The organism is Halomonas sp. KM007, from assembly GCF_050709225.1.
Classification (GTDB): Bacteria; Pseudomonadota; Gammaproteobacteria; order Pseudomonadales; family Halomonadaceae; genus Vreelandella; species Vreelandella hamiltonii.
Genome location: NZ_CP136131.1, coordinates 3260244 through 3317173, shown reverse-complemented (window position 1 = coordinate 3317173; position 56930 = coordinate 3260244). Strand labels below are relative to the sequence as shown.

Genomic DNA, 56930 nt, shown 5'->3' with positions numbered 1-56930 from the left:
CACTGGGCCAAGCGCTTGAAACACGGGTAACAATATCCCTGAGCAAAGCTCTTGTTGGTGGCGCGCCCGCAGTGAGTGCAGGCAATGGCCCCGCTCCAGTGCAGCCGTATGAACGACCCTACCCGCTCGTTCAGGCCAACCCGATGCTCCCCGGCACGCAGGTGGTACACCACCTCGGCATCCTTGCGGCTCGGCACACTGGCCGCCATTTTCTGCAGACACCCCTGCACCGGCGTAGCATCGGTGGCAAACAAATCATCAGTCACGGGTGGCATCCCGAGCCAGGCCTGCCATTTCCGGGCTGACGCCCGCCCCCGTGGCACCCGCCCCACAGGTGCGGCGCTCCAGGTAACCCACCCGATTGGCTTCGGGCACGTTGTTTTCCATTTCATAGCGCATCACCGCCTCCAGGCAGAGCTCGGTCTGCTCGGCGGTCAGGCGACGTCCATCCGGCCACTTGCGCAGAGCAACCGCCTGCTTGAGGCTTTCATAGATGGTGGGCGTCATTTGATGAATCATCTTGTCGAACGTCATGTCACTCACGGTCAGCACCTCTTTTGCGGGTTGCTCAAAGCTTTTTGAAGCGGGAAGAATAATACCAGCCGGTTGCCAGCCCCACGAGCAGGCCACCCAAATGCGCCTCGTTGGCAACGTTGCCAAAGCCCACGGTGCCTGCAATGCCAGTCATGGTAAAGACCATCCAGCCCAGCATGAAGACCACCAGCATTTGCGGCACGAAAAAACCGCTGCCTGGGGCACGCCGGGACATCAGCCACACATGCGCCAAAAGCGCATAGACGACCCCGGACATGCCACCAAACAGCACCGTGCCGGTCATGTACTGGGCAAGGTTGGCACCGATGCCCGCCAGCAACAGCAATAGCAGCATCGTTTTGCTGCCCTGGCGCCGTTCGATCTGCTGGCCGAAATACCACACCCACATCAGATTGAAGATCAGGTGCATCCAGCCAAAGTGGAGAAAAGCCGGTGACAGCAGGCGCCACACCTGACCACTGAGCAAGGTATCGGGCAGCGAACCGTAGACCAGCTGCCCCCCAGAGACACCCACCGGCACGATGGTCAAAGAGACGATCAACAGGTCGCCCCAGATCCCGGTCAATGCAAATACGGCCAGACTGATCAGAATCATCAGCGCCGTCACCGGTACTTGTCGCAGAGTCGCGACCAGCCCTTGGGTGGGCAGCGAGCGCTTGGGTGGCGCAGCGTCGCTGATCAGCTCGTCGCCTCGCTCCCAGCGAGCCACCAGGGCACGGAGCTCATCGTATTGGCGCGGGTCAGCCACCCAGAGGAGCTGGCCGTCTTCTTCATCGGTGATGCGATGGCCTATCCGGTAATGCCATAGGGCCTTGCGCAGCGCTTGAGTGTCTGCATCGGGGGGCAAGAGCATGACGGGGTGCATGACATCTTCCTTTTAACCAGTGGTCATGACGCTTACGCGCACGTTTGCCATCGGATACGCAAAAAAATCCGGCGGAGGGGGCCGCCGGATAAAAGCAAGGGATCATTCAAGGGAACACTTACTCTGATAGCCGGCAGCAGGGTTAGTTCAGCAGTTTTGCAAAAATTATGTAACCAATTGTAATAATTGCTCAAAAGGGTCAATCAAAATCGATCTCCCAGGGCTTGGGCAATGCCCGCTCTTCTCTAGGCACTTGAATCCAGACGAAATGATCGGCATTCAACTGGCGTTCACCGCTCCAACGATAGGCCACCAGTCGGCCAAATTTTACCGCACTGTAGTCCAGGCAAGCGATATTGGCGGCGGGCAAGGCGGGAATGCCCTCGCACCAGTAGTGGCCGATGAACAGCGGCGGCTGCTCCGGGCCGTAATAGCTGAGCCGCTCGCGCTCCTGCAGCGTCAATGACCGCGTCTCCAGGTCGCCCGGCAGGTTATCCGGCTGGAATACCACATCGCCCCACTGCTGCGGGTTGGCCGACCAGAAGTGCGCGCGAAAGGTCTGCCGAGTAAAGCCGTCGCCCGAGTGGATGGCCACGCCCTCCGGTAGCCGAATGTGCGGGCCACGGGTCAGGCGGTCGAGAATTCGGAACGCCTGGGTCGAGGGGTCGGTGGACTCCACCAGAAAGCGGTCGTCCAGTTGGGCAGACGGGGAGCGCTGGCGAAGCTGGCGAATCAGCTCGTCGTCCCAACAGGCGTGCACCACCCGGAGACCGTCCAGTTCCAGGCACAGCGGAATGGTCTTGAACCAGGCTAGGGTATCTTCCCACTCGTTGGTATGGTCACGATACTGGTCGAGGGTATCCTGAATGATGCGATTATGGCGCGGCGTATGCTCGCGCAGCCAGCGCTTGGCGCTGCCTGGCGGGGCCGGGTGCATATAGGCCAGGGCGTTGTATTCATGATTGCCCATGACGATATGCGCCTCGCCCTCCTCGACCATGCGCCGCGCGATGGACACCGCCAGCCGAATGCGTGGGCCGCGATCGATCAGGTCCCCCAGGAAGATCACCTTGCGGCGCGGGTGGCGATACACGCCCTTGCGCTGATGGTAGCCAAGCTTCTCCAGCAGCGAGGCCAGGGTGGCACCGCAGCCGTGGACATCACCAATGAGATCGTACCCCTCCATGTCAATCTCCTAGCCGATGGCTCCAACCGAGTTTGCTGCGCAGCACTTCATAGAAGTTATGCCCCAAGGGGTGTACCAGTTGAACGCGCTCCGGTTTGCGGGTAATCACCAGCACATCGTCGGGCTTGGCCACCGCGCGGGTTTGCCCGTCGCAACTGATATGCGGGTAGGTCTGGTTGGTTTCGCCGATGTGTATACGAATCTCGCTGGCGGCATCGATCACGATCGGACGGCTGGAGAGGGTATGCGGGAACATGGGCACCAGCGTGACCACATCCAGCTTGGGGTGCATGATGGGGCCCCCACCGGAAAGCGCATAGGCCGTCGAGCCAGTCGGGGTAGCGACGATCAACCCATCGCTGCGCTGGCTGTAGACGAACTGGCCATCGATGAACAGCTCGAACTCGATCATGCGAACCGCTTTGCCAGGGTGAACGACGACTTCGTTGAGCGCTTCGCCGTTACCCACCGCCACGCCATTGCGGTACAGCACGGCATCCAGCAGAAAGCGCTCTTCTATTTCGAACTCGCCTGCCAGCACCTCCCCCACGCGCTGCTCCAGCTCGTCGGGGGAGATATCGGTCAGGAAGCCGAGCCGCCCGCGGTTGACGCCCAGAATCAGCGTGCCACTGCGGCACAGAGTACGGGCGGCGCCCAGCAAGCTACCGTCGCCGCCCACCACGATGACCAGATCGCACAGCTCGCCCAGCATGCGACGGCTGGCTTCCGGCTGGCCATGATGCGGCAGCGCGGTGGCGGTACGGTCCTCGATCAGCACCTTGTAGCCATGGCCAACCAGGTAATCCACCAAGCGCTGGAGCGAGTCCAGCACCTTGTCGCTGCCCAGGCGGCCAATCAGGCCAATGGTCTTGAACGGTGGCGTGGCTGGACGCTGGCGCCCGGCGGCAGTTTGTGAGGTTGAGGTATGAGACATGGGCGACTCTCGCTGGCATCAGCCCACATTATGGGGAGTCACGGGGTATCGGGCAAATCCGACGGCGTGGCGATGCCCCCTGCCACGCCGTAAAATCAGCAGCTTGGGTCAGGCCAGGGCAACCTTTCGGCGCTGCAGCCACCAGTGGTTGAGCCACAGAGACGCCCCCATGATGGCAGCGCCCAGCAACAGCTTGCCCAGGTCTGCATCGCGGTTCCAGATGACCAGGTTAACCACCAGCCCGGCAGGCACCAGCGCGTTGTTCATGATGGCCAGGGTACCCGCATCCACCCGGGTGGCGCCCTGGTTCCAGGCGAAGTAGCCCACCCCGGAAGCCACCAGGCCCAACCACGCCAGTACGCCCCACTGCACCGGAGTGCTGGGTAGCGCTGACACGTTGCCGAACAGCAGGAAGGCCGGCAACGCCACCAGCATGGCGCCGATGAAGAACCAGCCAAACACGTTGTGCCAGGCCAGCGTCGGCGGCAGGTCTGCCGCTAGACGGCGATAGCCCACTTGACCAATCGCAAAGCACAGGTTGGCCCCTTGAACGACCAGAAAGCCCAGCCAGAAGCCACTGTCGATGCCGTCGTAGCGGATCACCCCGGCACCCAGCACCGCCAGCAACGCGGTGACCAGATAAATGGGCGTGAATCGCTTGAACATCAGGTCATCCAGCAGGGCGATATACACGGGGGTAAAAATGGTGAACAGCAGGACTTCCGGCACTGACAGCAGCAGGAAGGATTGGTAGAAGAAGATGTACATGACGCCCAGCTGAATGGCGCCCAGCGCCATCAGTGCCAGACGCTGCTTACTCTGCAGCAGGCCCGGCCGTAAAAACGGCAGGAATACCAGCATGGCGAGTGCCACCCTGATCAAAACGGCAAAGTAGCTGTCCACCTGCCCCGCCAGGTAGACGCCAATCAAGGAGAAAGAGAAAGCCCAAAGCGCCGTGACACCGACCAGATAGCTCATCAGTAAACCCCGAAAAACATAAAAGTTGACGGAGATTATACGCAGTTATCGTTGGCTGCCAATGGCCACGGCGAGGAAATCAGCGCTCAGCGTGATGTTTGCCAAGCCAGCGCCAGGCGTAGATCACCCCAGGTACCCAGCCCAGCAGGGTCAAGAGCGTCGCCGTGGCCACCCGCTGCCCGCCTCCATCGGTCAGCCCCACCGCCAAAGGCGGCAGCAATATGGCCAGCGCGCGATAGGCCAGGCGCAAAGCGGCCGGTTCCTGCATGGCGGGCTGCCCAGGTGATGCCTGCGATGCGTTCAATGACGCAGGCTGCGCCACCGCTGGCGGCGTATAGTGCCCTACCGGGTCCGGGGCATGGGCTGGCGTGTTTGTGGCCTGCGTAGCCGGGGCCTTCGCCTCTGACGCTTCGGCCTTCTCCTGAGCGCGGGCCAGCGCTTTGCGGTGCGCTTCCTTGTTGATTTTTTGCTCCAGGGTCTCGACGCCTTCGGTTAGGTCATCGTGAAAACGCTCCCAGTCTTCCCAGTCATGGGGCGTACCCGCCTTGGGGCGCTGGTTACCGGAGCCGCGCGCCCGCTCCCAGGCTTTCTCTTCCAGGGTATTGGGGCGCTCCGGCTCTCGCTCCAGACCGACTCCCTTACGGTTGAGGTATTCACGTGCGTCCATAAAAGCTCCTGACTACGTCGCTGACGATTCGACCATGGTCAACCGTTGAATGTCTGGAGTATGGGGGCAAGGCAGGGCAAGTTAAATCTCCTACAGTAAAAGAGTTGGCCGTGCCTGGCGGCCACTGCGTCACGCTCGAGGAGACTGCCCATGAACAACAAGATTCCGGATACCGTACGCGATATCATGTCCCGCGATTGCTACCGCGTCTCGGGGGAGACGTCCATCACCAACCTGGCGCAAGGCCTGGCGCTGCACCGCCTGCCCGGCGCACCGGTCGTCGATGCAGCCGACCGGCTGATCGGCTTCATTTCCGAACAGGACGTGCTTGGCCGCGTACTGGACAGCATATACCATGACGACGAAGCTCCACTGGTCAAAGAGCTGATGCGCCAGGATGTGCTGACCGCGTCGCCCAATCAGAGCATCACCGACCTGGCTCAGGAGATGCTGGGCAAGAAGCCCAAGATCTATCCGGTGGTCGAACAACAGCGGTTGGTTGGCATCGTCACCCGTCGCGACATCCTGATCGCCCTGTTGACCATTCGACGTCATTGAGCCGACATTTTCTTCATCGCAAAAAAAACCGCTGCTTTAAAAAGCAGCGGAAGCAAGGGATCGAAAACAATAGCCAGAACAACACTATTAGCGACTGCCATCGCGATGTTGCCTGTACACTATCAGACACTGCCCAGAGGAAAAGTTCGCACAAAGGTCAAAATTTTCGTCTTCCCCAAGGGACGCGTATACTAGCCACTCCTCTCTCACCGCGACACAGGGAGCGTGACATGGCACTTTATTTACTGGTCTTTGGCGTGTGCGTCGTGGTGATTGGCGGCGTGCTGTTGGCGCTGATGACCGCCAGCACACCGCGCTACCGCACCGAGCCTCAGGATCTGATCGCCCTTTTCGACAAGGCCCTGGCCAGTCAGGTGAGCGAAACCGAATGGAACACCATCATTGGTTACCCCATTCGTCATGACGAATATCTGGATAACATACGCCGTCGCGCCTCGCACTTGATGGATAGCCACGGCAGGCGTTGGCAGATCGCCCAGGGCAAACCGCTGCTTAACGCCACCGGTCAGGAGGAGCTGCAGGCCCTGCGCGACCACCTGGCGGCCCATACCGCGCTGCGCCAGCGCTAGCCTTGCGTCGTCGAGGAGATCTTCATGCCCAGCACCATCCGCCAAATCCCGCTGGAGAGCGCTACCCGCCACCACGCCCATGACTTTCACCAGATCGTCATTACCCTGTGCGGCTCGTCCGAGTTCGAGATCGAGGGATTGGGCGGACGCGTCAATGCGTTTTCAGGCTGTATTGTCCCCGCCAATCACGAGCATTACTACTCCGGCAGCGGCCATAACCGCCAGCTGATTCTGGACCTTCCGGAAGACGCCCCCGCACTGACGGGAGAGCATCGCGAGCTGGTGGCGCTGTTCGATGCGCCGCGTTTTTTTGCGCTGGACAGCGCATTACGCCACTACCTGACCTTCGTCGAAAGCGAGCTGGCCCGAGGATTCGACAATTCGGCCACCTCCTTTCAACAGGACCGTCTGGCCGCGACGCTGCTGGGGTCGTTGAAAGCCCGCCTGGGGGCAGAGCCATCCGCTGCCCAACGGCGCATCGACCTGCACCAGATCGACCGTTTCATTCGCCGCCATCTGGCCGATGAGCTGCGCGTTGCCGACCTGGCCAAGCTGGCCTGCCTGAGCGAGGCCCACTTCTCGGAACGCTTCCGTGCCCAGACAGGCTTGTCGCCTTGGCAATACGTGCGTCGACAGCGCCTGCACGCCGCTCGGCAGCTGATTCTGCAAAGCCGCCTGCCCCTGACCGACATTGCCATTCAGACCGGCTTTGCCAATCAGAGCGCGCTCTCTCATGCCTTTCGGAGCAGTTATGGCGCGTCACCTCGTCAGTTGCGCCAGGGCACTGCCAGCGCCACCCTCCCCACGACCAATGGAACGCCGAGCACTGCCTCTGCTGCTCCCTCACGCTAGGCTCGGTTCGGCTGGCACAGGCCGGCATTCCCCTATGACGGCCCGGCAGCGTTGAGAGCTGCGCTGGCAAGTGGTCAGCCGCTCTACTAAAGTCGCAAAAAGATCCTTCTTGCCGAGAATTTGACACGTTTTGCCATGAAAACGACATACAACTGACGGGCGCGCGCTCTACATTCGACAACATACTGGGCACCTGCCCTGCTATCACTGTTTTTAAACGCTGGTGAATCCAGCCATTCGCTTCAGCAGCCTGTTTCAGACCTGTCTTACGGGGGCCTCAATGCTTAATGCCAAGAAAATGCGTGACCCAGCCATCTGGCAAACCGACCTTGATACGCTGATGGCGCGTATTAGCGACCACTACATCGTGGATGAGGATGCCTACGTCAGCGAGCTGATCAAGGTACTGAACGCCGACTCGGACGACTTCTCCCGCATCGAAGCCAACACGGCCGCGCTGGTGCGAGAAGTACGCAACATGGATACCGCCGTCGATACCATCGACGAGCTGCTTCAGCAGTACAGTCTGGACACCCATGAAGGCCTGATGCTGATGTGCCTGGCCGAAGCCATGCTGCGCATCCCGGACACCGCCACCGCCGACGCCTTGATCGAAGACAAGCTGGGCCCGGCCGACTGGCAGTCTCACGTGGGCAAGAGCGAGTCCTGGATGGTCAACGCCTCGACCTGGGGCCTGCTGATGACCGGCAAGGTACTGAAGCTGGACCACCCAAAAGAGGGCCAGCCTGCTCACTTCATCAATCGCATGGTCAACCGTATGGGTGAGCCGGTGATTCGCCGGGCGATGATGGAAGCCATGAAAATCATGGGCAAGCAGTTCGTGCTGGGCCGCGATATCAACGAAGCGCTCAAGCGCTCGAAGCCGCTGTTCAACAAGGGTTATACCTACTCCTACGACATGCTGGGGGAAGCCGCCCGCACCCGCGCCGATGCCAAGCGCTACTTCGACGACTACGCCCGTGCCATCGAGCAGGTGGGCAAAGCCTGCAAGACCCTGGGCGACAAGACCCCTGCACCTTCGGTGTCCATCAAGCTGTCGGCCCTGCATCCGCGCTATGAGTTTGGCCGTCGCGAGCAGGTGCTGGCCGAGCTGGTGGACACCGTGATCAAGCTGGTCACCAAGGCGCGCGCGCTGGACGTGGCCGTCACCATCGACGCCGAAGAGGTAGACCGCCTGGAGCTCTCGCTGGAGGTCTTCCGCGCCATTTACCAAAGCAGTGCTGCCAAGGGATGGGGCCACTTCGGCCTGGTGGTGCAAGCCTACTCGAAGCGTGCGCTGCCCGTGCTGCACTACCTGAACCGACTGGCCGACCAGCAAGGCGACGAAATTCCGCTGCGCCTGGTGAAGGGCGCCTACTGGGACAGCGAGATCAAGGAGTCGCAGCAGCTGGGGGTCGATGGCTACCCGGTCTACACGCGCAAAGCGTGTACCGATGTGGCCTACCTGGCTTGCGCCCAGTTCCTGCTCTCCGACGACACCCGCGGGCGCATCTTCCCGCAGTTCGCCACCCACAACGCGCATACCGTGACCACGATTCTGGAGCTGGCCAACCAGGACAGCCGCCCGTTCGAGTTCCAGCGCCTGCACGGCATGGGCGAAGCGCTGTATGACGCCGCCCTGGCCCGTGCCCCCAAAGGCACCTACTGCCGCATTTACGCCCCGGTGGGCGCCCACAAGGACTTGCTGCCCTACTTGGTGCGCCGTCTGCTGGAAAACGGCGCCAACTCCTCGTTCGTGCACCAGATCGTCGATCCCGAAGTGCCAGTGGAGTCGCTCTGCAAGCACCCCATCGAAACCCTGCGCCAGCAGAAGAGCTTCTACAACAAGCGGATTCCGCTGCCCAAGGACATCTACGGTGCGAAACGCCGCAATTCCCGTGGCGTCAACCTCAATATCCGCAGCCAGTACTATCCGCTGATGGAGAAGATGGCCACGTTCATGGACAAGCAGTACCCCACGCGGCCGCTGCTGGCGTTCGACGTGGCCGAAGATGCGGGCAATACCCATCGCGTGACATCGCCCTTTGACCGTCGCCAGACCGTGGGCAGCGTGCAGTGGACCAGCAAGGAGCAGGCGGCCAAGGCACTGGACGCTGCCTGGGAAGCGTTCCCGCGCTGGGATGCCACGCCGGTTGCCGAGCGCGCGGCCATCATTCGCCGCCTGGGCGACCTGATGGAAGAGCACATGGCCGAGCTGATGACACTCTGCTCCCGGGAGGGTGGCAAACTGCTCACCGACGGCGTGGACGAGATCAAGGAGGCCGTGGATTTCTGCCGCTATTACGCCATGCGCGCCGAAGAGTCGTTCGGCGCGCCCATCGAGCTGCCCGGCCCCACCGGTGAATCGAACCGGCTGTCCATGGGTGGCAAGGGCGTGTTTGCCGCCATCAGCCCCTGGAACTTCCCGGTGGCCATTTTCTGCGGGCAGATCGTCGCAGCCGCCGTGGCAGGCAACACCGTGCTGGCCAAGCCCGCCGAGCAGACCTCCATCGTCGCGCATCGCGTCATCGAGCTGCTTTACGAAGCGGGCATGCCCCGCGATGTAGTGCAGCTGCTGCCGGGCGACGGCCCCACCGTGGGTAGCGTGCTGACCTCCGACCCGCGCATCACCGGCGTAGTGTTCACCGGCGGTACCGATACGGCTCAGATCATCAACCGCGCCCTGGCCGCCCGCGAAAACGCGCCGCTGCCAACCCTGATCGCGGAAACCGGCGGCATGAACGCCATGATCGTGGATTCCACCGCCCTGCCCGAGCAGGTGGTCATGGACACGATCCAGTCAGCGTTCCAGAGCGCCGGGCAACGCTGTTCTGCCCTGCGTGTGCTTTACCTGCAGGATGACGTGGCCGACCGCGTCATCGAGATCCTCAAGGGGGCCATGAGCGAACTGCGGATCGGTGATCCGCGCGATTTGGGCACCGACGTGGGCCCGGTCATCGATGAGGACGCGCGCAAAGGGCTGCTGGCACATATCGACAAGCTCAAGGGCGAAAACCGGCTGGTCGCCGAAACCCCGATGACCGCCGAGCATACTCAGCACGGCACTTTCGTGGCCCCGGTCGCCTTTACCATCGACAGCATCGATGCGCTGACCCGCGAGCAGTTTGGCCCCGTGCTGCACATCGTGCGCTACAAGGCCCGCGAGATCGACAAGGTGATCAACGACATCAACGGTCGGGGATATGGCCTGACGTTTGGCGTGCATAGCCGTAACGAATCCTTTGCCGCTGAAATAGCGCAGAAAATTCGAGTAGGCAATGTGTACATCAACCGTAATATCATCGGCGCAGTGGTCGGCGTTCAACCATTCGGCGGTCAGGCCCTTTCGGGCACCGGCCCCAAAGCGGGTGGCCCGCACTACCTGCAGCGCTTCGTGACTGAAAAGACGATCACCAACAACACCGCCGCCCTGGGTGGCAACGCGTCGCTACTGGCGCTAGGGGATGAGTAGAACGCTCATCGACATAAACTAACCTGAACTCCTGAAAAGGATCCGTCTCATGGTTGACAATAATAGCGTGACTGCCTGCGCTGCCACGGCCCTCCCAGACCGTGCACCAGGCACAGGGAACTCGACATCGATACTCCGCCATACCCTTTCCGGCGCCCTGCTTGACGGCTCGAGCCGTGGCCAGCCACTGGCCACGCCGAATCGGCAGGGAAATTAACAACAAGATCAACGCGCTTTGGCCACCTATCGCCAAAGCGCTGACGCTGTCGGAGTCAAGGATGTACGAAAGAGCCGCCAGCACGCGCGGGCTTTCGTAGGTCACCTGACTCCGTTCTGACGAACTGGAGAAGTGTTATGGCTACTGGTGTTTGGATTAGCTTGTTTGGATATTTTGCGCTCATGATCGCCATCGGCATCTATGCCATGCGCAAAGCGACCTCTTCCTCGGAAGATTACATGCTGGGGGGCCGTACCCTCAGTCCGCAGGTCGCGGCACTCTCGGCAGGGGCCTCCGACATGAGCGGCTGGCTGCTGCTGGGCTTGCCCGGGGCCATGTTCGTGTCTGGGCTGGGCTCTGCCTGGATCGGCATTGGCCTGCTGGTGGGCGCACTGCTCAACTGGATACTGGTTGCGCCTCGCCTGCGCGAGCAGACCATTCATTACGGCAACGCGATTACCATTCCGGCGTTTCTGGCCAACCGATTCCCGACCCGTGCCCTGGCACTGCGCACCGTGTCGGCCATCGTGATCGTGATCTTCTTTGCCGTGTATACCGCCTCGGGCCTGGTAGCCGGTGGCAAGCTGTTCGAAACGGCCTTCACCGGAGTGTACAACTTTGGCGACATGAGCAATTACGCCATGGGCGTCATCATTACCCTCGGCGTGGTGCTGATCTATACCGTGGTAGGCGGCTTCCTGGCCGTGAGCATGACCGACTTCGTGCAGGGCTGCATCATGATGCTCGCCTTGATCATCATGCCTGCGGTGGTGCTGTTCGGTGACGGCGGCGGTGGTTTCTCACAGGCCTCGGAGACACTCAATAGCATCGATCCCTCGCTGCTCTCCTGGACCACGGGGCTGACGTTCGTGGGCTGGCTTTCGGCGGTGACCTGGGGCCTGGGCTATTTTGGTCAGCCGCATATCATCGTGCGCTTCATGGCCATTCGCTCACAAGAAGACGTACCTGTAGCGCGCAACATCGGTATGGGCTGGATGCTGGTCTCGCTGATCGGTGCCGTGTCGCTGGGCCTGGCGGGTCGCGCCTTCGCAGTGCGTAACGGCATGGACATCCAGGATCCTGAAACCATCTTCATCGTGCTGGCCAACCTGCTCTTCCATCCGCTGATCACCGGCTTCCTGTACGCGGCGCTGCTGGCAGCGATCATGAGCACCATCTCCAGCCAGCTGCTGGTGTCTTCCTCTTCGCTGACGGAAGACTTCTACCGCCTGTTCCTGCACAAGAATGCCACCGAGCAGCAGTGCGTCGCGGTGGGCCGTGTGTGCGTCGTGCTGGTGGGTATCGTGGCCGCCATCATTGCCTCCAATGAAGACTCGCAGGTGCTGGGGCTGGTCAGTAACGCCTGGGCAGGCTTTGGTGCCGCCTTTGGTCCGCTGATCATCCTCGCGCTGATGTGGCCGCGCACCAACGGTGCCGGCGCATTGGCCGGCATGATCGTCGGTGCCGCCACCGTGATGATCTGGATTTCGCTGGGCTGGAGCGGCTCCTTCATGGGCGGCCCGGGTGTCTACGAAATCATCCCCGGCTTCATCGCTTCCTTCATCGCCATCCTGGTCGTCAGCAACATGACCGCCGATGCCGGTGAGTACCAGCACATCGAACGCTGATCCTGACCATTACGCCTGGCGACGATTTTTAGCCACGGCTCTTGGCCAGCATGCCACCCTCACCGCCTGCTTCGGCAGGCGGTGAGCATCGGCAAGCAGTCATCCGAGACCTCCTCGTCAAGGCCCCGCCTTGCAGGAGGTCTCTTGCATTGTTGGCCGCTTGCGCACCGCTCTTTGCCTCAGGTCAATAACGCACCGCTTCTGGCTGGTTATAGTGGCGCCATGGATCGCGAACCACTCACCCTCATCATGGTCAGGAGCAACATTATGCCCCCGTTCAAACCCTCTCGTCTCATCGCTGCCAGCATGGCCGCTGCAACGCTGGCCGCCAGCAGCCAGGCCTTTGCCTACGGCGCAGGTGACTTCTTTACCCGCGTGGGCGTGGCACAAGTGACACCCAAAAACGACAACGGCGCCTTGGCCAACGGCGCACTGGCGGTGGACGTTCAGGACAAGACCGACTTCGCCTTTACGCTGGGCTATCGCTTTCACGACAAGGTGGGCGTCGAACTGCTGGCCGCACTGCCCTTCAAGCACGACATTGCCCTGAACGGCGAGAACCTTGCCTCGACCAAGCACCTGCCACCCACCCTGACGCTGCAGTATTACCCGCTGGGCGGCACCCAGGCACGGGTTCAGCCCTACATTGGCGCCGGTATCAACTACACGCGCTTCTCGGACGAACAGCTGGCGATTGGTGAGCTGGATCTGGACGACTCCTGGGGTCTGGCAGGCCAATTGGGTATCGACCTGCTGATCGACGACAACTGGGCGCTCAACGCCGCCGCCTGGTACCTGGACATCGATACGGACGCCACGGTGAACGGCGCCGCAGCGGGCACCGTCGAGATCGACCCCATTGTGGTCATGGCGGGTCTCAGCTACCGCTTCTAGAAGATGCGGAGCTACCCATCAAACCTAACAGGCCCGGGGCATTTGCTCCGGGCCTGTTCGGTTGAGAAGCACGGCAGCGCCGCGCTGACGGCTACCTGTTCAGTTGTCCGTCACCAGTTGGTCGACTCTTTCCATGGCGCGAATCACCAGCACCTGGTCGCTGGCGCGCACTTTTTCCTGCATCAGATAAGCGGCCATGGCGGGCGCTACCTCACATTTGGCGGGCAGGGTCGCCTGAGCTTCTACCAGCGCGGTCAACCGGGCCACGAACACATAGCGCACCCACTGGGGCAGCGACATGGTATCCACACAAAAGGGCTCCTGACTGGCAAACGCACTCGCCTCTGGAAGGGGGAGTCGCCATAGGTTGGCGGCTTTCATCGCGGCTTCAAGCTCGAGAAGCGCGGTTTGAAGCTGTTGATGGACGCTCATAAACAGTCTACTCATAAGGAATGGTCGGCGTGATTATCCCAACTCTGTGGGTAACTTGCCACCGAGAGGCATGGCCAACGCGTTTATGCACAGATTCACAGAAAACCTGCAAGAGACTGTGGATAAACTATGGAAAGGTGTCGCAACGGCTACTCCCACGGGGCCTGGCGAATGTTGTTCACTTTTTGACCACTTCGACGATAAGGCATGGTTTTATCAACGGTTACGGCTGACAGTGAACGAGCATCAAGGTAGAGTGCACGCTTGAAATGCGGAAGGATGTCATGCAACCAATTACTACCCTCGACGAGTTCTTTACCCGCAGCGGTGCCGACGTGACGCTCTACCATATGGGGCGTCGTGTGGTGCCCTGCTCGCGGGATACCCTGCGCGGCTTCGAGCAGGCCGAACACGCCTGGCCCGAGCCCTGGCTGGGTCAGGCGCGTCTGGGCATCGTGTTTCGGCTGGGTGCGATGCCTGAACCGGCCATCTGGTTCCTCGCCCTGCCCTTGGACGAGCAGGGCATGCTCTCGCCTGCACAGCGGGATGGCTTCATCAATCGCTTGCTGGAAACCCTGGGGCGTAATGCCCTGGCATCAGAGCAGACATTGACAGCTGACGCCAGCGCTGGCGTAGACGACCTGATGAAGGACAACCCCCTGGCCTTCACGCCCGACGTCACCTTTCAGGCCATGCTCAATGCCCGTGCCACGCTGCACCTGGGGCTACCTGCCAGCCAGCATCTGGAACCGGTAGAAGCGTATCTGAGCGGCCAGCAGTCGATCGATTGGCAAGCGCTCGGCGTGCAGGGGCTGGCTGACTTTGCGGTGCGCATGGACGACGATGCAGCCAGAGCGCTGGCCGAACGGCTGTCTGACCTGCCCGCCAGCGTTACGCGTGCGCTATGCTACTGCCTCGAGCACCAGCCTTTGCCAGGCTGCCTGCTGGAAGCGCTTCAGGCGCGTGGCGAGCAGGCGGCCAGCGAGGGAGACGTGGAAACCGTGTGCGCCTGCGTAAGGGCTGTCGGCAGCTCACCAGAACCCACGGTAGGCGATTGGTACACGAGCTTGCTTGAGGATAGCGCTGCCTGCGGCCCTGACCTGATGGCTGCCATGGCCGGGCGCGGCTGGCAACTGCTGGAAGACGAGACGCGCTTGCCGCTGTTCCTGAACCGACTGGCCGAAGACGAACGTGCCGATTTCTCAGCCGTCGTGCGTGATATCGCCCTCGTTCCCAGGCTACGCTTGCCTGTCATGTTGACCCTGCGTGACGCACCTGTCGGTTCACCCATGCACGCACGCCTGGCAGGCCTGATGCCGCGCCGCGCATAAATTCGTAACAGGTGACGGTCATCATGCTGTTCTTCCAACTAGATGTCAGGAGTCAACCGTGAAGGAATTACCCTATCAGGCCAAGGCCGTGATTGGCCGCCGTGAAATGGTCACGTTGACCGACCTTGGCCTTCACCTGTGCTGCAAGGCCGATACCGGCGCGCGCACCTCTGCCCTGCATGCCGAAGAGATCGAGACGGAAGAAGATGCCCATGGGCAGCTGTGGATCAGTTTCGTCACCCACAGTGGCGGCCCCGAGACGCCGGGGCATCGTTATCGTCTACATTTACATGACAGAAGACGGGTGACCAGCTCGAATGGGCACAGCGAATGGCGCTACGTCATTCGCACACAGATGGAACTGGGCCAGCTCAGCTTTCCCGTCGAACTTACCTTGACCGACCGCAGCAATATGCGCCACCCCATGCTATTGGGCAGGCGCGCCATGCGTCGTCTGTTAGTCGCACCCGGCGCTGCCTTTTTGCACGGCGAGCCTTGAATATACTTAACACGCCTTTCCTGTTTTGGCCCGGAGCCCTGCATGCATATTGCCCTACTTTCGCGTAACCGCAATTTATACTCGACCCGCCGCCTGGTCGAAGCCGCCGAGCAGCGCGGCCATACGGCTCGTGTCGTGGATACGCTGCGCTGTTACATGAGCATCGCCTCTCATCACCCCTCGATTCATTACAAGGGGGCCGAGATCGAGCCCTTCGATGCGGTCATTCCCCGCATTGGCGCCTCGGTGACTTTCTACGGCTGCGCCGTGCTGCGCCAGTTCGAAATGATGGGCACCTACGTGATCAACGACTCGGTCGCTATCACGCGCTCCCGCGACAAGCTGCGCTCGCTGCAGCTACTTTCCCGCAAGGGGCTGGGGCTGCCCATCACGGGGTTTGCCCACTCGCCAGACGACATTCCCGACCTGATCACCATGGTCAAAGGAGCGCCGCTGGTCATCAAGCTGCTGGAAGGCACCCAAGGCATTGGCGTGGTACTGGCCGAGACCAACCAGGCTGCCGAGTCGGTGGTGCAGGCGTTCATGGGCATGAAGGCCAACATCATGGTGCAGGAGTACATCAAGGAAGCCAAAGGCGCCGACATTCGCTGCTTCGTGATTGGCGACAAAGTCGTGGCGTCCATGAAGCGTCAAGCGGCCGAAGGCGAGTTTCGCTCCAACCTCCACCGTGGCGGCACGGCCAGCGTGATTCGCATTACCCCTGAAGAGCGCTCCACCGCCATCCGGGCAGCCAAGGCCATGGGCCTGCGCGTTGCCGGTGTCGATCTGCTGCGTTCCAACCATGGGCCGGTGATCATGGAAGTCAACTCTTCTCCTGGGCTGCAGGGAATCGAGAGTGCCACAGGCAAGGACATCGCAGGCATGATCATCGAACATATCGAAAAAAACGCAACCCCTGCCCGAAAAGTGCCCCCCAAGCCTAAAGGCTAACGTCCAAAGGTAAAAATAATCCGCATTAGGGGTGGCAAATCAACGCTGCCACCCCCACAATCTGCGTCACCGAAGGAGGTAGACGCTCATGTTTCTCGACAATCGCCAAGTGGCGATGGACAGCGTTCTGGAAGCGCTGGCCGATAGCATTGATTATTTCCAGGACAATATCGAACGCCTGCGCCCCTCGCTGCGCGATGCGCTGAAGCCTCACTACACGGCTCGACTGAAACAGATGCGCAAGCTGCAGGAGTTGGCCCGTGCCCATCTGAAAATGCTTCCCAGGGATGCCGACGTGGAGCGCGATGACTTTCTGTGGCTGTGGAGCCGCCTGAAAAGCTTCGTGGGCAACGATAGTCAGGTTCTGATCAATGAACTGTTGGAACAAGAGCGTGTCTTGATGCAAGCCCTCTCGACCCTGTTTACCCATCCGCTGCCCGACCCCATCGAACCCGTGGTGGAAGAGTGCATGCAGGGCTGCCGTAAATTGATCCGCGAGCTGTATAGCCTGCAAAAGCGCAAAGCTCGCCGCTAAGCGCCCCTTTCGCGCACCTTCAAGGAGCCGCCGACGGCTCTAGCTGCCGCCCTGGCTCTCCGAGCAGAGGGAGTTCCGGATAGAGCAGGCGCACGCCTTCCAGGTCGATCAGCACATCAGTGGTCACGGGTGGCGGCTCCAGAGGCAATCGATCACGGCTCAGCACGATAGGCTCGGCCGGCCCCAAAAAGTGAGGCTCCCTGCCCCACAGGTACAGATCCCCCAGCGTCGCCATACGCGCCAGCCATTCACGCACCTTGAGCCGCCACTCGCCCGCCGAGGGCTGCTCTTCGGCCACACAGCCCGTCACGTCCATGCCCAGCGAACGGCCGATAAAAATCGCTCGTGGCAAGTGCCAGCTCTGGGTCACCAACAGCGCCTGCTCCAGCTGAAACACATGCCGCGCTCGCACCATGGTGTCGTAGGTACTGAAGCCCGCGAAATCCATGGTCAACCTGTCGGCTGGCACTCCTCGTCGATAAAGGTCGCGCCACATGGCTCGGGGCTCGTTGTAGGCCTGGGTGCGGTTATCACCGGAGAGCAGCAGATGCTGCACGCGCTCATCGGCTATCAGGCGCGCCGAGGTGCGCATACGCGCGTGAAAATGGGGGTTACGCAGCCCGCTACGTGTCCAGCGAGAGGTGCCAAAAACGATAGCGACATCCGTTGGACGGCACTCTTGCAGCTGCGTATGGATATAGCGTGAGGTGCTCAGCAGTACCCAGGCGTTGCCTGCCGCCAATAGCAAAGCCGCCAGCAGCACCATGGCTACCAGCGACAGCAGACAACGTTTTACCCAACGAAATAACAGGCTGTGCATCCAGCTCCCCAGCAGGGGTTAGAACATGCCGAGCTCAAGCTTGGCTTCATCGCTCATCATGTCACGACTCCAGGCGGGGCTGAAGACGATTTCGGTATGCACCTTGCTGATCTGCGGCGCTCCCAGAATCTTGTTGCGCGCATCGGCAGCGATGACATCGCCCATGCCGCAGCCAGGCGCGGTCAGCGTCATGCGAATGGTGACGATGCGCTCACCGCTGATCAAGCGCTCGATACGACACCCGTACACCAGCCCCAGATCGACGATGTTGACCGGGATTTCCGGATCGAAACAGGTGCGCAGCTGATCCCAGACGAACTGCTCGATCTCGTCATCGCTGGCGGATTCAGGCAGCGTAGGTCGTGGCAATGCTTCAAGCCCCAAGGCATCGAGATTGCGACCCTCGATCAGATACAGCCGCCCTTCGTATCCAACGCTGACAGAGCTGCCTTTCGCCTGCATGACACTGACGATGCTATCTTCTGCCAGCGTATCCGTCTTGCCGAACGGAATGGCAATGGCTTCTACATCACGCTGTAGCGGCAGTTTCTGACCTCGTTCGAGGCTGGCCACTTGCTCGATATCCATAGATGTCCTTAGCGTACCATTTGGATCACACGGTTCAGCGCCGCAACGAACGCATCGACCTCTTGCAGGGTATTATACGCTGCAAACGAGGCACGACAGGTAGCCTCGACGCCAAAATGGTGGAGCAGCGGCTGAGCACAGTGATGCCCCGTGCGAATCGCCACGCCCAGCTGGTCGATCAATAGCCCGATATCCTGAGAGTGGGCACCGTCCACCACGAACGACAGCACTCCCGCCTTGTGCGGCGCCGTGCCTAGAATACGCAGTCCGTCGATGTGGCTGACGGCCTGAGTGGCATGGGTCAACAGCACGGCTTCCCAGTCGCCAATGGCCTCGACCCCCACGTCCTCTATCCACTGCAGCGCACGCCCCAACGCAATCACTTCCGCAATGGCGGGCGTGTTAAACTTCGAACTTGTGGGGAATGTCCGCGAAGGTCGTGCCCACGTCGAACGAGACGGTCTTGATCATCTCACCGCCCCCCTGCCAGGGCGGCATGGCCTCCAGCAGCGCCGCCTTGCCATACAGCACGCCCACGCCCGTGGGGCCATACACCTTGTGACCGGAGAAAGCGTAGAAGTCGGCGTCGATGTCCTGAACATCCACTTTTTGGTGCGGCGTCGCCTGGGCACCGTCGACCAGAATCAGTGCGCCCTGCTGATGGGCCAACGCAGCCATTTCCTTGACCGGGTTGATGGTACCCAGCGCATTGGACACATGATTCACCGCCACCAGCCGGGTTCGCTCGTTGAGCAGTGTGCGATAGGCGTCCATGTCCAGCGCACCATGAGCGTCTACCGGGATCACCTTGATGGTGAAACCACGCTCGGCGGCCAACAGCTGCCAAGGCACGATGTTGGAGTGGTGCTCCAGCATCGAGATGAGCACTTCGTCGCCCGCCTGCAGCTGGCTTCGCCCCCAGCTCTGGGCGACCAGATTGATCGCCTCAGTGGTGCCCCGGGTGAAGATGATCTGGCGAGCATCCTCGGCATTGAGAAAGTCCCTGGCGCGATGACGTGTCGCTTCGAACGCGGCCGTCGCCTCATCCGCCAGGGTGTGCAGCCCACGGTGGATGTTGGCGTTGTAGCGAGCGTAGTAGTCGCCAAACACGTCGATGACCGCCTGGGGAGTCTGGCTGGTAGCAGCATTGTCCAGATAGACCAGCGGCTTGCCGTGCACTTCCCGCTGGAGCACGGGGAATTCGCGGCGCAGGGCCTCGATATCGTAGGCGGCAGTGCTGGCCGTGGTCGCTTTCTCAATCACGCTCTGGGGCATGGGGGACTCCTTGATTAATCGTTCAGCGCAGCCGCTGCTTCCACCAGCCCTGCCAGGTTGAAGCGCTCGGGCAGTTTGCCTGCCACCGCCAGCTCGACTCGCTCGGCAATGGCATCCAGCGTGACCTGTTCCAGCACTTCACCGGCAAAGGCCAGCGTCAGCAGGCCACGCGCCGTGGCTTCGTCGATACCCCGGGTACGCAGCGCATAGACGGCTTCTTCATCCAGCTGGCCCGTGGTGGTGCCGTGGGAGCACTTGACGTCATCGGCGTAGATTTCCAACTCCGGCTTGGCGTTGATTTGCGCGCGGTCGGAAAGCAGCAGGTTCTGGTTGCTCTGGAAGCCTTCGATTTTCTGGCTGTCGCGCTTGACGTATACCCGGCCGTTGAAGACGCCCTGCGCACGGTCATCCAGAATGCCCTTGTAGTTCTCGTTGGAGAACGTCAGCGGCGCGTTGTGGTTGACTTTGGTGTGGTTATCCACGTGCTGGCGACCCTGACCGAAGAACAGCCCGTACAGGTTGCTTTCGGCGCCCTGCCCGTCCAGCTCGCAAATCAGGTCGTTGCGCACCAGCGCACCGCCCAGATTCAGGTTGTAGGAGGTGTAGCGGCTGTCGCGACTCTGCTCCACGTGGATACTGGCAATGTGCAGATCGCCAAGCGGAGCTTCCTGAAGCTTGTAGTGGTTGAGGATCGCACCACGGTCCAGCATCAGCTCACCGACCACGTTGGTGAAGTTGGCAGCATCGGCTTCCCCCACGTAGTGCTCGATCAGCGTGGCCTCGCTGCGCCCGGCCGCTTCGACCAGCACCCGAGGGTGGCTCATGACCGGCGCCCCGGCCCGTGAGAGAAACTGCAGCAGAATCGGCTTTTCCACTACCGTGCCGGGCGCAATACGCACCACGGCCCCTTCTTCCACGAACGCGGTGTTGAGCGCCGAGAAGGGCGAGAATTCCACGCCGGTCAAACGACCCAGCGGGCCACCCACCGCTTCATGGTTGTCGCTGAGCGCCTTGGAGAGCGGCATGACCTGCACGCTGGAAGGCAGACCTTCCAGGTCAGACAGCGCCGCCGAAAATACGCCATCGACGAAGGTTAGTCGATAGGCTTCCAGTGGCAGCGTCAGCGCAGCCGCCTGCGCCTGGGAGAACTCGGCGTTATCGGCCAGGGCAAAATTTCCCTGAGCAATGGCGCGTACATCGGTGTATTTCCACTCTTCATCGCGACGGGTGGGAAAGCCCATCGCCTCGAAGCGTGCGGCCCCCGCCTGGCGGCGTGCGGCCATCCAGCTGGGCTCTGCGCCACGCTGTTGGCTGCGCGCCGCCAGCGTATCCAGAAAGGTTTGTGTCTCGCTCATGCCACGGACTCCTCGATGCCTTCGTAACCGTTGGCCTCCAGCTCTTTGGCCAACGCCGCGTCACCGGTCTTGACGATACGACCATCCATCAGGACGTGGACCTTGTCAGGCACGATGTAGTCCAGCAGGCGCTGGTAGTGCGTGACCAGCAGAATGGCACGCTCTTCGGCGCGCAGGCTGTTGACCCCATCGGCCACCACCTTCATGGCGTCGATATCCAGGCCGGAATCGATTTCGTCCAGCATGGCCAGCTTGGGCTGCAGCACCAGCATCTGCAGGATTTCGTTACGCTTCTTCTCACCGCCGGAGAAGCCTTCGTTGACCGCGCGCTGCAGGAAGCTGGCATCCATTTTCATGAAGTTCAGCTTCTCTTTGACCAGCTTCATGAACTCTGGGGCGGGCATCTCGCCTTCACCGCGGGCAGCACGCTGCGCGTTCAGCGCCGACTTCAACAGGTAAATGTTCTTCACCCCCGGAATCTCGACGGGGTACTGGAAACCCAGCAGCAGGCCTGCCTGGGCGCGCTCTTCGATTTCCATTTCCAGCACGTCCTGGCCTTCGAAGGTGATGCTGCCCTGGGTGACTTCGTAGCCATCCTTGCCCGCAATGACCGCTGACAAGGTGGATTTACCCGCGCCGTTGGGGCCCATGATGGCGTGCACTTCACCGGCATTGATGGTGAGCGTCAGGCCTTTCAGAATCTCTTTGCCGTCGACGGTGACGTGTAAATCATTCACTTGCAACATAGTAATCGCCTTTTAAAAAATAGGGGGATGCCTGCGCGGTTAGCCCACCGCACCTTCAAGAGTGACGTTCAACAGTGCTTCCGCTTCTACCGCAAACTCCATCGGCAGCTCCTGGAAGACATCCTTGCAGAAGCCGTTCACGATCATGCTCACCGCATCTTCTTCCGAGATGCCGCGGCTCTGGCAGTAGAACAGCTGGTCTTCACCGATTTTCGACGTGGTGGCTTCGTGCTCGATGGTCGCCGTGCTGTTGCCGATTTCCTGGTACGGGAAAGTGTGGGCACCGCACTTGTCGCCGATCAGCAGCGAATCGCACTGGGTAAAGTTACGTGCGCCTTTGGCGCGCGGACCGATCTTGACCATACCGCGATAGGACTGATCACTCTTGCCCGCCGAGATACCCTTGGCCACGATGTAGGAGCGTGTGCCTTCACCGATATGGATCATCTTGGTGCCGGTATCCGCCTGCTGGCGCCCGTTGGTCACGGCTACCGAGTAGAACTCACCGATGCTGTCCTTGCCACGCAGTACGCAAGAGGGGTATTTCCAGGTAATGGCCGAGCCGGTTTCCACCTGCGTCCAACTGATACGCGAGCGCTCACCACGGCAGTCGCCGCGCTTGGTCACGAAGTTGTAGATACCGCCTTTACCCTCTTCATCACCGGGGTACCAGTTCTGAACGGTGGAGTACTTGATGTAGGCATCATCCAGCGCCACCAGCTCGACCACCGCTGCGTGCAGCTGGTTTTCATCGCGCATGGGCGCCGTGCACCCTTCCAGGTAGGAGACCTGGGCACGACTTTCGCAGATCACCAGCGTGCGCTCGAACTGTCCAGTATTGGCCGCGTTGATACGGAAGTAGGTGGACAGCTCCATCGGGCAAGTGACGCCTTCCGGCACGAAAACAAACGAGCCGTCGGTGAACACCGCAGAGTTCAGCGCAGCAAAGTAGTTGTCGGCGACCGGCACGACGGTGCCCAGGTACTGCTTGATCAGCTCCGGGTAGTCGCGGATGGCTTCCGAGATGGAGCAGAAGATGACCCCGGCTTCCGCCAGCTCTTTCTTGAACGTGGTGGCTACCGATACCGAATCGAATACCGCATCGACCGCCACACCCGCCAGGGCAGCACGCTCGTGCAGCGGGATACCCAGCTTCTCGTAGGTTTCCAGCAGCTTGGGATCTACCTCATCGAGGCTTTGAGGACGGTCTTCCGGACGCTTTGGCGCGCTGTAGTAGGAGATCGCCTGATAATCGATGGGCGGATAATCGAGGTGTGCCCAGGAGGGCTCTTCCATTTTCAGCCACTGACGATAGGCATCCAGACGCCACTCCAGCATCCATTCCGGCTCGCCCTTCTTCTTGGAAATGAAGGCAATGGTGTTTTCATCCAGGCCAGGTGGCAGTGTGTCGCTTTCGATATCGGTGACAAAGCCATCTTTGTACTCGCGACGAACCAACTGTTCCATTTCTTCGCTTGCCATGGTGATACCCTCCGGGCAGTTGGGTGGCGAGTTGAGCTCGCCGTCAATAAGAGTGAATGTGGTTGCGACTTACGCCGAAGCCGCCGATAGCGTAATGCTTTGAATGGGTAGCTGAACGGGCAGCTTGATGGGCGCGGTGTCGGCGAGGTGCGCCAGGGTGACGCTCTCCAGCAGCGTGCGAATGGCCAGGGAAACGCGCTGCCAGTTGTCGGCCACACCACAGGTAGCCACCAGGTCGCACTCGCCTTCCGCCTGGCTGCACTCGGTCATGGCCACGGGACCTTCGATGGCGCTGATGATATCGGCGGCGGTAATCCGCGAGGCGGGGCGTGCCAGCCGATACCCACCCTGGGCGCCGCGCTGGGACTCCAGCAACCCGGCCTTGACCAGCATTTTAAGCGTCTTGCTCACAGTCGGGTGCGGCAGCTGAACGGCTTCGGCCAGATCGGCGGCGGCATGGGAGGTGTTCGGATGGCGCGCGATTTGCGCCATCACCACCGCCGCATAGTCGGTCAGCCGAGAAAGCTTGAGCATGGTGACTCCCGTATGTAAGGCCCCGTGTGCGAGGAAGAGGCTTACCCATTAATTGGGGACCATTTTAGTCCTGTATAAAAATGATGTGAAGCCCTTCTGCAAAATCCTTCGCAAAAGTCGCTACTTCCTGGCACGTTCGCCGCTGATAACTTCAAAAAAGCCAATCATTCTCATTCATAAAAGCTATGACCGGCGACCCAGAAATGAGCATCGACCCCTGGCAGGTGGCAACATCAAGCTTTCTTGACGAAAATCGACTTCAATTTCATCGGGCCAATGCCATCTATCTTGCAGTCGATGTCGTGGTCACCGGAGACCAGGCGGATGTTCTTGACCCGCGTTCCCACTTTGACCACCAGCGAGCTGCCCTTCACCTTGAGATCCTTGATCACGGTCACCGTGTCGCCATCAACCAGCGGGTTACCGTTGGCATCACGAATGCCGGAGCTGGCGGATTCGGTTTCCTCTTCTCCACCTTTCGACCACTCATGGCCGCATTCCGGGCACACGAATTGAAGGCCGTCGTCATAGGTGAATTCAGAGGCACAGGCGGGGCAGTTGGGAAGGTCACTCATGAAAAGGCTCCATCGCTATCGGGTCATCTGCTGGACGTAGAAAGCGGTGGAGCCTACACGGCTTGGGCAAAATGCTCCAGCCTGAAGAGATAGGTCAGTCGCGCTGGTAGGTACCGACCAGCCGGTTCATGCCCAGCAGGTGCGGCTCGACGGCACGCAACAGTTCGGGCAGCGTCAGTCCTTCGGGAAGCGTGGTCGCCTTGTCCAGCGCCAGCACCCAGAAATAGTAGAGGTGGCTACCATGGCCTTCCGGCGGCATTGGACCACCATAGCCCGGCTTGCCGAAATCCGACATCCCCAAGGTGCCTTGAGTAGTATTCTCTTCCAGCGACGTCATATCGCCCGGCAAGTTGTATAGCACCCAATGCACAAAACCGTAGCTGCCCTCTTTCACCAGCGGGGCATCGGGATCGTGGCAGATCACCGCAAAGCCTTGGGTACCTTCAGGTGCTCCCTGCCAGGCCAGATCGGGTGAGATGTCCTCGCCTTCGCCGGTATGCTTGGCAGGGATGGCCTGATGCTGACCAAAGGCCGCACTGCTGACCTGCATGGAAGATAGTGCAAATCCCATTGTCATCTCCAAATCGTCGATCGTAGGTTCAGCTCATCAATGTAGCCAAACCGTTAGCCTAAATCCAACGCCGCCGCATGGCGCTGCTGCCACTCTTCGACGAGGCGCCGATTGTCGGCATTCATGCGCTCGTCCAGCACCCCCGGCAGCTGCACGGATTCCCCACGGGTCTGGAAGGTGATCAGCGGGTCTTGCGTGGCCAAGTGCAGGGCATACAGCACCAGCATCAGCTCGTAGTCATCCTGCGTATTGAGCCTGGCCAACAGAAGTGGCACTGCGGGCGCCCCGATCTCACCCAGCCGCTCAGCGGCAATGTACCAGGGGCGCGGATTATCCGGGCCACCATATTGCGAAACGAAACTGCGGTCTGCCAAGCGACTGACATAATAAGCCGCTTCTTCTTCGGGGCTGGCCAGCAGCGGCGGCACCCAATCCGTGACCGGTGAGGCGGACCCGCGCGTGGCCGACGGCGTAACAGGTGATATCGCAGGCTCCACCGCCGAAGGAGACTCCCCTGCGCTACTGGAGGGCGAGGGCTGGCCTGCACACCCCACCAACAGCAGCACGGCTGCGCATGCTGCCGCTTTCCCTACGCGCTTCCCCGCTATCTGCCCTACTCTCTTCCCCACGCTCCTGGCCTGCAGATACATGACTCGCTTCCCTTGTTGAGCTTTCAACAGATTGCCCTCTATCGTGATACTCGCCTGGCTAGCCATGACGTCAGCACGACGTTTGAGCAGTGCTTTACCAGCCGTCATGCTGCCTTTAGTGTGGCAGCTACGGGGCACACCGCCAATCGCCACTGCGCAGGTCTTTGCCATGAAACAGCTATTAATCGTCGCTCACGCCCCTTCCGTCAACACCCAGGCCTTGAGGGAAGCTGCCAGGCGAGGGGCAGAGCATCCCGATCTCGAGCATGTCGTCTGTACGGTGAAGACTCCCTTCGAAGCAGGGCCCGCCGACCTGCTGGCCTGCGACGCCGTTCTGCTCGGCACTACCGAAAACCTCGGCTACATGAGCGGTGCCCTGAAGGATTTTTTCGACCGTAGCTACTACCCAGTGCTGGATGAGAAGCAGGGCTTGCCCTGTGCGCTCTACATTCGCGCTGGCCACGACGGCACGGGCACCCAGCGAGCCGTGGAAAGCATCGTGGCCGGGCTGCGCTGGCGCTGGGTTCAGCAACCGGTGGTCTTGCGAGGCGAGTGGCAGGAGACATATGCTGCACAGGTCGAGGAGCTGGCCATGGCGTTGGCGGCCGGGCTGGATAGCGGCATGTTTTGATGCCACGCCCCCCCCTGCAAACGGCAAAACGGCAAAACGGCACCCGAAGGTGCCGTTTTGCAATCACATGGCTGGCGAGCGCGTTATTTCAAGCGCTCGAACACCGTGGCAACGCCTTGGCCCATACCGATACACATGGTCGCCAGGCCCAGGGTGGTATCGCGCTGCTGCATCACGTTGAGCAGCGTGGTACAGATGCGCGAACCGGAGCAGCCCAGCGGGTGTCCCAGGGCGATGGCACCGCCGTTCAGGTTGACCTTTTCGTCCATGGCATCGAGGAAGCCCAGGTCCTTGAGCACCGGCAACCCCTGGGCAGCAAACGCCTCGTTGAGCTCGACGGTTTGAATATCCGCTGCCGACAGGCCAGCGACCTTCAAGGCCTTTTTGGACGCGGGTACCGGGCCGTAGCCCATGATGGAGGCATCACAGCCTGCCACACCGGTCGACAGTACGCGGGCAATCGGCTCCAGCCCCAGCGCCTGGGCACGCTCGTAGCTCATCACTGCCATGGCGGAGGCCCCCACCGACAGCGCCGATGAAGTACCGGCCGTGACGGTGCCACTGCGGGGATCGAACACCGGCTTCAGGTTCGCCATGGACTCCAGGCTGGCATCGGCACGGATCACTTCGTCGTTCTTCACCAATACCTTGAAGCCGCGCTGGTCGTGGCCCTCGACACCGATGATCTCGTTATCGAAGTAGCCCTTCTCCATGGCTGCCTGGGCGCGCTGATGCGAGCGTACGCCGAACTTGTCCTGGTCTTCACGGGAGATGCCGTGCATCTTGCCCAGCAGTTCGGCGGTCAGGCCCATCATCATGGCGGCCTTGGCAGCGTACTTGCTGGCTGCCGGGTTCACGTCCACACCGTGGGCCATGGGCACGTGCTCCATGTGCTCCACGCCACCAATCACATAGAAGTCGCCCATGCCGGCCTTGATGTTGGCCGCCGCAATGTGCAGCGCGGTCATCGAGGAGCCACACAGACGGTTCACCGTTTGCGCAGGCACGCTACGAGGAATGCCGGTCATGATCGCCGCGTTGCGGGCGATGTTCATGGACTGTTCCAGGGTCTGGTTGACGCAGCCCCAGATCACATCGTCCACTTCCGACGGGTCCAGATTGGGGTTCCGGCTGAACAGCGCCTGCATCACGGCAGCGGACAGGTTCTCGGCACGTACGTTACGGAAAGCGCCGTTCTTTGCTTTTGCCATGGCGGTACGAACACCGTCCACCACCACGATATCTCTCGGATTCAAACTCATCATATTTCTCCTGTGGGTGGTGACTTAGGCCTGAGCACCGGCGGTGGAACCGGCATAGAACTGCTCGTTGTTCTTGGCCATGGCGCGCAGTTTCTCGGTAGGTGCGTAGAGCGGTCCCAACTCTTCGGCCAAGCGGTCGGCCAGAGCGACGAACTCGGCCACGCCCAGCGCATCGATGTAGCGCAGCGCGCCACCGCGGAAGGGCGGGAAGCCAATGCCGTAAATCAGTGCCATATCGGCTTCTGCGGGCGTCTCGACGATGCCGTCTTCCAGGCAACGTACGGTCTCCAGGCACAGCGGCACCATCATGCGCGCCACGATGTCCTCGTCGGAAAACTCTTTCTGCTCTTTCACGACGTCTTTCACGAGGGCATGGGCCTGCTCATCGCTGACCTTCTTCGGCTTGCCTTTCTTGTCCTCTTCGTAGGCGTAGAAGCCCTTGTCGTTCTTCTGGCCCAGGCGCTGGTTGTCATACATCACCTGAATGGCGGTTTTGCCTTCACGCGCCATGCGGTCAGGGAAGCCTTCGGCCATTACCTCGTTGGCGTGCACGGCGGTATCCATGCCGACCACGTCCAGCAGGTAGGCCGGGCCCATGGGCCAGCCAAACTTCTCCATGACCTTATCGACACGCTGGAAGTCGGCCCCTTGCTCTACCAGGAAGCTGAAGCCGCCGAAGTAAGGGAACAGTACGCGATTGACCAAAAAGCCAGGGCAGTCGTTGACCACGATGGGCGTCTTGCCCATGGCGCGGGCGTAAGCCACGGTGGCGGCCACGGCGGCGTCGGAGGTTTTCTCGCCACGAATGACTTCCACCAGCGGCATGCGGTGCACGGGGTTGAAGAAGTGCATACCGCAGAAGTTTTCCGGGCGCTTCAGATTCTTCGCCAGACGGTTGATCGAAATGGTGGACGTGTTGGAGGTAAGAATCGTGTTCTCACCCACCATGCCCTCTACTTCGGTCAGCACCGCATCCTTGACGTTGGGGTTTTCCACCACCGCTTCGACCACCAGATCGACATTGCCGAAATCGCCGTAAGAGAGCGTCGGGCGGATGTTGGAGAGTTTCTCGGCCATTTGCTCAGTAGTGAGCTTCTTGCGCTCTACCTGCTTGGAAAACAGTTTGCGAGCCTCTTTCAGGCCAAGCTCGATGGCATCGTCCTTGATGTCTTTCATCAGGATCGGAGTGCCTTTGCTGGCACTCTGGTAGGCGATACCGCCACCCATGATGCCAGCACCCAGCACGGCAGTCTGCTTGACCGGCTGCGCCTGCTTCTCGTATTTGCTGCCTTTCTTCTTGACCACCTGATCGTTGAGGAACAGCCCCACCAGGTTGAAGGCCACGCTGCTCAGCGCCAGCTTGGCGAAGGACTTGGCTTCAATGGCCTGGGCACGCGCACGGGTTTCTCCGGCCCCTTTCTGGATGACCTTGATGGCTTCCACGGGTGCCGGGTAGTGCGGGCCTGCTTTACCGGCCACATAGCCTTTGGCGGTTTCGAAGGCCATCATCTGCTCGATGGCGTTGAGCTTCAGCGGAGAGGTTTTCTCCTCGCGGCGGGCCTGGTAATCCAGCTCACCGGCATTGGCGCGGTCGAGGATGTCCAGCGCTGCCTCTTCCAGCAGCTCGTGGGGAACGGCAGCATCAACGGCGCCTACTTTCAAGGCGGCATCGGCACGGTTTTCGGTGCCACCGGCAATCCACTCCACGGCGTTATCTGCCCCGATCAGACGTGGCAGGCGCACGCAGCCACCCCAGCCTGGCAGAATGCCCAGCTTGGTTTCCGGCAGGCCAATCTTGGCTTTCTCGCTCATCACGCGATAGTCGGTGGTCAACAGTACTTCACAGCCGCCGCCCAGCGCCAGTCCATTGATCGCCGTCACGGTGGGATACGGCAGGTCTTCGATGGCGTTGAAGATATCGTGAACCTTGAGGTTCATCTCCACCAGATACTCTTCGCCCTTGTCGAACAGGCTGTGGAATTCGGTAATGTCGGCACCGACGATAAAGACGTCCTTGGCACTGCGGATCATCAGACCTTGCACACCACTTGCGGCCTGCAGCGCCTTGACCGCGTCTCCCAGCTCCGCCACCACGGCACTGGAAAGCTTGTTGACGGACTCATCTTTCAGATCGAAAGTGAGCACTGCGACATCATTGCCACCCTGGGTGTCACGACGCTCCACCGTGATGGCATTGCCTTGATAGATCATTCGCGCTCTCTCCACATAGTGTCGGGCAGGTTAGCTTCGGCGAACCCGCCGCGCATTCATACGGTCGTTTGATTACCTTAGCTTGGTGGAGTTGCTCGAGTACGTCAACCCCTGACTTTTGGCTAATCCAGCCCTCAGCATAGTCCTTGTGGGGACCTTTCATGAATCTCGGCAGCCATCAGCGGCTGCCATCATTTTTGCGTTTTTGTTCTGCAGACTGCGACGTATGCGGAAATTAGTGCGTATGCTAAGGAATCATCACACTTCACGATTGAATCGAGCGATCAGACGATGGGCACTTTATTGAATCCCGCTCGGACACGGGCCGTACAGGCCTGGGTCGAGCGTCTTGTAGAGCGCCTGAAACCATGGAGTTGGCTGTGGCCGCCCATGGCATTTGCAGCAGGCCTGGGCAGTTTTTTTCTGGTGAATCGTCAGCAGTGGCTGGGAGTGGCCCTGGCGGTGGGGCTGCTGGTGGCTTGGCTTCTGCTGCTGTCGGAAAGCCTGATCGGGCGGCTGCTGGCCAGGCGCGGCCACCCTACCCTGCCCAAGGGCATTGCCTCTTTCATTGCCCAGATGATTCACCAGGAGACGCTATTTTTCACCCTGCCGTTCATCCTGATCACCACGGTGTGGAATAGCGGGCAGACGCTGTTTGCCCTGCTGGTCATGGCCATGGCCGTGCTATCGATCATCGACCCATTGTATTACAAGCTGGCCGGACGATGGCGCAGCCTGTACTTCATGTTTCATGCGCAATGCGTCTTTCTGGTTCTGCTGGTGATCTTGCCGATCATGCTGCATCTGACCACCCGGCAAAGCCTGCTGCTGGCGCTGGTGCTCACCGTCCTGGTGGCCCTGCCCAGCTTCTGGCATCTGCTGAAGCAACGCAGCCTGGCGCGCTGGTGTGGTTTTCTTGCCTTGACCATGGTGCTGGCCTACGGCGCTTGGCTTGGCCGCGTCTGGGTGCCCCCCGCCAGTCTGTGGATGACGGGCAGCGCGCTGTCGCCTGCTTTCGATACCCAGCAGCGTGTGCCACAGGGTGCCACTCCGCTGACTCCCGAGGCCCTGCGCACCCATGGGCTCTATGTATATACCGCCATTCGCGCACCACGCGGCTTGAGCGAAACCATTTATCATGCCTGGCATCATAATGGTACGCCCATGGACCGCGTTGCCCTGACCATCAACGGCGGCCGTGAACAGGGGTATCGCGCCTGGAGCCATAAACGCAACTTCCCTGAAAACCCCGCAGGGGATTGGCGAGTCGACATCATGACCGAAGGAGGACAACGATTGGGGCTGATCCGATTCACGGTCTCGGATGACGAGCAGCAGGCCTCCATGGCCGACAGCACCATTCAGCGCAGCGGATTGAGCGCGCTAAATTTGCGGCGATTCGTGGCAGGCAGCCGCTCTGACCAGCAGGCCCCCGACGCCACCGATTAGCATAACGCCTTGCATTCAGCGGCGCAGCTTATGACAATTCGCCCACTCACATTTTCTGGTAGCTAGCGACTATGGCTTCAACTATAACTATTGGTTTTCGTATTGCCCGATTGCCCCATTTATGGCGCTCCATCATCGACCGCAGACTGGCACCGCTGGGGCTGACCCAAACGCGCTGGGTCACCCTTTATCACTTGTGGAAGCTCGGCGAAGGCAACCCGCAGTGCGATCTGGCGCGGGCCATTGGCGTCGAGGCACCTTCGCTGGTACGCACGCTAGGGCAGTTGGAAGAGCAGGGGCTGGTGGAGCGGCGCGCTTGTGACAATGACCGTCGCAGCAAGCGCATTTATCTCACCCCGGCGGCGATGCCGCTGCTGGAACAGATCGACAGCGTAGTGCTCGCCGCCCGCAAGGAGATCTTCGCCGGGTTGAGCGACAGCGACCTGATCCAGTTGGACCAGTGGCTGGCGCAAATCGAATCCAATGGTCTGGCCATGCAGGCCAGAGACCAGGACAAGCCGTCGGTATGATCCACCGGCGGCCGCGAACAGCTATCTCGTCAGGAGGGTCGACCGCCTGACGACAGCGCCTTGCCTGGGGGGCGGTCTGACAGGCCGCCCAGCGCCTCTTTCAAGGTCATGATATCGCCCAGGTAGCTGGTAAAGCGTTCGGCGGTTTGTGATTCCCACCACCATAGCGTCAAGGCGTACGAGTTGCACTCCAGCACCAGCGCATCCTGGGGCAAACGCTCCAGCAAGGTGCGCAGCGTGGCGTCGGCGCTCTCCGGCAGCGGCCGCAGCGGCGCAATACGCCACCGCCAGCCAGCATGAAAGGCTTCCAGTGCCGCGCTGGCATGGCTATCGCGCACCAGAACGAAATCCGGCCCCGGCGTCTCTTGGCCAAACCGCCACCGATAGGCTGGCATGGTGCCTTTGAAATGATGCAGCGGCGGCACGGCCATCTTGATGGTCACCCCCTGCTGCCGCGCACTGTCGCGTAGCGCCATCTGGCGCTTCTGGCGGGGGCTGGGCTTGAGCCACATCACCGGCGCCATCACGAACAGTAGAATCAGAACAATCACCAACCATTCCATTTAGCCACCTCTTGCATTGCCGTGCAGGGCAACGATTGCAAAAAACCATGATCCAGGTCGTTGTGCTGCGCCACTACCCAGCCTAAAGTAAGGTTATCTAACGAAGCTTCTCTTTGTTACATACCACCAAGGAGATACGCCATGAGCTATCACCACATTCTGGTCGCCGTCGACCTCACCAAGGACTCGCACAAGATCCTTGAGCGCGCCGTGGCAATTGCCGAACGCAATAACGGCGCCAAGCTCTCGATCATGCACACGCTGGAGCCGCTGGGCTTCGCCTACGGTGGCGACATACCCATGGACCTGACCAGCATTCAGGACCAGCTGGACGATCACGCGAAAAAACGCTTGGCCGACATTGCCGCTCCGCACGTCGAGCCCGCCGACCAGCACGTGGTGGTGGGCATGCCTGACACCGAGATCCATCGCTTTGCCGATGAGCACAATGTGGATCTCATCGTGGTGGGTTCCCACGGCCGCCACGGCTTTGCCCTATTGCTGGGCTCTACGTCCACCGGCGTGCTGCATGGCGCCCAGTGCGACGTACTGGCCGTGCGCGTCGGCAAGAAAGGCGAAAAGAGCGACGAGTGATCGCCCATGACCGACCCTAACGCCAAAGGCCCCTTACGGGGCCTTTTTTGTAGCGCCTTGAAGGCTATTCGCCGTTCGCCATCGCCTCCAGCTCCATCCAGCGCTCCATGGCCGTTTCCAGCGACTGCTGCACTTTTTCCAGGGCTTGCAGCCTGGCAGTCACGGCGGTGGCTTCCTGCTGGTAAAACCCCGGATCGCCCACTTCCTGCTCAAGCGTCTCGACTTCCTGCTCCAACCGCTCTATTTCAGCAGGCAGCGCATCCAGCTCTCGCTGCAGCTTGTAGGAGAGCTTCACGGACTTCCTGGCAGGCTCGTTGACAGGCTTTTCGACCACTTCTGGTGCAGGTGCCGATGTCGGCTCCGTCTGCTGGCGGGCAGCACCCTCCCAAGGGGCCGGGGGCAGCTTGCCGCCTTGTCGAATCCAGTCGGTGTAGCCACCCACGTACTCGCGCACGCACCCTTCGCCTTCGAAGGCCAGCATACTGGTCACCACGTTATCCATGAAGGTACGGTCGTGGGAGACCAGCAGCAGCGTGCCATCGAAGTCAAGCAGCAGCTCTTCGAGCAGCTCCAGGGTTTCCATGTCCAGGTCGTTGGTGGGCTCATCGAGCACCAGCACGTTGGCAGGCTGGGTGAACAGCTTGGCCAGCAGCAGGCGGTTGGACTCGCCCCCCGACAGCGCCTTGACCGGCTGACGCACACGATCCGGCGTGAACAGGAAATCCTGCAAGTAGCTCATCACATGGCGGTCCTTGCCGCCGACAGTGACCCGATCGCTGCCCTGCGCCACGTTGTCGTAAACGGTTTTCTCCAGCTCCAGCCCCGCCCGAAGCTGGTCAAAGTAGGCCACCTTCAGGTTGGTGCCCAGCTGTACGCTGCCTTCGCTTGGAGCAAGCTCTCCCAGCAGGATTTTCAACAGCGTGGTCTTGCCCGCGCCATTGCGACCCAGGAAACCGATACGGTCGCCGCGCATGACTTCCAGATTGACGTTGCGCAAGATGGTGTCGTCGCCAAAATAGTGGCTAACGCCCTTGAGCTCGACCACCCGCTTGCCCGTACGCTCGCCGCTGTCCACGGTCAGGTTGGCCGTGCCCTGGCGCTCACGGCGCTGGCTGCGCTCATTGCGCATCGCTTCCAGAGCCCGCACGCGCCCTTCGTTACGGGTTCGGCGCGCCTTGATCCCTTGACGGATCCAGGTCTCCTCCTGGGCCAGCTTCTTGTCGAACAGCGCATTTTCACGCGATTCGATTTCCAGCTCGTGCTGCTTGCGCTCTTGATACTCCGCGTACACGCCGGGGTAGCGGCCCAGCTTGCCACGGTCCAGTTCCAGAATATGGGTAGCCAACTTCGACAGAAAGGCACGGTCGTGGGTGATCAGCAGCACGGCGCCATTGAACGCCAGCAGTTGCTCTTCCAGCCACGCAATCGTATCCAGATCCAGGTGGTTGGTGGGCTCATCCAGCAGCAGCAAGTCCGGTTCCGACACCAGCGCCCTGGCCAGGGCCACGCGACGACGCCAGCCACCGGAGAGCGCGCTCATCTCCGCTTCGGGCGGCAGGCCCAGGCGCGTCAGCACCACGTCGATACGCTGATGGAACGACCAGCCATCAATCGCTTCCAGCCGCGTTTGCAGCGTGGCCATGCGGGTCATGTCCGGGTCGGGGTCGTTGATCAGATGCTGGTATTCCGACAGCAGCTCGCCCGCTTCGGGCAGCCCCTGGGCCACCATGTCAAAAATCGTCATGCCCGATGATTCGGGCAGCTCCTGGGCCAGCACGCCGATTTTCAGCCCCGGCGCGCGCCAGATGGTGCCGTCGTCCGCCTGGATGTCGCCTGCCACGAGTTTCAACAGGGTGGATTTACCGGTGCCGTTGCGCCCGACCAGCGCCAACCGCTCGCCCTTTTCAACCGTGAGGTCGGCGCGATTCAATAGTACCTGGGTGCCGTAAGCGAGTTGCAGCTGTTCGAGTCGTAACAGGGTCACGCAGTGTCCTCCTTCGTCGTGAGGCGCACAGTGTAACGCATGGATCACTGTAACGGTGCACTCATGTAGAGCCCGACGGTACAACGTGCTAACGTCCAGCGTGAAAGAGACAACGCCTACGGCTGTCTTGTGGCACTTACAGGGTGGAAAAACGTGACCGTTACCGTCTCCATGCACTTTGTCAACGAGCTGTTTCGTGGCTTGGCTCCCACCGGGCAAGCGGCCACGCGCTATTTGATGCTGTCTGGCATCTCCCCGTTCTTGCTCGAGGCTCCCAATGGCCGTGTAACGGTGGAACAGTTTGCCCAGCTTTACCGACTTCTGGCGGTGGAGTTCGACGATGAGACGCCCGGCTTTTTCTCTCGGCCACTGCGCTGCGGCACTCTCAAACTGCTGTGCCTCAGCATGCTGGATGCCCCCACGCTGCGTATCGCACTACATCGCTACACCCAGTTTTTTCGTATTGTGCTGGATGACTTTGGCTATTGTTTTTCCGTAGAGGGCAGCCTGGCTCGTATGGCCCTCGAGGAGCACAAACCGCTTCAGGGTAGCCACATTCTGGTGCATGAGCTGATGTTGAAGCTCTTTCACGGCATTGCTTCCTGGCTGATCGCGCGAAAAATCCCGCCCATATTGATGGAGTGCAGCTATCCACAGCCCGCCCATCGAGCTGACTATCTCTATTTTTATCCAGGCAAGGTGACCTTCAATCAGCCGAAAACGGCGGTCTATTTCGATACGGTTTTTCTGGAACATCCCGTCCGGCAACGCAAGCAGCACCTGGGGGCTTTTTTGCAGCGTGCGCCAGCAGACTGGTTTTATGTCTCTTTCGAAGACCGTATCGCCACCCATCGCGTGCGGGAGTACTTGCATCGCCACCAGCTCTCTTCCAGCACCATTCACGACGTGGCCAATGCGCTGCACGTGTCCGTCCGTACCTTGTCGCGCCACTTGCAGGCAGAGGGCACCCACTTTCAGGCGGTAAAGGACGAGTATCGGCGGGACGTGGCCATTCAGGTATTGACCCGAAGCAGGGAACCACTCTCCGCGCTGGCCGAAACCCTCGGCTTCGAGGACCAGGCCTGCTTCAGCCGAGCCTTCAAGCAATGGACCGGCAATTCGCCTGCCGCCTACCGCAAAGCGCAGACAGCAGGCACCACGCTCTGAGCCGCTAGATCTCCGTACGGATACGTTTTTTATCCAGCTTGCCTACGCTGGTCTTGGGTATTTCATCGACGAAACGTATCAATGAAGGCACTCCCCAACGGTTGAGCTTGCCCTGCGCCACGAACTGCTCCATGAAACCCTGAATCGCCTCGACGGTAGGTGGCCGATTGAGGTCGCTGGGCACGACGAGCGCTGCGGGACGCTCCCCCCACTTGTCATCCGCCACGCCGATGACCGCCACTTCAGCGACGCCGGGGCATTGACTGATATAGCTTTCCAGCTCCAGGGAGGACAGCCATTCGCCGCCGGTCTTGATGACGTCCTTGATGCGATCACTAATGGCCAAAAAGCCATGCGCATCCAGCGACCCCACATCTCCGGTGTGTAACCAACCCTCTCGCCATAGCTCTTCGCTACGCGTCTCTTCCTTGTAGTAAGCCTGGGTGAGCCAGGGCGCTTGTACGCGGACTTCCCCCACACTATGGCCATCATGAGGAAGCGGCTGACCGTCCACATCGACCACCTGCAGCCGCACGAACGGCACCGGAAGACCAGCCTTGCAGCGCCAGGGGAGCTGGCTTTCGAAGTCAGCCTCCACGACCTCCTTCGGCAAGATATCGGCCGTGAGCAGAGGACACGTTTCCGACATGCCGTAAGCGCTGCGGGTGTCGATCCCCAACGCCCAGGCACGGCTTGCCAACGCCTGGGTCAAGGCGCTGCCTCCGACCAGCACTTTCCAGCCGGTCAAATCGACTTTTTTCGTCGCGATGGCCTCCGCGCTCACCACCATGTTGAGCAGTGTCGGTACGCAGTGGGAAAAATCGACCTTTTCACTGACCAGCAGCTTCACCAGCATCTCCGGCTCGTATTTGCCCGGGTACACTTGCGTCGCGCCCAGCAGCGTGGCGGTGTAAGGGACGCCCCAGGCATGTACGTGAAACATCGGCGTAATGGGCATATACACCTTGTCTCGGTTCAACAGCTCGAAGCCAGGCGCCTGAAACGTGCTGGCTTCGCCCAGCGTGTGCAACACCAGCTGACGGTGAGTGAAGAACACCCCTTTCGGGTTGCCGGTCGTGCCGGTCGTGTAGAACAGCGTGGCCACGCCATTTTCATCGAACGTGGGGAAATCATAATGGCTGGGCTGGTCAGCCAGCAGGGCCTCGAACTCCCCCGCCAGTGGCAGCGACGTCGAGACGTCACGGCGCTCTTCCTGACAAAGCACGTAACCACGAATCTCGGGCAGTTGCTTCGCCAACGGTTCCAGCAGAGGCACAAAGTCCTCATGCACCAGCACGAAGACGTCTTCCGCATGCTGCATGGTGTAGAGAATCTGTTCGGGTGCCAGGCGGACGTTCACCGTGTGCAGCACCGCGCCTATCATGGGAATGGCGAAGAAGCATTCCAGATAGCGGTGGCTGTCCCAATCCATCACCGCCACCACATCTCCTGCCTGCACTCCCTGCGCCGTCAACAGATGGGCCAGTTGATGGACTCGCTCTTGAAAACGACGGTAGTCGTGACGGCCTTGATCGCGGTATACGATCTGATTATTGCCCGCCATGCGAACGCCAGACTCCAACAGATCCTTGATCAGCATGGGCGGGTTGGTGGCGGAGGATGTCGAAGGAAGCAGTTTTGGCGTTATCGTCGGCATAAAACGTACCTTTGATTGTTGTTGGATGTCTGGGGCAACTTAACGCTCGATCAGTAGCGCGATACCTTGCCCGCCACCAATGCAGAGTGTAATCAGTCCAAAGCGCCCCTGAATGCGCTCCAGCTCATGCAGCGCTTTAAGGATCAAAATGGCGCCGGTGGCCCCCACCGGATGCCCAAGAGCGACCGCACCGCCATTGGGGTTGAGCTTTTCCAGCGGAAAATCGAGCGTGCTGGCCACCGCCATGGCCTGGGCCGCAAAGGCTTCATTGGATTCGATCACATCGATATCGTGGATGGTCAATCCAGCCTGCTGCAAACAACGCTTGACGGCAGGAATGGGGCCCAACCCCATCAGCGATGGTTCCACGCCCGCCGTGGTGGCCACCCGCAACCGCGCACGCACGGTGAGCCCGCGCTCCCGGGCCTCTTCAGCATGGGCCAGTACGAGGGTGGCGGCGCCATCGTTGATCCCTGAGGCATTGCCTGCGGTCACGACCCCTTCATGCTTGAAAGCCGGTTTCAGCCGGGCCAGGTCACTAAGCACCACTTCTTCCCGGACATGCTCATCACGGGTAAAGGTCAGCGTCTGCTTGCCCCGGGTCACCTCTACCGGCACGATCTGCTCATCGAAGCGGCCTTCCGATAGTGCCCGCGCTGCTTTTTGATGGCTCTCGAGGGCGAATTGATCCAACTGCTCGCGGCTGAAACCGTACTGCTGCGCGATATTTTCAGCGGTGATTCCCATGTGACCACTGCCGAACGGGTCACTCAACACGCCAAGCGTCAAATCCTCGATGCGGGTGTCCCCCATTCGAATACCGTGGCGCGCCTGCGGGGCCAACACGTAGGCTCCGCGAGACATGCTTTCGGCACCGCCCGCCAAAGCGAGGCGACTGTCGCCCAGGACAATCTGCTGAGCCGCAGACACCACCGCCTGGACGCCAGAGCCGCACAGGCGATTAACATTGAAGGCACCGGCCTCTTTGGGAACGCCTGCACTGAGTGCGATGTGGCGGGCCAGATAGGCATCCTGCGGGCCAGTAGTGATGATATGGCCGTAAACCGAATGATCGATGTCGGCGCCCTCCACCCCGGCCCGGCGCAGGGCTTCCACGGCGGTGATGGTGCCTAACTCATGGGGGGCGAAGGCGGATAGCGAACCGCCAAACCCTCCAATGGCGGTGCGCGCGCCCCCTACAATCACCACGCTATCCAACTGCATATAGACTCCTTGTCGACCGTTTTTTGGACCTCTTGCTCAAGAGGCTTTGCCCAGCAGCGAGCGCGCAATCACTTCTTTCATGATCTCGGAGCTGCCGGCATAAATGGTTTGTACCCGAGCATCGAGATAGAAGCGCGAAATGGGGTACTCATGAGTGTAGCCATAGCCACCAAACAGCTGCAGACAGCGATCCACCGCATGACACTGCAGTTCGCTCAGCTGTAATTTAAGAATCGCCGCCTCGGTGCTGCTCATGCTGCCTTGCCGATACCGCTCCATGCACTGCTCGAAGTACGCCCGGGCCATGTCAAGCTGGGCTTTGAGCTGCGCCAGAGTAAAGCGAGTGTTTTGAAAATCGGCAATCCGCTGGCCGAAGGCTTCCCGCTGGGTGACGTATTCGAGGGTTAGCGCTAGCGCCCCTTCTATCGCCCCCAGGGCCTGGGCGCCCACCCCCAAACGCTCACGAGGCAGCTCTTGCATGAGGTAACGAAACCCTTCGCCCTCGTTGCCCAATAGCGCGTCTGCGGGCAACTTCAACTGATCAAAGGCCAGCTCCGCAGTGTCGCTGGCATGCTGGCCAATTTTCTTGATCGGTTTACCTCGGGAAAAGCCGGGCAGCGACGTTTCCACTAAAAATAGCGAGACCCCTTTGGCGCCGGCACAGGGATCGGTTTTCGCGCACACGATCACCAGATCGGCCACCTGACCATTGGTGATGAACAGCTTGCCACCGTTGAGCAACCAGCCATCCTCTACCCGCGTGGCGCGGGTTTTCATCGCAGCCAAATCACTCCCGGCGTGGGGTTCGCTCATGGCAATGGCCCCCAGGCTCTCCCCCAAGGCCATGCGCGGCAGCCACTTTTCCTTCTGCTCAGGTGTCCCCAGCTTCTGGACATACGGCATGACAATATTGGCGTGGATGTTGTAAGCACTGGCGAGGCCACCAAAGCCCTGACGAGACATCTCTTCGAGCACCCTTTGCGTGATGGCGATATCGGCCTCTGAGCCACCGTACGCTTCTGCCAGGTCAATACCCAACAGCCCTGCCGCCCCCAGCGCCAGCCACAGGGAGCGTGGTATTTCCCCCGCCTCCTCCCACTGCTGGTAAAAAGGCGCTACTTCCTGTGCTAAACAGCGGGTAATCATGGGCTGAAAGAGCCCCAGCTCCTGGTCGTCCATCATGACTCTCCCAGCGCCTGGCGCAGATGGCGCTTGAGAATTTTACCTGCCGTGCTCTTGGGCAGTGCGTCGGCAAACATCACCCGCTTGGGTACCTTGTAAGGGGCAATCAGGCCCTTGGCGTGTCGAATCAGCTCCGCTTCACTGGCGCTTTGCCCCTCCTTGAGCACCACCACCGCGGTAATCGCCTCGATCCATTTGTCATCGGGGAGCCCCACGACCGCCACCTCTGAAACCGCCGTGTGCTTGAACAGCACCTCTTCCACTTCTCGACTGGCGACCAGCACACCGCCGGTATTGATCACGTCCTTGATACGGTCGACGATGTACAAATAGCCCGCTTCATCGACATACCCCACGTCTCCAGAGTGGAACCAGCCTCCCTGAAATGCCTCCGCGGTCATCTCGGGTTTGTCCCAGTAGCCCAGCATGAGCTGCGGAGAACGATGGACGATTTCCCCATGCTCTCCAGGTGGAACATCGTTGCCCTCCAGATCGACGATGCGCGTTTCGACCGTGAGAATCGGTCGTCCAGCAGAGGCCGGCCGTTCGGCATGCTCTTCTGGTCGCAAAACAGTCGCCAGGGGCGCTATTTCGCTCTGTCCGTAGCAGTTGTACAGGCCGACACCATGAAAGCGCTGCTGCATCTCTTCGAGTACCGGCACCGGCATGATGGAGGCACCGTAATAGGCTTTTCTGAGGCTCGAGAGATCGTACTGATCGAAGTGAGGGTGCCGTAACAGACTGATCCACACGGTAGGAGGAGCAAAAAAAGAGCTGATCTGGTGCTGTGAAATGGTAGCCAGGCAGCTTTCCGGCAGGGGGGCCTCCAGCAGAATGACGGGCGCTCCCAGCAGTAGCGCAGGCATCAGAAACACGTGCATTTGCGCTGAGTGGTACAAGGGCAGCGCTGCCAGCACGGCGTCATCTGCCTGGATATCCAACTCCACCATGCACGCCATGTATTCGGCCATGAGCGCTTGATGGCTCATGATGGCAGCCTTGGGCGCTGCCGTGGTACCAGAGGTATATAGCAACTGGGCAACGCTGGCCCCCTCCAGCGCAACGTCTGGCTCATGGGCAGCATGAGCCTGAGAAGCATGGAGCCCGTGGGTACACGCCAGTACGTCGAAGGCGTCTTCTTGAAGCGATGCCCCCTCCGCCTGCAGGGTACCGTTGACGACCAGCGACAGCCCCGCGACGGCAGCGCGAACCTTGTCACCTAGCACCGCGTCACTCAGTACCCCTTTTGCGCCCGACTGCTCCAGAATGTAGCGAAGCTCGTCACTGCTCAGCGCAAAATTGACAGGGACGTGAATCAGGCCCGCCTTGCTACAGGCCAGCCACGCGATCACATAGGCATCCGAGTTTTTACCGTATACTGCCAAGCGATCGCCCGGCGCCAGCCCTGCTTCCAGCAGCGCATTTGCCACCTGGTTGGCCGCGTTATTGAGCTCTTGATAACTCCACGTACGCTCGCCGAACGTCAAGGCCCGCTTCTGGGCATGCTTGCGCGCGCTGCGGTTAAGCGCAGCGCCAATCGTATTGCGATGAATGTTATCTACAGACGTCATGGCTGTTTAACCCTTTACGAGTGGGCAGACACTTTCAGACAGTGGCCGGAACGCTTCCTCGGCAGGAATGGTGCGGACCACCCGGAACAAGTCGTCTTCATCTACTGACTTTGCTGGGGTTTTGACTTCCACGAGGTACATGTCGTGGACCATACGGCCGTCTTCGCGGATATAGCCGTTCTGGGCAAAGATATCGTTGATAGGCGTGTCGGCCATCTGCTGACGCACCGTCTGGGTATCGTCTGTCCCGGTGGCAGCGATGGCGTCCAGGTAGTGGCGAGTGCTGGAGTAGAGGCCAGCATGCACCATGGTAGGCATGCTGCCCGTACGCTCCCGGAAGCGTTCTGCCCAGGCGCGGGTTTCCTCGTTCAAGTCGTAATACCAAGCTTTAGTGAACTGCAGCCCTTGGGCATTTTCCAGCCCGATACTGCGCACATCGGTACTGAACAGCACCATTCCCGCCAGGATTTGCCCGGCCTGGGTAATACCAAACTCCCCCGCCGTCTGAACCGCGTTGATGGTGTCCCCGCCCGCGTTATTCAGCGCAATGACGTCAGCACCAGAGGCCTGCGCCTGTAACATGAACGATGAAAAGTCGTTATTGGGGAATGGATGACGCGCACGCCCTACGATGGCGCCACCGTTTTCAGTGACCACGCGCTCGACGTCTGCTTCCAACGCATGACCAAAAGAGTAGTCGGCACTCAACAAGTACCAGTTTTTGTAGCCTTCTTCGGTAATGGCTTTGGCGGTACCATTCGACATCGCCCAGGTGTCATAGACCCAGTGAATATGATTCGCAGAGCAGTGTTCGTTGGTCACGCCGGAGGAGACGGCACCATTCACCAGCCCCAGCTTGTCGGCCTCCTGCAGCAGACTGACGGCCGCCAACGTGACCGATGATGCCACCAGGCCCGTGACCATATCGACGTTGCGCTCATCGATCCATTCACGCACCACGCTGGAGCCCACGTCAGGGCTGTTACGATCATCGGCACTGAACACCACGATATCCGCACCGTTGACACTGCCACCAACATCCTCAATCGCCATCTGAATGGCATCGAGCCCCAGAGGACCGATAGGATCGCGGTACACACCTGACATATCGGCCAGATAGCCAATGCGGATTTCGTTATCAGAAATCCCTTCATGGGCGGCGACAAACGGAACGAAGCCTGCAGCAACCACCGCAGAGGCTAACGCAGACAGGGTGAAACGACGTGATAACGGCATGAGGGTACCTCGCTATTGTTGTTATTGAGGTGAAAATCACAACGCTGGTGTTGCGCCTTCACTCATTGAATCACGAGCATGGCGGTGACTCATTTTCATGGTAAGAGCAAACAGGCCTGCACTGTTTACCTATTGAGCCAGTTTTTTTGCAATTCGTGCCATTTGCAGTGTGATCCTTGCCACGTTCATGGCGGCTTGCGTTGGCGAGCCAAGCGGCTCCAGCGTTACAATGGGGCCACTGGCCCACAGGAGAGATGACCACATTGGCGACTCAGCAAGCACACGACGCGTTACCTGAAGCGCTACAGTTTCGCCCCAGCACACCGCTGGTCGACATTGGCGCCAACCTGACCCATGAGAGCTTTCAGCGCGACTTGAGCGACGTGATCGCCAGAGCCCGAGCCGCCAACGTGACCAGAATGATCGTCACGGGAACGGATGTCGCCCACGCCAGGCAGGCCGTCGAGATGGCTCGGCAGTTTGCTGGGCTGTATGCCACTGCGGGGGTGCATCCCCATGATGCCAGCGGCTGGAGCGAAGACGTGGCCCAGGCGCTGGGCAATCTCTATACACTGCCCGAGGTGGTCGCGGTCGGTGAGTGCGGGCTCGACTTCAACCGCAACTTTTCCACACCGCAGGAGCAGGAGCGCGCCTTTGAAGCGCAGTTGGCCCTGGCGGCGGCATCCGGGCTACCGCTGTTTCTTCATGAGCGTGATGCAGGCCAGCGCATGCGTGAGATCCTGCATCACTGGCGCGACGATATCAGCCACGCGGTGATCCACTGCTTCACCGCAGACCGTGAAACGCTGCGGGGCTATCTGGAGCTGGACCTGCACATCGGCTTGACGGGATGGATCTGTGATGAGCGGCGCGGGCATCACCTGCGTGACCTGGTGCGCGAGATCCCGCTGGATCGATTGATGGTCGAAACCGACTGCCCTTACTTGCTGCCCCGTAATTTGCCCGCCAAGCTGAAAGGCAGACGCCATGAGCCTGCCCTGCTGCCCTGGATCGTGCAGGAAATTGCTCGTTGGCATCAGGTGAGTGACACTGAACTCGCGGCGGCGACCACCCGTACCGCCCTGCAATTTTTCCGTATCGACACGGATACCTAGAAGGAACGACAACCATGGCCGACTACCCCGGTTTTATTGCCATAGAGATAGGTGAAGACAATGGCTTGCCGCTGTCGATTGCATGGTCACTGCCCGATGGGCGCATCAAGCAGACCTTGATCCAGCCGGATGACAGCTGGATTACCGAAGACAGCAATGTCATGGGGGCTTACAGCATCGAAGAGCTGGAGAGTCTGGGGGTCAGCCCGCTGGATGTGATCCGCGAGCTGGAGAACGACCATTTCTCGGCCACGCTGTACACCAGCGACAACGGCGAAGATGAGGCCGCCCTTGCCCGCTTGTTCGACACCTACGGACTGGACCCTTTTGTGGAGCTGGCACCCGCACAAGTGCTGTATGAAACCCTCAGCTCAAGCGAATGGCACCGCCTGCGCAGTGATACCTTCAACGACCTGGGCCTAGAACCCATGCGCCCCGAGCACGAAATCGAGGTCATGCTGACCCTGCATCAGCAGTTGTCCGAGGCTGACTAACCCACTTTCATCAGAGCATCGTCCAGCAGGCGGTGCCCCTGCCGAATCGCCTGCTCCAGCGTGTCCTGGTGCTGATAGTAGCGCGCCAATGCCGTCCGAAACGCATTGGCGCGCAGGGGCAGTCCCTCTTGCCGATAGCGCTCGGCCCTCGCTGCCACGCGTCTTGCGAAAGCCTCCCGGTCCACCTCGCCCGCGCCGCCCAGATTGTCCACACTGACATGGAACGTACGGCCACACGCCTGGGTAAACAGTTGCTCCAACGCCTGAGGGGACACTTCGGCCTGTTCGAATGCCTGTTGCTGTTCCGCCGTGCGCCCGTCCGGGTAATACCAGTAGCCATAATCTTCCCACTGGCGGCGTTTTGCGCCTGCGATGCACCAGTGGCTGATCTCATGTAACGCACTGGCAAAATAGCCTCGTGCAAAGATCACCTGATGGTAAGGCGTCTGCTCACTCATCGGGCGGTAAAGCGGCTCATCGCCACCGCGAATCAGCCGAGTCTGATAGTGGTCTGCAAACACCCCATCAAACAGCGCAGTAATATCGTCGAGCGTCCAGCACTCTTGCGGGTCAGTCACACCGTTATCTCATTCATGAACGTTGCACTAGTATAACGAGGGACCCATCCCTGGCTAAAGAGGAGAGCGCAAGGTATAGCGACTCCTGCTACTCTATCGCCTTTTCCTGGGTCTCTTTGCTAAATAGGAACCATACCTTGGGCGGCTTCACTAGCGATATCAAGAAAATTTACTGGCCTGAAACACGCACACTCATGGCCCTGGCGCTGCCTATCTGTGGTGCACAGCTTGCTCAGGCAGGCATGAGCGTTGTCGATGTGATGATGACCGGGCGACATGACGCCACGTCGCTGGCGGCGGTGTCGGTAGGCTCCAGCCTGTGGATGCCCCTGATGCTGTTCATGACCGGCACGCTGATGGGGCTGACGCCCATCGTGGCTCAACTGCTGGGAGGGCAACGCAACGGCGCCATTCGTCCCGCCGTACATCAGGCGCTCTGGGTGGCCCTGGCGCTGGGCTTGTTGGCCGCCCTGCTGCTGCGTACGGCCGTCATGCCGATCTTCGAGCTGATGAACGTGCCACCGGCAGTGGCCAGCGAGTCGGCTGCTTACCTGAGCGCGGTGGCCTTCGGCATGCCAGGTATCGCGCTATTTCAGGCATTGAGAGCGTTTTCGGATGGCATGAACCATACCCGGCCAGCCTTGTGGATCAGCCTGATTGGCCTGGCCGTCAATATTCCCAGCAACTATGTACTGATCTACGGGGGTGATGGGCTGGTCAGCCTGTTCGGCGCCGCGCTGCCGGATACGCTGCAGCAGCTACCCGCGCTGGGCGCCTTTGGCTGTGGCATTGCCACGGCCTTCTCCATGTGGACCATGACCATTGCCATGGCACTCTACACACGCCGTGGCACGGTATACCACAGCGTTTCCTTGTGGCATGGCGCCACCTGGCCACAGTGGTCAGGCGTGCGTGAGCTGCTCGTGGTCGGGGTGCCCATCGGCGTCGCGATTTTTGTCGAAGTGACGCTGTTCACGCTGATCGCCCTGTTCATTGCCAGCCTTGGTGAAGTGACCGTGGGGGCTCACCAGATCGCGCTGAGCTACACCTCGATCCTGTTCATGTTGCCCATGTCACTGAGCATGGCACTGACGGTGCGTGTCGGTAATACGCTGGGGCAGCAGCGCCTTTCCCTGGCCCGCAAGGTTGCCTGGAACGGTGTCGTGATCAGCGTGATCGTCGCCGCGTTCAACAGCACGCTGCTCTGGTTCACTGCCGCACCGGTCATCAGCCTGTATACCTCCAATAGCGACATTCAGGCCCTGGCGCTCACGATCATCGCTCTGGCGGTCATCTTTCAGCTGTCGGACTCGCTGCAAGTGAATCTGGCCGGCGCGCTGCGAGGCTACAAGGATACCCGCATCGTCATGGTGATCACCGTTCTTTCCTACTGGATCGTCGGGCTGGGGGGCGGTCATTGGCTGGGAACCTATGGCATGGGGGGTGAGTCACAGCCGCTGGGGGTACACGGCTATTGGATCGGCCTGATTGCAGGGCTCACGACAGCGGCCATCTTGCTGGCTTGGCGATTACATCGAATCAGTCAACGGGAGTGACCCCATGCGGCCTTCAAGTTTCTACCGCTCATGCCTCGTGATGCCCGTCGTCATGTCGGCCAGCTTGGTGCTGGCTGGCTGCGGCGACAACAGCGCGGACGAGGCCTGGGCGGCCTACCAGCGCTCGACTGCCGAGGAGCTCGGCATTTCCGCTCCTGAACGCCACCAGCCCCGTAACATAGGCGCCTTTCCCGACCGACGCCAGCGCGTGATCGAGCTGCCGGAGATACGCGAAGGCATGCTCAATATCTATGCGTTACGCGAGTGTCAGATCACCTCCCTGATTGCTGCCAGAAACAACCAGCTAGGCCGTGTCGCACCGCCCAGCCAGCAATGGATCTACGAGCGCACGCTGTGGCAACGCCTGGATCACTGCTGGAACAGCGATATTCCTGAACGGCTCGGTGACGATGACGCCCATCGCCTGGCACAGCTGACCCAGCTCAAAACCGAGCAGCTGCCCTTTGCAACCTGGAACGCCATCTTTGCCTCGGAAGAGTGGGAGAAGAGTTTCGCTCGCGCCAGTCACCCTCTGCACACGCTCCCCGATCAAGTCTGGGCAGAACAGCGGGCAGCACTGGATTATCTTGAGCAGATGATTACCCAGCAGTTCAATCAGGCCTGGCAACACGACTCCTCGACCCTGGAAAACCATCTCAAAACGCTCCAGCAGCGTCCGCTGACTGCCGAAGTGCTGCGCGCCTTGCTGCTGGCTGAGCAGCGCCTGAACGAGCTAAACGCGGCTATCGCGCAGGCCGAACCAGACGCAGGGAGCACCTGCTGGTCAGAAGCCCTGCCTGACTGGGTAGACCAGCTGGAGCAACGCGCAGAGCAGTGGCTGGTGTCGGTGAATAGCCTTTTCGATACCCATGCCGTCAGCCCACCGCCAGCGGTGTCTGACTACCAGCAGACCTGGCTCGACATGCAGAACCCGGAGGCCCCCTGGCAGCAGTTTCAACGGGCTCTGGCGCATCATCGCCAGTTGGCGCTTACCCTGGCGCCCTGCACACAGCATTAAATATGCTCGTCATGCTTAACCTTCCAGAAAAGGTGTGCTATTGGTGAAGGTAGCGGCAGATGAAAATCACTGTCTGCCAATGTCGTGACCACGCAGTACAAGGAGGGACACCATGGGCTCACCCCTGTCAACTCGCTCTGCCCAGGTCATCGACCTGGATACCGTGCGTCAGCGTCAGCAGGCGCGAAAATATCTCGTTCGTCTGGCTCCGGAGCTGGACGGACTGGAAATGGTTTACCAGCTCGCTGCGAGTCCCGACACCTACCCCGACACCTACTATGGTCTCCCCATTCTGGCCTGGGGCTTGAGAGAAGATGGCAGCATCACCGGGCTGGTACCCTGGATGGAGTCTCTGGCGGCCTGCCATGAGCTGGACAGCGAGGAAAGCGGTTGCTTCGTCGGTTACCGTGACCCCGAAACCGATGAAGTCTTCGATGTTCCCCCCGACCACAAGTACGACGAACTGGTCGCGGCGGCAGGCTATTTCGAGTATGAGGCGTCCGGTGAAGTGACGCTGATCCAGCAACTTCCCGATACCCTGGGAACCCATGCCTTGTGCATGAATCGGCCCAATGCCCCCTGGCACATGAAGCCGGTCTACGGGTGGCGCCTGTACAGCGACGGCAGCGTAGACGCACTGCTGGCTGACGAGCAAAAAGCCACTCTGATGCCGATCCTGCTGGGTGATAACTGCCTGTATGACGCCCATTCGCGCCATCACACCGTCTATTTTTTCCAACGCCACATCGCTAATCGCATCCTCGAAGAGGACCCGGCTACGCTTGAGGCCCTGGCCATGATGGTGGTCTCCGACAGCAACGAGCGCTCTTGAAGCCATCCCGGCAAGGCATTGCACCATGGTCGATGCATGCCTTGCCAGGACTCCCCAGTATCACGCCAAACGGATAAAGTAGACGTAGTGGTCGTCAGAGCCCTGCTGCTCGATAAGCTCGTGCCCCAGGAATTGACAAAACTTGGGGACATCGCGCGTCGTCGCAGGGTCCGTCGCCACGACCTTAAGCACCTGGCCCGACGCCATGTCACGCACCTTGTTGTGCATCAGCATGATGGGCTCTGGACAGTACAGCCCAGTGGTGTCCAATTCGGCATCGAAAGCACTGGGGGCTTGTGTAGGATCAGTCATCGACTCTCTCGGTTAGGAAACAGACACTATGATAAAAGTCATCATTGAACGACGCATCATGCCCGGCCTGGAAGATGAATACGAGCAGGCCGCACGCGAAGCCATGCGCGTATCATTGGGCATTCGTGGCTTCGTTGGTGGTGAAACGCTGGTAGAGCGCGGCCACACCGACCGTCGGCTGATGATCACCAAATGGCGTGACCTGCGCGCCTGGAAAGAGTGGCACGCCAGCGAGGCGCGCGCCATGGCCATGCAGCGCATTCTGCCTCTTCTCACCGAAGATGAAGCCATTCGTATCTATGAGCCGGGGTACTAGACGAGCGTTCAGCCAGTCAAGCTTCTCAGTGTAGCAACCTGACATGCACCGTCACCTCTTCCCGGTCATGGTAGAGATGACGGCAGCTTATTTTAGCGCTTACCCCGGCTGACGCCAACGAGGCTTCCAGCGTCGTCAGGCAGCGCGTCACTTCGTCCCAGCGTTTCTTCATGGGCAGCTTCAAGTTGAAGATAGCTTCACGACACCATTTACGTGTCAACCAACGCTCTACCATGGCCAATACCCGCACAGGCTTGTCCACGATGTCGCACACCAGCCAATCCAGACGCTGAGGGGGCTCCCAGGTAAAGCCATCTTCACGCAGGTGGTCGATCTGACCAGTCGCCATCAGGGCTTTGTCCATCGGTCCGTTATCGATGGCATATACGTACATGCCCCGCTGCACCAGCTGCCATGTCCAGCCTCCTGGCGCCGCCCCCAGGTCCGCTGCCTGCATGTGCTCCGCCAGGCGAGTATCCCACTGATCGCGTGGAATGAATTCGTGCCAAGCCTCTTCCAGTTTCAGCGTCGAGCGGCTTGGCGCACGGGAGGGAAAGCGTAGCCGCCGGATTCCGTTCAACAGTTCGCTACGATTGTCAGGGAAGCTCATGCCAAGCTGCACACGGTCTCCGTCCGTCCAGAAAATATGCAGCCGCCTTCCGCCAGCCTTGCCTCGCAGCGCCCCACGCTTTTTCAGCGTGTTTTGCAGCGGGCGAGTGAGCGCCTTGATCAACCCCGACAGCGCTTTGCCATCGTTGGTATCCGGTGTTTCGTGCCAAATCTCTTCAAAGCTCCAACGGCTGGCTTTGACCTGATCGAGAATGGCGCTCAGACGATCCTCACGGGACAGCACCAAGGGCGGCAGGGCTGCCAGACTCTGCCTGGCAAAGATGAGATGCTGGAAAGCTGCCTGGCGGTGCAGATCATTGATCGCCTCACCATCCTGCCGCGTCAAGCTGACCCATCCGGCCCCATGGGCTGGTTCGCAGTTCACCCCCTGCTGTTTGGCATGGTGCTGCATTTCCGCCAACGTATCGCCCTCGAAACCGGGTCGACAATAGACCAGCCACGCCGTGGGTATCGTGTCACTCACCTTTCACCTCTCTGTAAACATGGAGCCGTCACTGCCCTCTCGAAAACACATGATAACATCGCAGCGAAGCAACAACGGCTCCCCAAGGCAGCCTATCAACGCATACCCCCCACAGCCTGAGCCATGAAGGTTTTGCGCAAGTGCCAAACGCAAAAAGCCCCGAACACAGTGTGCTCGGGGCTTTCTACGGAATAAGTGCCTGACGATGTTCGGGCCGGCCACCCGGCGGGCGGCGCTCCGCTACTCTTCAGGGGGAGACCCCCAAAAAGCAAAACCCCGACCATAAGGCCGGGGTTTCGTAATAAGTGCCTGACGATGACCTACTCTCACATGGGGAGACCCCACACTACCATCGGCGCTAAGCGGTTTCACTTCTGAGTTCGGCATGGGATCAGGTGGTTCACGCTCGCTATGGTCGTCAGGCGTAACAGGTAATGCATATCATGCTGAGTATTCGTTGACGTGTATTGTGATCGTCTCTTGTCAGCAAGCGCCTTGGCTCACTGCTGCGTATCCGGTTTTCGTTATCATCACGACCAGACCCCTTGGGTGTTATAGGGTCAAGCCTCACGGGCCATTAGTACACGTTAGCTCAACGCCTTGCAGCGCTTCCACACCGTGCCTATCCACCAGCTGGTCTCGCTGGGCCCTTCAGGAGGCTCTAGGCCTCAGGGATGTCTCATCTTGAAGGGGGCTTCCCGCTTAGATGCTTTCAGCGGTTATCCCGTCCGACCATAGCTACCCGGCAATGCCACTGGCGTGACAACCGGAACACCAGAGGGTCGTCCACTCCGGTCCTCTCGTACTAGGAGCAGCTCTTCTCAAACATCCAACGCCCACGGCAGATAGGGACCGAACTGTCTCACGACGTTCTAAACCCAGCTCGCGTACCACTTTAAATGGCGAACAGCCATACCCTTGGGACCGACTTCAGCCCCAGGATGTGATGAGCCGACATCGAGGTGCCAAACACCGCCGTCGATGTGAACTCTTGGGCGGTATCAGCCTGTTATCCCCGGAGTACCTTTTATCCGTTGAGCGATGGCCCTTCCATACAGAACCACCGGATCACTAGAACCTGCTTTCGCACCTGCTCGACGTGTCTGTCTCGCAGTCAAGCACCCTTATGCTCTTGCACTCATTGCACGATGTCCGACCGTGCTGAGGGTACCTTCGTGCTCCTCCGTTACGCTTTGGGAGGAGACCGCCCCAGTCAAACTACCCACCACACACTGTCCTCGATCCGGATCACGGACCTGAGTGAGAACGCCAATGATGCCAGGCTGGTATTTCAAGGTTGGCTCCCCTCGAACTGGCGTCCGAGGTTCAAAGCCTCCCAGCTATCCTACACAGGCAACATCAGCGTCCAGTGTGAAGCTATAGTAAAGGTTCACGGGGTCTTTCCGTCTAGCCGCGGGTACACCGCATCTTCACGGCGATTTCAATTTCACTGAGTCTCGGGTGGAGACAGCGTGGCCATCATTACGCCATTCGTGCAGGTCGGAACTTACCCGACAAGGAATTTCGCTACCTTAGGACCGTTATAGTTACGGCCGCCGTTTACCGGGGCTTCGATCAAGAGCTTCGGACGAATCCTAACACCATCACTTAACCTTCCGGCACCGGGCAGGCGTCACACCCTATACGTCCTCTTGCGAGTTGGCAGAGTGCTGTGTTTTTACTAAACAGTTGCAGCCACCTGGTATCTTCGACCGGTTCGGGCTTGGAGAGCAAGTCTCGTCACCCTACGCCGGCGTGCCTTCTCCCGAAGTTACGGCACCATTTTGCCTAGTTCCTTCACCCGAGTTCTCTCAAGCGCCTTGGGATTCTCACCCTGACCACCTGTGTCGGTTTGGGGTACGGTCGCACATGATCTGAAGCTTAGAGGCTTTTCCTGGAAGCGTGGCATCAATGACTTCCGGACCGTGGTCCGTTCGTTTCGTGTCTCGGCCTGGGAGGGTCCCGGATTTACCTGAGACCCCAGCCTACTCACTTTCACCAGGACAACCAACGCCTGGCTCACCTAGCCTTCTCCGTCCCCCCATCGCAATCATGTCCGGTACGGGAATATTGACCCGTTTCCCATCGACTACGCCTTTCGGCCTCGCCTTAGGGGCCGACTCACTCTGCTCCGATTAGCGTCGAACAGAAACCCTTGGTCTTCCGGCGAGGGAGTTTTTCACTCCCTTTATCGTTACTCATGTCAGCATTCGCACTCGTGATACCTCCAGCATGCTTCTCAACACACCTTCATCGGCTTACACGACGCTCCTCTACCGCTCATCCGTAAGGATGAACCCGTAGCTTCGGTACCTGGTTTAGCCCCGTTACATCTTCCGCGCAGGCCGACTCGACTAGTGAGCTATTACGCTTTCTTTAAAGGATGGCTGCTTCTAAGCCAACCTCCTAGCTGTCTGAGCCTTCCCACATCGTTTCCCACTTAACCAGGATTTGGGGACCTTAGCTGACGGTCTGGGTTGTTTCCCTTTTCACGACGGACGTTAGCACCCGCCGTGTGTCTCCCACGCTGGCACTCACCGGTATTCGGAGTTTGCCTCGGGTTGGTAAGTCGGGATGACCCCCTAGCCGAAACAGTGCTCTACCCCCGGCGGTGATACGTGAGGCGCTACCTAAATAGCTTTCGAGGAGAACCAGCTATCTCCGAGCTTGATTAGCCTTTCACTCCGATCCACAAGTCATCCAAATCTTTTTCAACAGATCCTGGTTCGGGCCTCCAGTTGATGTTACTCAACCTTCACCCTGCTCATGGATAGATCGCTCGGTTTCGGGTCTATATCCAGCGACTGTGTCGCCCAGTTAAGACTCGGTTTCCCTACGGCTCCCCTATACGGTTAACCTCGCCACTGAATATAAGTCGCTGACCCATTATACAAAAGGTACGCAGTCACAGAACAAGTCTGCTCCTACTGCTTGTACGCACACGGTTTCAGGATCTATTTCACTCCCCTCTCCGGGGTTCTTTTCGCCTTTCCCTCACGGTACTGGTTCACTATCGGTCAGCCAGGAGTATTTAGCCTTGGAGGATGGTCCCCCCGTCTTCAGTCAAGGTTTCTCGTGCCCCGACCTACTCGATTTCACGTGATCAGATTTTCGACTACGGGGCTATCACCCGCTATGGCCAGACTTCCCAGTCTGTTCGTCTAATCTTTCACACGCTTAAGGGCTGGTCCCCGTTCGCTCGCCGCTACTGGGGGAATCTCGGTTGATTTCTTTTCCTCAGGGTACTTAGATGTTTCAGTTCCCCTGGTTCGCCTCTTACGCCTATGTATTCAGCGCAAGATACTCATCTTGTGATGAGTGGGTTTCCCCATTCAGAGATGTCCGGGTCACAGGTCGTTTGCCACCTCACCGAACCTTATCGCAGGCTACCACGTCTTTCATCGCCTCTGGCTGCCTAGGCATCCACCGTGTGCGCTTCATTGCTTGACCCTATAACCCGAAGGAGTCTGGGGTTCGCAATGATAACGATTGCCGGATACGCTTGAGACGTATCACAATACAATTTACGTAAGAACGTTTTAAAAAACGTTCTTGTCAGCATGATATACATTGTTAAAGAGCGACTGCCATAAGCAGTGATAAACGAATCGTGTTTTCAACATCAAAAGAAAAAGAAAGGTCTTTTCTTCTTTTTTAACGTGAAAGAGCGTTTATCACTGCTCATCAACAGCATTCTGATCAGGTAATTCATTGTGAGCGCTTGCCGCGAGGGGAAGACATCGTTTAAGGAGGTGATCCAGCCGCAGGTTCCCCTACGGCTACCTTGTTACGACTTCACCCCAGTCATGAACCACACCGTGGTGATCGCCCTCTTGCGTTAGGCTAACCACTTCTGGTGCAGTCCACTCCCATGGTGTGACGGGCGGTGTGTACAAGGCCCGGGAACGTATTCACCGTGGCATTCTGATCCACGATTACTAGCGATTCCGACTTCACGGAGTCGAGTTGCAGACTCCGATCCGGACTGAGATCGGCTTTTCGGGATTGGCTCACTCTCGCGAGTTGGCAACCCTTTGTACCGACCATTGTAGCACGTGTGTAGCCCTACTCGTAAGGGCCATGATGACTTGACGTCGTCCCCACCTTCCTCCGGTTTGTCACCGGCAGTCTCCTTAGAGTTCCCGCCATTACGCGCTGGCAAATAAGGACAAGGGTTGCGCTCGTTACGGGACTTAACCCAACATTTCACAACACGAGCTGACGACAGCCATGCAGCACCTGTCTCTGCGTTCCCGAAGGCACTAAGGTATCTCTACCAAATTCGCAGGATGTCAAGAGTAGGTAAGGTTCTTCGCGTTGCATCGAATTAAACCACATGCTCCACCGCTTGTGCGGGCCCCCGTCAATTCATTTGAGTTTTAACCTTGCGGCCGTACTCCCCAGGCGGTCGACTTATCGCGTTAACTTCGCCACAAAGTGCGCTAGGCACCCAACGGCTGGTCGACATCGTTTACGGCGTGGACTACCAGGGTATCTAATCCTGTTTGCTACCCACGCTTTCGCACCTCAGTGTCAGTGTCAGTCCAGAAGGCCGCCTTCGCCACTGGTATTCCTCCCGATCTCTACGCATTTCACCGCTACACCGGGAATTCTACCTTCCTCTCCTGCACTCTAGCTTGACAGTTCCGGATGCCGTTCCCAGGTTGAGCCCGGGGCTTTCACAACCGGCTTATCAAGCCACCTACGCGCGCTTTACGCCCAGTAATTCCGATTAACGCTCGCACCCTCCGTATTACCGCGGCTGCTGGCACGGAGTTAGCCGGTGCTTCTTCTGTGAGTGATGTCTTTCCTGATGGGTATTAACCACCAGGCGTTCTTCCTCACTGAAAGTGCTTTACAACCCGAGGGCCTTCTTCACACACGCGGCATGGCTGGATCAGGGTTCCCCCCATTGTCCAATATTCCCCACTGCTGCCTCCCGTAGGAGTTCGGGCCGTGTCTCAGTCCCGATGTGGCTGATCATCCTCTCAGACCAGCTACGGATCGTCGCCTTGGTGAGCCTTTACCTCACCAACTAGCTAATCCGACATAGGCTCATCCGATAGCGGGAGCCGAAGCCCCCTTTCTCCCGTAGGACGTATGCGGTATTAGCCTGGGTTTCCCCAGGTTATCCCCCACTACCGGGCAGATTCCTATGCATTACTCACCCGTCCGCCGCTCGTCAGCATCCAGCAAGCTGGATCTGTTACCGCTCGACTTGCATGTGTTAGGCCTGCCGCCAGCGTTCAATCTGAGCCATGATCAAACTCTTCAGTTTAAGATCAATGCGATCCTTACTCGCTGCTCGAAAGCAACAAAAGCGGATCAAACTTGGCTCAAGGTTCAAACGAATTCACTGCGATACTCCGAAGAGTATCTTGGTGTTCGCTTGCCTTGATATTAGGTGATGATTCACCCTCATCGGCAAGCGCCCACATGAATTACCTGATCAAATTGTTAAAGAGCGATACTACTGTCATCATTTCGCTGTGACTGGCTCGGTGACCTGAACCGTGTTGCCTCAGCGAGGAAGGCGTATTCTACGCATTCCGTGGTGTTTGTCAACCGCTGCTTTCAGCGACTGAGGCGAGCGATCTAAACGACAACAAGATGACTCTAACCTACTGACAAACCAGAGGTTTTTCAACCTCATTCACCGCTGGTAACGCTGGGCGTCCCCGGCAGCGGATGCGTACTTTACGGATTCGCTGCCGGGTTGGCAAGGGGTATTTTGAAAAGTTTTCGTATAGCCGAGATAAAAAAGCGGCAGGCAATGCCCGAGGGCAGACCTGCCGCAAACCACCGATCAGTACCCTGACCAGAGAGTGCCTGGCAAAGGCATGGGCTCAGATCTCGAAGCCCAGGCCAAAATCTTCGCTGGAAATCGCCATCAAGCTACCGGCACCTGCCTGAATCATGGCGGCGTGCGCCTTGGTGCGTGGCAGCAGACGCTGATAGTAGAAACGCGCCGTATTCAGTTTGGCCGTGTAGAAAGCAGCATCTTCACCCCCCTGTGCGCTAGCGGCCTGCTTGGCAGCGCGAGCAAACAAATAGGCGACAGCAACATAGCCGGAGTACATCAGGTAATCGACGCTGGCGGCCCCTACTTCTTCACGGTCCTGCATCGCTTTCATACCGATGCCCATGGTGAGCTCGCCCCACTCGGCGTTCAGCTTAGCCAGCGGCTCAATAAACTCTTTTAATGCGGAGTTATCCGCTTCTGCTTTGCAGAACTTGTGAATCTCTTTGGTGAATACCTTCAGCGACTCACCTTGACTCATCAGCACTTTGCGCCCCAGCAGATCAAGCGCTTGAATACCGGTCGTACCCTCATAGAGGCGTGTGATGCGCGCATCGCGCACCAGTTGCTCCATGCCCCACTCCTTAATAAAGCCGTGACCACCAAAAATCTGCACGCCTTCATTGGTACACTCGAAGCCTACTTCCGTCAGGAAAGCTTTGACGATAGGTGTTAATAGACCGAGCAGAGTCTCCGCTCGCTCTTTCTCCTCGCCCGGCGCGCCGTGCTCAACAATATCGAGCATTTGAGCGGTATACAGCACTAGCATGCGGCCGCCTTCAGCAAAAGCTTTTTGTGTCAGCAGCATACGGCGT

The 56930-nt window shown here is 59.6% G+C and carries 51 protein-coding genes, 3 rRNA genes and 1 pseudogene (2 of these 55 cut by a window edge); 21 read left to right on the top strand and 34 right to left on the bottom strand.

Going from position 1 to position 56930, the window contains the following annotated elements; all coding sequences use genetic code 11:
• The 7 genes from RVM27_RS15750 to RVM27_RS15720 all read right to left on the bottom strand — a co-directional run.
• Positions 1-275: the beginning of a DUF2797 domain-containing protein gene (locus tag RVM27_RS15750; RefSeq protein WP_498956951.1), read on the bottom strand. Its footprint begins 592 nt before the window's first position; the window shows 275 of its 867 coding nt (coding positions 1-275); its start codon is at positions 273-275; its stop codon lies off the left edge, out of view.
• The gene (locus RVM27_RS15745) at positions 259-543 is read right to left on the bottom strand and encodes a YeaC family protein (RefSeq protein WP_026001740.1); all 285 of its coding nucleotides are present in this window, start codon (positions 541-543) and stop codon (positions 259-261) included. Before RVM27_RS15745 ends, RVM27_RS15750 begins: the two co-directional genes overlap by 17 nt.
• 25 nt (positions 544-568) lie before the next feature.
• Positions 569-1420: a rhomboid family intramembrane serine protease gene (locus RVM27_RS15740; RefSeq protein ID WP_189463388.1), complete on the bottom strand. Its 852-nt coding sequence runs from the start codon at positions 1418-1420 to the stop codon at positions 569-571.
• A gap of 199 nt (positions 1421-1619) precedes the next feature.
• Entirely contained in the window at positions 1620-2606 is a 987-nt protein-coding gene (locus RVM27_RS15735; RefSeq protein WP_498956950.1) for a metallophosphoesterase family protein, read from the bottom strand.
• Between the two features lies 1 nt (position 2607).
• The gene (locus RVM27_RS15730; RefSeq protein WP_039179466.1) at positions 2608-3540 is read right to left on the bottom strand and encodes an NAD(+) kinase; all 933 of its coding nucleotides are present in this window, start codon (positions 3538-3540) and stop codon (positions 2608-2610) included.
• A gap of 108 nt (positions 3541-3648) precedes the next feature.
• Positions 3649-4518 carry a DMT family transporter gene (locus RVM27_RS15725; protein ID WP_498956949.1) on the bottom strand — a complete coding sequence of 290 codons (870 nt, stop codon included), beginning with the start codon at positions 4516-4518 and terminating at the stop codon, positions 3649-3651.
• 79 nt (positions 4519-4597) lie between these two features.
• Positions 4598-5185 carry a YqaE/Pmp3 family membrane protein gene (locus RVM27_RS15720; protein ID WP_498941627.1) on the bottom strand — a complete coding sequence of 196 codons (588 nt, stop codon included), beginning with the start codon at positions 5183-5185 and terminating at the stop codon, positions 4598-4600.
• 150 nt (positions 5186-5335) lie between these two features.
• Here RVM27_RS15720 and RVM27_RS15715 point away from each other — a divergent pair, with 150 nt between their 5' ends.
• The 6 genes from RVM27_RS15715 (at position 5336) to RVM27_RS15690 (ending at position 13396) form a co-directional block, all read left to right on the top strand.
• Entirely contained in the window at positions 5336-5743 is a 408-nt protein-coding gene (locus RVM27_RS15715) for a CBS domain-containing protein (protein ID WP_081191941.1), read from the top strand.
• 230 nt (positions 5744-5973) lie between these two features.
• Entirely contained in the window at positions 5974-6333 is a 360-nt protein-coding gene (locus tag RVM27_RS15710) for a hypothetical protein (RefSeq protein ID WP_039179455.1), read from the top strand.
• Between the two features lie 24 nt (positions 6334-6357).
• Complete coding sequence (locus RVM27_RS15705) at positions 6358-7185, top strand: helix-turn-helix domain-containing protein (protein WP_498956948.1); 828 nt, start codon at positions 6358-6360, stop codon at positions 7183-7185.
• Positions 7186-7465: 280 nt separating this feature from the next.
• On the top strand, positions 7466-10657 hold the full coding sequence (gene putA, locus RVM27_RS15700; RefSeq protein WP_498956947.1) for a bifunctional proline dehydrogenase/L-glutamate gamma-semialdehyde dehydrogenase PutA: 3192 nt from the start codon (positions 7466-7468) through the stop codon (positions 10655-10657).
• A 354-nt stretch (positions 10658-11011) separates the two neighbouring features.
• Complete coding sequence (gene putP / locus RVM27_RS15695) at positions 11012-12502, top strand: SLC5/6 family protein (protein WP_498956946.1); 1491 nt, start codon at positions 11012-11014, stop codon at positions 12500-12502.
• A gap of 267 nt (positions 12503-12769) precedes the next feature.
• A complete protein-coding gene (locus RVM27_RS15690; RefSeq protein ID WP_498941630.1) occupies positions 12770-13396 on the top strand; it encodes an OmpW/AlkL family protein in 627 nt (208 codons plus the stop codon).
• Positions 13397-13495: 99 nt separating this feature from the next.
• On the opposite strand, the gene RVM27_RS15685 is transcribed toward RVM27_RS15690, so the two are convergent.
• Complete coding sequence (locus RVM27_RS15685; RefSeq protein WP_498941631.1) at positions 13496-13828, bottom strand: YqcC family protein; 333 nt, start codon at positions 13826-13828, stop codon at positions 13496-13498.
• A 284-nt stretch (positions 13829-14112) separates the two neighbouring features.
• Between RVM27_RS15685 and RVM27_RS15680 the strand changes: the two genes are divergently transcribed.
• The 4 genes from RVM27_RS15680 (at position 14113) to RVM27_RS15665 (ending at position 17144) form a co-directional block, all read left to right on the top strand.
• The gene (locus tag RVM27_RS15680) at positions 14113-15159 is read left to right on the top strand and encodes a DUF3549 family protein (protein ID WP_498956945.1); all 1047 of its coding nucleotides are present in this window, start codon (positions 14113-14115) and stop codon (positions 15157-15159) included.
• Positions 15160-15217: 58 nt separating this feature from the next.
• Positions 15218-15658, top strand: coding sequence for an ATP-dependent zinc protease family protein (locus RVM27_RS15675; protein WP_498956944.1), 441 nt, complete (start codon positions 15218-15220; stop codon positions 15656-15658).
• A 42-nt stretch (positions 15659-15700) separates the two neighbouring features.
• Entirely contained in the window at positions 15701-16609 is a 909-nt protein-coding gene (gene rimK, locus RVM27_RS15670; RefSeq protein ID WP_498956943.1) for a RimK family alpha-L-glutamate ligase, read from the top strand.
• 88 nt (positions 16610-16697) lie between these two features.
• Positions 16698-17144, top strand: a complete 447-nt coding sequence (locus RVM27_RS15665) for a hypothetical protein (protein ID WP_039179432.1) — start codon at positions 16698-16700, stop codon at positions 17142-17144.
• A 19-nt stretch (positions 17145-17163) separates the two neighbouring features.
• Here RVM27_RS15665 and RVM27_RS15660 read toward each other — a convergent pair whose 3' ends face one another.
• The 10 genes and pseudogenes from RVM27_RS15660 to RVM27_RS15615 form a co-directional block, all read right to left on the bottom strand.
• The gene (locus tag RVM27_RS15660) at positions 17164-17964 is read right to left on the bottom strand and encodes a SanA/YdcF family protein (protein WP_287804971.1); all 801 of its coding nucleotides are present in this window, start codon (positions 17962-17964) and stop codon (positions 17164-17166) included.
• A gap of 18 nt (positions 17965-17982) precedes the next feature.
• Positions 17983-18552, bottom strand: coding sequence for a putative Fe-S cluster assembly protein SufT (gene sufT, locus RVM27_RS15655; protein WP_039179426.1), 570 nt, complete (start codon positions 18550-18552; stop codon positions 17983-17985).
• 8 nt (positions 18553-18560) lie between these two features.
• A pseudogene (locus RVM27_RS15650) lies at positions 18561-19827 on the bottom strand (aminotransferase class V-fold PLP-dependent enzyme).
• 14 nt (positions 19828-19841) lie between these two features.
• The gene (gene sufD, locus RVM27_RS15645) at positions 19842-21182 is read right to left on the bottom strand and encodes a Fe-S cluster assembly protein SufD (protein WP_016914266.1); all 1341 of its coding nucleotides are present in this window, start codon (positions 21180-21182) and stop codon (positions 19842-19844) included.
• The gene (sufC, locus tag RVM27_RS15640; RefSeq protein ID WP_039179419.1) at positions 21179-21928 is read right to left on the bottom strand and encodes a Fe-S cluster assembly ATPase SufC; all 750 of its coding nucleotides are present in this window, start codon (positions 21926-21928) and stop codon (positions 21179-21181) included. The genes sufD and sufC overlap by 4 nt, the downstream gene beginning before the upstream one ends.
• A gap of 39 nt (positions 21929-21967) precedes the next feature.
• The gene (sufB, locus tag RVM27_RS15635; protein WP_227406654.1) at positions 21968-23410 is read right to left on the bottom strand and encodes a Fe-S cluster assembly protein SufB; all 1443 of its coding nucleotides are present in this window, start codon (positions 23408-23410) and stop codon (positions 21968-21970) included.
• A gap of 69 nt (positions 23411-23479) precedes the next feature.
• Complete coding sequence (locus RVM27_RS15630) at positions 23480-23944, bottom strand: SUF system Fe-S cluster assembly regulator (protein WP_016914269.1); 465 nt, start codon at positions 23942-23944, stop codon at positions 23480-23482.
• 233 nt (positions 23945-24177) lie between these two features.
• Positions 24178-24519, bottom strand: coding sequence for a zinc ribbon domain-containing protein YjdM (locus RVM27_RS15625; protein WP_287804980.1), 342 nt, complete (start codon positions 24517-24519; stop codon positions 24178-24180).
• Between the two features lie 94 nt (positions 24520-24613).
• Complete coding sequence (locus tag RVM27_RS15620; RefSeq protein ID WP_287804981.1) at positions 24614-25090, bottom strand: YbhB/YbcL family Raf kinase inhibitor-like protein; 477 nt, start codon at positions 25088-25090, stop codon at positions 24614-24616.
• 53 nt (positions 25091-25143) lie between these two features.
• A complete protein-coding gene (locus RVM27_RS15615; RefSeq protein ID WP_287804983.1) occupies positions 25144-25911 on the bottom strand; it encodes a hypothetical protein in 768 nt (255 codons plus the stop codon).
• On the opposite strand from RVM27_RS15615, the gene RVM27_RS15610 reads away from it, so the two are divergent.
• Positions 25910-26371: a flavodoxin family protein gene (locus tag RVM27_RS15610; protein ID WP_498941633.1), complete on the top strand. Its 462-nt coding sequence runs from the start codon at positions 25910-25912 to the stop codon at positions 26369-26371. The two genes, RVM27_RS15615 and RVM27_RS15610, sit on opposite strands and share 2 nt — an antisense overlap.
• An 83-nt stretch (positions 26372-26454) precedes the next feature.
• Here the strand turns inward: RVM27_RS15610 and fadA are convergent, their stop codons facing one another.
• Both fadA and fadB read right to left on the bottom strand, forming a co-directional pair.
• On the bottom strand, positions 26455-27633 hold the full coding sequence (gene fadA / locus RVM27_RS15605; protein WP_287804987.1) for an acetyl-CoA C-acyltransferase FadA: 1179 nt from the start codon (positions 27631-27633) through the stop codon (positions 26455-26457).
• 24 nt (positions 27634-27657) lie between these two features.
• Entirely contained in the window at positions 27658-29844 is a 2187-nt protein-coding gene (fadB, locus tag RVM27_RS15600) for a fatty acid oxidation complex subunit alpha FadB (RefSeq protein ID WP_287804989.1), read from the bottom strand.
• Between the two features lie 291 nt (positions 29845-30135).
• Between fadB and RVM27_RS15595 the strand changes: the two genes are divergently transcribed.
• Together RVM27_RS15595 and slyA are read left to right on the top strand one after the other, a co-directional pair.
• Positions 30136-31293 carry a DUF5924 family protein gene (locus RVM27_RS15595; RefSeq protein WP_287804990.1) on the top strand — a complete coding sequence of 386 codons (1158 nt, stop codon included), beginning with the start codon at positions 30136-30138 and terminating at the stop codon, positions 31291-31293.
• Positions 31294-31364: 71 nt separating this feature from the next.
• The gene (gene slyA / locus RVM27_RS15590) at positions 31365-31823 is read left to right on the top strand and encodes a transcriptional regulator SlyA (protein ID WP_287804992.1); all 459 of its coding nucleotides are present in this window, start codon (positions 31365-31367) and stop codon (positions 31821-31823) included.
• A gap of 29 nt (positions 31824-31852) precedes the next feature.
• Here slyA and RVM27_RS15585 read toward each other — a convergent pair whose 3' ends face one another.
• Positions 31853-32386, bottom strand: coding sequence for a hypothetical protein (locus tag RVM27_RS15585; RefSeq protein WP_039179390.1), 534 nt, complete (start codon positions 32384-32386; stop codon positions 31853-31855).
• A gap of 141 nt (positions 32387-32527) precedes the next feature.
• Here RVM27_RS15585 and RVM27_RS15580 point away from each other — a divergent pair, with 141 nt between their 5' ends.
• On the top strand, positions 32528-32980 hold the full coding sequence (locus tag RVM27_RS15580) for a universal stress protein (protein WP_016914281.1): 453 nt from the start codon (positions 32528-32530) through the stop codon (positions 32978-32980).
• Positions 32981-33044: 64 nt separating this feature from the next.
• Here RVM27_RS15580 and RVM27_RS15575 read toward each other — a convergent pair whose 3' ends face one another.
• On the bottom strand, positions 33045-34964 hold the full coding sequence (locus RVM27_RS15575) for an ATP-binding cassette domain-containing protein (protein WP_287804995.1): 1920 nt from the start codon (positions 34962-34964) through the stop codon (positions 33045-33047).
• Between the two features lie 153 nt (positions 34965-35117).
• Here RVM27_RS15575 and RVM27_RS15570 point away from each other — a divergent pair, with 153 nt between their 5' ends.
• A complete protein-coding gene (locus RVM27_RS15570; RefSeq protein ID WP_089675842.1) occupies positions 35118-36131 on the top strand; it encodes an AraC family transcriptional regulator in 1014 nt (337 codons plus the stop codon).
• 4 nt (positions 36132-36135) lie between these two features.
• On the opposite strand, the gene RVM27_RS15565 is transcribed toward RVM27_RS15570, so the two are convergent.
• From RVM27_RS15565 to RVM27_RS15545, 5 genes are read right to left on the bottom strand one after another with little or no spacing between them, the layout of a single operon-like run.
• Positions 36136-37788, bottom strand: coding sequence for a fatty acid--CoA ligase (locus tag RVM27_RS15565; protein ID WP_475312042.1), 1653 nt, complete (start codon positions 37786-37788; stop codon positions 36136-36138).
• A 39-nt stretch (positions 37789-37827) separates the two neighbouring features.
• A complete protein-coding gene (gene bktB / locus RVM27_RS15560; RefSeq protein WP_498956942.1) occupies positions 37828-39012 on the bottom strand; it encodes a beta-ketothiolase BktB in 1185 nt (394 codons plus the stop codon).
• A 36-nt stretch (positions 39013-39048) separates the two neighbouring features.
• The gene (locus RVM27_RS15555; protein WP_058577838.1) at positions 39049-40191 is read right to left on the bottom strand and encodes an acyl-CoA dehydrogenase family protein; all 1143 of its coding nucleotides are present in this window, start codon (positions 40189-40191) and stop codon (positions 39049-39051) included.
• Positions 40191-41765 carry a fatty acyl-CoA synthetase gene (locus tag RVM27_RS15550; RefSeq protein ID WP_475312045.1) on the bottom strand — a complete coding sequence of 525 codons (1575 nt, stop codon included), beginning with the start codon at positions 41763-41765 and terminating at the stop codon, positions 40191-40193. The genes RVM27_RS15555 and RVM27_RS15550 overlap by 1 nt, the downstream gene beginning before the upstream one ends.
• 6 nt (positions 41766-41771) lie before the next feature.
• Positions 41772-43001, bottom strand: a complete 1230-nt coding sequence (locus tag RVM27_RS15545; RefSeq protein WP_475312046.1) for an ABC transporter substrate-binding protein — start codon at positions 42999-43001, stop codon at positions 41772-41774.
• A gap of 254 nt (positions 43002-43255) precedes the next feature.
• Between RVM27_RS15545 and RVM27_RS15540 the strand changes: the two genes are divergently transcribed.
• Together RVM27_RS15540 and RVM27_RS15535 are read left to right on the top strand one after the other, a co-directional pair.
• Entirely contained in the window at positions 43256-44116 is an 861-nt protein-coding gene (locus RVM27_RS15540) for a TatD family hydrolase (protein WP_100731697.1), read from the top strand.
• Between the two features lie 14 nt (positions 44117-44130).
• Positions 44131-44610: a hypothetical protein gene (locus tag RVM27_RS15535; RefSeq protein WP_016914304.1), complete on the top strand. Its 480-nt coding sequence runs from the start codon at positions 44131-44133 to the stop codon at positions 44608-44610.
• Here RVM27_RS15535 and RVM27_RS15530 read toward each other — a convergent pair.
• A complete protein-coding gene (locus tag RVM27_RS15530) occupies positions 44607-45188 on the bottom strand; it encodes an elongation factor P hydroxylase (protein WP_287805009.1) in 582 nt (193 codons plus the stop codon). The two genes, RVM27_RS15535 and RVM27_RS15530, sit on opposite strands and share 4 nt — an antisense overlap.
• 137 nt (positions 45189-45325) lie before the next feature.
• Between RVM27_RS15530 and RVM27_RS15525 the strand changes: the two genes are divergently transcribed.
• The 3 genes from RVM27_RS15525 to RVM27_RS15515 all read left to right on the top strand — a co-directional run bounded on the left by RVM27_RS15525 (position 45326) and on the right by RVM27_RS15515 (position 48594).
• Entirely contained in the window at positions 45326-46744 is a 1419-nt protein-coding gene (locus RVM27_RS15525; RefSeq protein ID WP_498956941.1) for an MATE family efflux transporter, read from the top strand.
• 4 nt (positions 46745-46748) lie between these two features.
• Positions 46749-47762, top strand: coding sequence for a DUF3080 family protein (locus RVM27_RS15520; RefSeq protein ID WP_498941639.1), 1014 nt, complete (start codon positions 46749-46751; stop codon positions 47760-47762).
• Positions 47763-47874: 112 nt separating this feature from the next.
• On the top strand, positions 47875-48594 hold the full coding sequence (locus RVM27_RS15515; protein ID WP_498956940.1) for a hypothetical protein: 720 nt from the start codon (positions 47875-47877) through the stop codon (positions 48592-48594).
• A 60-nt stretch (positions 48595-48654) separates the two neighbouring features.
• Here RVM27_RS15515 and tusA read toward each other — a convergent pair whose 3' ends face one another.
• Positions 48655-48906, bottom strand: a complete 252-nt coding sequence (tusA, locus tag RVM27_RS15510) for a sulfurtransferase TusA (protein WP_039179343.1) — start codon at positions 48904-48906, stop codon at positions 48655-48657.
• Between the two features lie 28 nt (positions 48907-48934).
• Between tusA and RVM27_RS15505 the strand changes: the two genes are divergently transcribed.
• Positions 48935-49222 carry an antibiotic biosynthesis monooxygenase family protein gene (locus RVM27_RS15505; RefSeq protein WP_016914310.1) on the top strand — a complete coding sequence of 96 codons (288 nt, stop codon included), beginning with the start codon at positions 48935-48937 and terminating at the stop codon, positions 49220-49222.
• Between the two features lie 25 nt (positions 49223-49247).
• Here the strand turns inward: RVM27_RS15505 and rlmM are convergent, their stop codons facing one another.
• From rlmM to RVM27_RS15480, 5 genes are all read right to left on the bottom strand, one after another.
• Complete coding sequence (gene rlmM, locus RVM27_RS15500) at positions 49248-50315, bottom strand: 23S rRNA (cytidine(2498)-2'-O)-methyltransferase RlmM (RefSeq protein ID WP_287805019.1); 1068 nt, start codon at positions 50313-50315, stop codon at positions 49248-49250.
• 307 nt (positions 50316-50622) lie between these two features.
• Positions 50623-50738, bottom strand: a 5S ribosomal RNA gene (gene rrf, locus RVM27_RS15495).
• Positions 50739-50871: 133 nt separating this feature from the next.
• Positions 50872-53765 (bottom strand): 23S ribosomal RNA (locus tag RVM27_RS15490).
• A gap of 295 nt (positions 53766-54060) precedes the next feature.
• Positions 54061-55593 (bottom strand): 16S ribosomal RNA (locus RVM27_RS15485).
• The 16S, 23S and 5S rRNA genes sit together here, the layout of an rRNA operon.
• Before the next feature lie 568 nt (positions 55594-56161).
• A protein-coding gene (locus RVM27_RS15480; protein ID WP_498956939.1) for an acyl-CoA dehydrogenase family protein crosses the window boundary here: on the bottom strand, positions 56162-56930 show its end. 1037 nt of this gene lie beyond the right edge of the window; the window shows 769 of its 1806 coding nt (coding positions 1038-1806); its start codon lies off the right edge, out of view — the gene reads right to left on this strand; the stop codon is at positions 56162-56164.

What these genes read in the sequence shown, in the direction of transcription:
- RVM27_RS15555 (WP_058577838.1), bottom strand. Translation starts at nt 40,191, where the DNA reads ATGGACGACCAGGAGCTGGGGCTCTTTCAGCCCATGATTACCCGCTGT.
- sufB (WP_227406654.1), bottom strand. Translation starts at nt 23,410, where the DNA reads ATGGCAAGCGAAGAAATGGAACAGTTGGTTCGTCGCGAGTACAAAGAT.
- RVM27_RS15685 (WP_498941631.1), bottom strand. Translation starts at nt 13,828, where the DNA reads ATGAGCGTCCATCAACAGCTTCAAACCGCGCTTCTCGAGCTTGAAGCC.
- RVM27_RS15710 (WP_039179455.1), top strand. Translation starts at nt 5,974, where the DNA reads ATGGCACTTTATTTACTGGTCTTTGGCGTGTGCGTCGTGGTGATTGGC.
- RVM27_RS15520 (WP_498941639.1), top strand. Translation starts at nt 46,749, where the DNA reads ATGCGGCCTTCAAGTTTCTACCGCTCATGCCTCGTGATGCCCGTCGTC.
- sufC (WP_039179419.1), bottom strand. Translation starts at nt 21,928, where the DNA reads ATGTTGCAAGTGAATGATTTACACGTCACCGTCGACGGCAAAGAGATT.
- RVM27_RS15740 (WP_189463388.1), bottom strand. Translation starts at nt 1,420, where the DNA reads ATGCACCCCGTCATGCTCTTGCCCCCCGATGCAGACACTCAAGCGCTG.
- slyA (WP_287804992.1), top strand. Translation starts at nt 31,365, where the DNA reads ATGGCTTCAACTATAACTATTGGTTTTCGTATTGCCCGATTGCCCCAT.
- putA (WP_498956947.1), top strand. Translation starts at nt 7,466, where the DNA reads ATGCTTAATGCCAAGAAAATGCGTGACCCAGCCATCTGGCAAACCGAC.
- RVM27_RS15720 (WP_498941627.1), bottom strand. Translation starts at nt 5,185, where the DNA reads ATGGACGCACGTGAATACCTCAACCGTAAGGGAGTCGGTCTGGAGCGA.
- RVM27_RS15615 (WP_287804983.1), bottom strand. Translation starts at nt 25,911, where the DNA reads ATGGCAAAGACCTGCGCAGTGGCGATTGGCGGTGTGCCCCGTAGCTGC.
- RVM27_RS15610 (WP_498941633.1), top strand. Translation starts at nt 25,910, where the DNA reads ATGAAACAGCTATTAATCGTCGCTCACGCCCCTTCCGTCAACACCCAG.
- RVM27_RS15620 (WP_287804981.1), bottom strand. Translation starts at nt 25,090, where the DNA reads ATGGGATTTGCACTATCTTCCATGCAGGTCAGCAGTGCGGCCTTTGGT.
- RVM27_RS15690 (WP_498941630.1), top strand. Translation starts at nt 12,770, where the DNA reads ATGCCCCCGTTCAAACCCTCTCGTCTCATCGCTGCCAGCATGGCCGCT.
- RVM27_RS15535 (WP_016914304.1), top strand. Translation starts at nt 44,131, where the DNA reads ATGGCCGACTACCCCGGTTTTATTGCCATAGAGATAGGTGAAGACAAT.
- RVM27_RS15665 (WP_039179432.1), top strand. Translation starts at nt 16,698, where the DNA reads ATGTTTCTCGACAATCGCCAAGTGGCGATGGACAGCGTTCTGGAAGCG.
- RVM27_RS15715 (WP_081191941.1), top strand. Translation starts at nt 5,336, where the DNA reads ATGAACAACAAGATTCCGGATACCGTACGCGATATCATGTCCCGCGAT.
- RVM27_RS15660 (WP_287804971.1), bottom strand. Translation starts at nt 17,964, where the DNA reads ATGCACAGCCTGTTATTTCGTTGGGTAAAACGTTGTCTGCTGTCGCTG.
- RVM27_RS15630 (WP_016914269.1), bottom strand. Translation starts at nt 23,944, where the DNA reads ATGCTCAAGCTTTCTCGGCTGACCGACTATGCGGCGGTGGTGATGGCG.
- RVM27_RS15505 (WP_016914310.1), top strand. Translation starts at nt 48,935, where the DNA reads ATGATAAAAGTCATCATTGAACGACGCATCATGCCCGGCCTGGAAGAT.
- RVM27_RS15580 (WP_016914281.1), top strand. Translation starts at nt 32,528, where the DNA reads ATGAGCTATCACCACATTCTGGTCGCCGTCGACCTCACCAAGGACTCG.
- tusA (WP_039179343.1), bottom strand. Translation starts at nt 48,906, where the DNA reads ATGACTGATCCTACACAAGCCCCCAGTGCTTTCGATGCCGAATTGGAC.
- RVM27_RS15725 (WP_498956949.1), bottom strand. Translation starts at nt 4,518, where the DNA reads ATGAGCTATCTGGTCGGTGTCACGGCGCTTTGGGCTTTCTCTTTCTCC.
- sufT (WP_039179426.1), bottom strand. Translation starts at nt 18,552, where the DNA reads ATGGATATCGAGCAAGTGGCCAGCCTCGAACGAGGTCAGAAACTGCCG.
- RVM27_RS15550 (WP_475312045.1), bottom strand. Translation starts at nt 41,765, where the DNA reads ATGACGTCTGTAGATAACATTCATCGCAATACGATTGGCGCTGCGCTT.
- RVM27_RS15680 (WP_498956945.1), top strand. Translation starts at nt 14,113, where the DNA reads ATGCAACCAATTACTACCCTCGACGAGTTCTTTACCCGCAGCGGTGCC.
- RVM27_RS15585 (WP_039179390.1), bottom strand. Translation starts at nt 32,386, where the DNA reads ATGGAATGGTTGGTGATTGTTCTGATTCTACTGTTCGTGATGGCGCCG.
- putP (WP_498956946.1), top strand. Translation starts at nt 11,012, where the DNA reads ATGGCTACTGGTGTTTGGATTAGCTTGTTTGGATATTTTGCGCTCATG.
- RVM27_RS15515 (WP_498956940.1), top strand. Translation starts at nt 47,875, where the DNA reads ATGGGCTCACCCCTGTCAACTCGCTCTGCCCAGGTCATCGACCTGGAT.
- RVM27_RS15565 (WP_475312042.1), bottom strand. Translation starts at nt 37,788, where the DNA reads ATGCCGACGATAACGCCAAAACTGCTTCCTTCGACATCCTCCGCCACC.
- RVM27_RS15625 (WP_287804980.1), bottom strand. Translation starts at nt 24,519, where the DNA reads ATGAGTGACCTTCCCAACTGCCCCGCCTGTGCCTCTGAATTCACCTAT.
- rimK (WP_498956943.1), top strand. Translation starts at nt 15,701, where the DNA reads ATGCATATTGCCCTACTTTCGCGTAACCGCAATTTATACTCGACCCGC.
- RVM27_RS15545 (WP_475312046.1), bottom strand. Translation starts at nt 43,001, where the DNA reads ATGCCGTTATCACGTCGTTTCACCCTGTCTGCGTTAGCCTCTGCGGTG.
- fadA (WP_287804987.1), bottom strand. Translation starts at nt 27,633, where the DNA reads ATGAGTTTGAATCCGAGAGATATCGTGGTGGTGGACGGTGTTCGTACC.
- RVM27_RS15730 (WP_039179466.1), bottom strand. Translation starts at nt 3,540, where the DNA reads ATGTCTCATACCTCAACCTCACAAACTGCCGCCGGGCGCCAGCGTCCA.
- fadB (WP_287804989.1), bottom strand. Translation starts at nt 29,844, where the DNA reads ATGATCTATCAAGGCAATGCCATCACGGTGGAGCGTCGTGACACCCAG.
- RVM27_RS15705 (WP_498956948.1), top strand. Translation starts at nt 6,358, where the DNA reads ATGCCCAGCACCATCCGCCAAATCCCGCTGGAGAGCGCTACCCGCCAC.
- RVM27_RS15595 (WP_287804990.1), top strand. Translation starts at nt 30,136, where the DNA reads ATGGGCACTTTATTGAATCCCGCTCGGACACGGGCCGTACAGGCCTGG.
- RVM27_RS15540 (WP_100731697.1), top strand. Translation starts at nt 43,256, where the DNA reads ATGACCACATTGGCGACTCAGCAAGCACACGACGCGTTACCTGAAGCG.
- RVM27_RS15735 (WP_498956950.1), bottom strand. Translation starts at nt 2,606, where the DNA reads ATGGAGGGGTACGATCTCATTGGTGATGTCCACGGCTGCGGTGCCACC.
- sufD (WP_016914266.1), bottom strand. Translation starts at nt 21,182, where the DNA reads ATGAGCGAGACACAAACCTTTCTGGATACGCTGGCGGCGCGCAGCCAA.
- bktB (WP_498956942.1), bottom strand. Translation starts at nt 39,012, where the DNA reads ATGCAGTTGGATAGCGTGGTGATTGTAGGGGGCGCGCGCACCGCCATT.